30 protein-coding genes and 1 pseudogene are annotated in these 42,274 nt (G+C 49.5%); 11 read left to right on the forward strand and 20 right to left on the reverse strand.

The window, feature by feature from the left end; all coding sequences use genetic code 11:
* On the reverse strand, nucleotides 1-574 hold a 574-nt coding region (locus tag SGI98_00585; protein ID MDZ4741898.1), incomplete at its 3' end, for a DUF4412 domain-containing protein.
* Nucleotides 571-729 (reverse strand): hypothetical protein, encoded by a 159-nt coding sequence (locus tag SGI98_00590; protein ID MDZ4741899.1) that lies wholly within the window; start codon nucleotides 727-729, stop codon nucleotides 571-573. The genes SGI98_00590 and SGI98_00585, both read right to left, overlap by 4 nt.
* Before the next feature lie 154 nt (nucleotides 730-883).
* Between SGI98_00590 and SGI98_00595 the strand changes: the two genes are divergently transcribed.
* Nucleotides 884-2,161 carry a divalent metal cation transporter gene (locus SGI98_00595; protein ID MDZ4741900.1) on the forward strand — a complete coding sequence of 426 codons (1,278 nt, stop codon included), beginning with the start codon at nucleotides 884-886 and terminating at the stop codon, nucleotides 2,159-2,161.
* A 320-nt stretch (nucleotides 2,162-2,481) separates the two neighbouring features.
* Here SGI98_00595 and SGI98_00600 read toward each other — a convergent pair.
* Nucleotides 2,482-2,624 (reverse strand): annotated as a pseudogene (locus tag SGI98_00600) (methylenetetrahydrofolate reductase C-terminal domain-containing protein).
* Nucleotides 2,625-2,834: 210 nt separating this feature from the next.
* On the opposite strand from SGI98_00600, the gene SGI98_00605 reads away from it, so the two are divergent.
* Complete coding sequence (locus SGI98_00605; GenBank protein ID MDZ4741901.1) at nucleotides 2,835-4,367, forward strand: hypothetical protein; 1,533 nt, start codon at nucleotides 2,835-2,837, stop codon at nucleotides 4,365-4,367.
* On the opposite strand, the gene SGI98_00610 is transcribed toward SGI98_00605, so the two are convergent.
* A complete protein-coding gene (locus SGI98_00610; protein MDZ4741902.1) occupies nucleotides 4,318-5,064 on the reverse strand; it encodes an SDR family oxidoreductase in 747 nt (248 codons plus the stop codon). The genes SGI98_00605 and SGI98_00610 overlap by 50 nt on opposite strands.
* A 50-nt stretch (nucleotides 5,065-5,114) precedes the next feature.
* On the opposite strand from SGI98_00610, the gene SGI98_00615 reads away from it, so the two are divergent.
* From SGI98_00615 to SGI98_00635, 5 genes are all read left to right on the forward strand, one after another.
* Nucleotides 5,115-6,032 carry a 2-dehydropantoate 2-reductase gene (locus tag SGI98_00615; protein ID MDZ4741903.1) on the forward strand — a complete coding sequence of 306 codons (918 nt, stop codon included), beginning with the start codon at nucleotides 5,115-5,117 and terminating at the stop codon, nucleotides 6,030-6,032.
* A gap of 159 nt (nucleotides 6,033-6,191) precedes the next feature.
* Complete coding sequence (locus SGI98_00620) at nucleotides 6,192-9,143, forward strand: hypothetical protein (GenBank protein ID MDZ4741904.1); 2,952 nt, start codon at nucleotides 6,192-6,194, stop codon at nucleotides 9,141-9,143.
* Nucleotides 9,144-9,240: 97 nt separating this feature from the next.
* On the forward strand, nucleotides 9,241-11,727 hold the full coding sequence (locus tag SGI98_00625; protein MDZ4741905.1) for a hypothetical protein: 2,487 nt from the start codon (nucleotides 9,241-9,243) through the stop codon (nucleotides 11,725-11,727).
* A 187-nt stretch (nucleotides 11,728-11,914) separates the two neighbouring features.
* Nucleotides 11,915-13,378 (forward strand): replicative DNA helicase, encoded by a 1,464-nt coding sequence (gene dnaB / locus SGI98_00630; protein MDZ4741906.1) that lies wholly within the window; start codon nucleotides 11,915-11,917, stop codon nucleotides 13,376-13,378.
* Between the two features lie 766 nt (nucleotides 13,379-14,144).
* Nucleotides 14,145-17,867 carry an autotransporter-associated beta strand repeat-containing protein gene (locus SGI98_00635; protein ID MDZ4741907.1) on the forward strand — a complete coding sequence of 1,241 codons (3,723 nt, stop codon included), beginning with the start codon at nucleotides 14,145-14,147 and terminating at the stop codon, nucleotides 17,865-17,867.
* 24 nt (nucleotides 17,868-17,891) lie between these two features.
* Here SGI98_00635 and SGI98_00640 read toward each other — a convergent pair whose 3' ends face one another.
* Entirely contained in the window at nucleotides 17,892-18,632 is a 741-nt protein-coding gene (locus SGI98_00640) for a polysaccharide deacetylase family protein (GenBank protein ID MDZ4741908.1), read from the reverse strand.
* A gap of 117 nt (nucleotides 18,633-18,749) precedes the next feature.
* Nucleotides 18,750-19,439, reverse strand: coding sequence for a ribose-5-phosphate isomerase RpiA (rpiA, locus tag SGI98_00645; GenBank protein MDZ4741909.1), 690 nt, complete (start codon nucleotides 19,437-19,439; stop codon nucleotides 18,750-18,752).
* Between the two features lie 103 nt (nucleotides 19,440-19,542).
* Here rpiA and SGI98_00650 point away from each other — a divergent pair, with 103 nt between their 5' ends.
* Nucleotides 19,543-20,337, forward strand: a complete 795-nt coding sequence (locus SGI98_00650) for a prohibitin family protein (GenBank protein ID MDZ4741910.1) — start codon at nucleotides 19,543-19,545, stop codon at nucleotides 20,335-20,337.
* Between the two features lie 140 nt (nucleotides 20,338-20,477).
* On the opposite strand, the gene SGI98_00655 is transcribed toward SGI98_00650, so the two are convergent.
* Nucleotides 20,478-21,326: a phytanoyl-CoA dioxygenase family protein gene (locus SGI98_00655; GenBank protein ID MDZ4741911.1), complete on the reverse strand. Its 849-nt coding sequence runs from the start codon at nucleotides 21,324-21,326 to the stop codon at nucleotides 20,478-20,480.
* A gap of 139 nt (nucleotides 21,327-21,465) precedes the next feature.
* Between SGI98_00655 and SGI98_00660 the strand changes: the two genes are divergently transcribed.
* Nucleotides 21,466-22,338 (forward strand): helix-turn-helix domain-containing protein, encoded by an 873-nt coding sequence (locus SGI98_00660; protein ID MDZ4741912.1) that lies wholly within the window; start codon nucleotides 21,466-21,468, stop codon nucleotides 22,336-22,338.
* A 111-nt stretch (nucleotides 22,339-22,449) separates the two neighbouring features.
* Here SGI98_00660 and SGI98_00665 read toward each other — a convergent pair whose 3' ends face one another.
* Nucleotides 22,450-22,917 (reverse strand): RNA-binding protein, encoded by a 468-nt coding sequence (locus SGI98_00665; GenBank protein ID MDZ4741913.1) that lies wholly within the window; start codon nucleotides 22,915-22,917, stop codon nucleotides 22,450-22,452.
* 260 nt (nucleotides 22,918-23,177) lie between these two features.
* Between SGI98_00665 and SGI98_00670 the strand changes: the two genes are divergently transcribed.
* A complete protein-coding gene (locus SGI98_00670) occupies nucleotides 23,178-24,392 on the forward strand; it encodes a bifunctional 3,4-dihydroxy-2-butanone-4-phosphate synthase/GTP cyclohydrolase II (protein ID MDZ4741914.1) in 1,215 nt (404 codons plus the stop codon).
* Between the two features lie 366 nt (nucleotides 24,393-24,758).
* Entirely contained in the window at nucleotides 24,759-25,919 is a 1,161-nt protein-coding gene (locus SGI98_00675; GenBank protein MDZ4741915.1) for a PLP-dependent aminotransferase family protein, read from the forward strand.
* A 15-nt stretch (nucleotides 25,920-25,934) separates the two neighbouring features.
* Here SGI98_00675 and rfaD read toward each other — a convergent pair whose 3' ends face one another.
* The 12 genes from rfaD to SGI98_00735 form a co-directional block, all read right to left on the reverse strand.
* Nucleotides 25,935-26,969: an ADP-glyceromanno-heptose 6-epimerase gene (gene rfaD, locus SGI98_00680; GenBank protein ID MDZ4741916.1), complete on the reverse strand. Its 1,035-nt coding sequence runs from the start codon at nucleotides 26,967-26,969 to the stop codon at nucleotides 25,935-25,937.
* Nucleotides 26,970-27,080: 111 nt separating this feature from the next.
* The gene (gene carA / locus SGI98_00685) at nucleotides 27,081-28,256 is read right to left on the reverse strand and encodes a glutamine-hydrolyzing carbamoyl-phosphate synthase small subunit (protein MDZ4741917.1); all 1,176 of its coding nucleotides are present in this window, start codon (nucleotides 28,254-28,256) and stop codon (nucleotides 27,081-27,083) included.
* Between the two features lie 166 nt (nucleotides 28,257-28,422).
* Nucleotides 28,423-29,697 carry a dihydroorotase gene (locus SGI98_00690; protein ID MDZ4741918.1) on the reverse strand — a complete coding sequence of 425 codons (1,275 nt, stop codon included), beginning with the start codon at nucleotides 29,695-29,697 and terminating at the stop codon, nucleotides 28,423-28,425.
* 1 nt (nucleotide 29,698) lies between these two features.
* Complete coding sequence (locus tag SGI98_00695) at nucleotides 29,699-30,652, reverse strand: aspartate carbamoyltransferase catalytic subunit (protein MDZ4741919.1); 954 nt, start codon at nucleotides 30,650-30,652, stop codon at nucleotides 29,699-29,701.
* Nucleotides 30,649-31,188, reverse strand: a complete 540-nt coding sequence (gene pyrR / locus SGI98_00700; GenBank protein ID MDZ4741920.1) for a bifunctional pyr operon transcriptional regulator/uracil phosphoribosyltransferase PyrR — start codon at nucleotides 31,186-31,188, stop codon at nucleotides 30,649-30,651. The genes SGI98_00695 and pyrR overlap by 4 nt, the downstream gene beginning before the upstream one ends.
* Nucleotides 31,189-31,364: 176 nt before the next feature.
* Nucleotides 31,365-31,598, reverse strand: coding sequence for a hypothetical protein (locus tag SGI98_00705; protein MDZ4741921.1), 234 nt, complete (start codon nucleotides 31,596-31,598; stop codon nucleotides 31,365-31,367).
* Between the two features lie 133 nt (nucleotides 31,599-31,731).
* Entirely contained in the window at nucleotides 31,732-33,306 is a 1,575-nt protein-coding gene (locus SGI98_00710; protein MDZ4741922.1) for an ankyrin repeat domain-containing protein, read from the reverse strand.
* Between the two features lie 26 nt (nucleotides 33,307-33,332).
* Nucleotides 33,333-34,526, reverse strand: a complete 1,194-nt coding sequence (locus tag SGI98_00715) for an ankyrin repeat domain-containing protein (protein ID MDZ4741923.1) — start codon at nucleotides 34,524-34,526, stop codon at nucleotides 33,333-33,335.
* A gap of 277 nt (nucleotides 34,527-34,803) precedes the next feature.
* Nucleotides 34,804-35,904: a DNA polymerase III subunit beta gene (dnaN, locus tag SGI98_00720; GenBank protein ID MDZ4741924.1), complete on the reverse strand. Its 1,101-nt coding sequence runs from the start codon at nucleotides 35,902-35,904 to the stop codon at nucleotides 34,804-34,806.
* A 226-nt stretch (nucleotides 35,905-36,130) separates the two neighbouring features.
* Nucleotides 36,131-37,528, reverse strand: coding sequence for a chromosomal replication initiator protein DnaA (dnaA, locus tag SGI98_00725; protein ID MDZ4741925.1), 1,398 nt, complete (start codon nucleotides 37,526-37,528; stop codon nucleotides 36,131-36,133).
* Between the two features lie 322 nt (nucleotides 37,529-37,850).
* The gene (gene ppk1, locus SGI98_00730) at nucleotides 37,851-39,992 is read right to left on the reverse strand and encodes a polyphosphate kinase 1 (GenBank protein MDZ4741926.1); all 2,142 of its coding nucleotides are present in this window, start codon (nucleotides 39,990-39,992) and stop codon (nucleotides 37,851-37,853) included.
* Nucleotides 39,993-40,213: 221 nt separating this feature from the next.
* On the reverse strand, nucleotides 40,214-42,250 hold the full coding sequence (locus tag SGI98_00735; protein MDZ4741927.1) for a tRNA uridine-5-carboxymethylaminomethyl(34) synthesis enzyme MnmG: 2,037 nt from the start codon (nucleotides 42,248-42,250) through the stop codon (nucleotides 40,214-40,216).
* Nucleotides 42,251-42,274: the final 24 nt, after the last annotated feature.

Below are 42,274 nucleotides of genomic sequence, written 5' to 3' on the forward strand. Positions count from 1 at the left end.
CTTGGACTTGGAGGACTTGGTAATCCTTCGGGATGGTGAAGAGGTCTTCAGGCTGGGGGCCTTCGACAAAATTCTCCATATCGAGGGTGGTTTGTCCGTCGGCGGTCTGGACACGGACAGGGTTTTTCTTATCAGCGGACACCCAGACATAACTTTGTATGCCTTGGCTGGAGACATTGTATTTTTCACAGGCGATATTCCGGATGGTATCCTTACCGAGGAGTTTCCATTCGGCGTTTTTTTGGCGCCAAGAGGAGGTCGGATCGCTATCAGCAGTCATCGGTGCGGCCATGTAACGTTTGAGCTGGGGCATGAGGGTGTATTGGATGCCCTGGTCTTTACGCATGATCGTGACGATGGTTTCGGTACCGCGCTGGACTTCATAACGCCATTTGAGTTTATCAAAGTAAAATTTGATTTTAACGCCATCCGGGATGCTTTTGGAGGTGATGACCTGGTCCACACTGAAAGACTCAGGGATGACGATTTCGCTCGTGGCTTGTTGTCCATAGCTAGTGGAAATACAAATCCCGAAAAGAAAAAAGACCGTGAAATAACGGCATAATTGATTCATCCGGCTACACTGGCAAAAATCATCAAGGAATCAAGCCAACATGTACATACGGAAGAGCACCGGGGCTTGAACCCACCGACAAACCCCGGTGCAGCCTCTTTCCTATGCCACTCTGCGGCCAGAATCGTCCCATTCATCGTGACCACCGTCAGCAAAGGCGGGGGGTATCAATCCAAAATAAGAGACATAAAAGTTGATTCCCTCGCATTTCTCTCTAAAAACAAAAAAAAGTAAATTTTTGCTTGGGAGGTGATTCAGCGACCGCTGCCAGCAAAGGTGATGGTATTGCACAAAAAATCAGAAATAAAAATGCTCAATAAATTCCAAAAACTCCTCTCGATCATCGGTCCGGGACTGCTCATGGCGGGCGCGGCTATCGGTGTATCACATCTCGTTCAAGCCACCCGGGCGGGGGCGGATTTTGGATATCAACTCATCCTCTTGGTTCTTCTTTCAAATTTTATTAAATATCCCTTTTTCGAGATCGGCCATCGTTTCGCCGTGACCGGGCGCAATTTGCTCGAGGGCTATCATCAGATGGGGAGGGGGTGGCTTTATCTTTTTCTTTTCCTGAATATTTTTACCGCCGTCATCAGTCTGGCCGGTGTGACCTTTGTGACCGGAGGACTCGCGTCGAATCTCCTCCCATACGGATTCCTCAAAAGCTGGGACAATACGCTGTGGTGTGCACTCCTGCTTTTGATCTGTCTGGGACTCATTATTGTGGGAAGTTATCGGGTTCTTGAAAAATCGATCAAATGGATGATGTTCCTGCTCCTGATCTGTACGGTCGCAGCCCTCGTGGGGGCGATGATCCATGGGCCAAATGCCGCTCCGGGCTTTGTGGGGCCTTCGCCCTGGACACTGGCGGCATTGCCCTTTCTCATCGCGCTGATGGGGTGGATGCCCGCGCCCATCGAGATGTCTGTGTGGCAATCCATCTGGGTCACCCAACAAAGCAAAAGCTCCGGGGAAAAGTCCACCCGCAGGAATACCTCCATCGACTTTCATTTTGGTTATGCCCTGACCACGGGGCTGGCGGTCGTCTTCCTACTCATGGGCACGTATGTGATGTTTGGCACCGGCCAAGATTTCTCCAGTAACTCTGCTGGATTTGCGGCGCAGCTGGTCAAGATGTATACACAGACCCTCGGCGGCTGGTCTGGCCCGATTGTGTCTATCGCCGCCTTTGTCGCGATGTTTTCCACGACATTAACCGTGCTAGACGCTTACCCGCACTCGCTCTCGACGGGGGCACAAATTGCATTCCCCTCGCTCAAGCTCTCTGGCCGCCATATGCACGTTTTACTGATGATCCTCTGTTCGATCATTGCTCTGATTATTATTAATCGTTACCTCAATAGTATGAAGGCTCTCATCGACTTTGCCACGACCATCGCATTCCTCTCCGCCCCGGTATTTGCCTTTATGAATTATAAACTCATCTTTTCCGAGATCACTCCGCCAGAGCTCCGTCCAGGAATGACATTCAAGGCTCTCTGTTGGTTAGGAATTGCTTTCCTTTGCACCTTCTCTGTGCTCTTTCTATTATGGCGCTTTTACCCGGGCGTACTCTCTGGATTCTAATAAGACAAACCAGCATCAATCATCCTAAAAAGGAAAATGGGCATGGGGATTCGGAGCTGAAGGGGGCTCTCAGTGTGGGCGGGTTATTTTTCTGGGATTAGGGTGTCCTGAGTTAACCGCTGAGGAGCAGGACAGCTTGGGCGATCGAGTCTCTTTTTTCGTGCAAAATACTCACCTTTACCGTTCTTTGGCCCCCGCTTTGGACTTGTCGCCCGACTCCTTGCATGAGCATCGGGCGGGGGCAGGATCGGCATGGCCTCGGTGGATTCTTTCCCCGTGGCCTCGTGGATCCGGCACTAGACACATTCGCTTTCAGAATAAATCTCACATTTCCCGTCGAGTGTGCCACCACAAGGGCCGTTGCGCAGACTCTTTGGGGGCAACTACTCATCGGGCAGATAAGACCGGTTTTACGCAGCACACACTGCCCGTAGGTTTGACAATCAAAAAGTATTCCCTTCACAAACACCTCTGTGTGGAAAATAAGTTTTTCCGCAAGATTGGCCCGTTTGGTCTTTTGTCTTGCGGGGAGGCACTCTTGTTTTGACCAAGCAGAAAAATCAATAAACCCCTTATTTAATAGCCATTATTTCATTTAAACCCTGATGAATGATTAATCGGTCATTGTCGAGGTTGCCTTTATTCTCAAAAACAGGTTAATGTAGAAAAACCTATGATCGTACTACGTAAATTACTTTTCATTAGCCTTTTTTGCGGATTATGCCCCGTTCTTTTTGGCCAAAACCAGACCACAAATCTTAGTCCGGTGATTATCGGGGGGAATTTGCCCTACCAGATCAATGTCAGTGTTTACGATATGGGGTCATCCTCCCCTCCTGCTATCCAGAGTTATGTCTCGGCCCAAATCGGCAATGAGTGGCTCCTGCTGGCGGGGCGCACGAATGGTCTGCATAATTTCAGCAACAACGGCCTCACTAATTTCCCCCCTGCTGCACAAAACACAACGGCGTATGTGATTAATCCCGTGACCAAAGAAGTCTGGGGCCGCTCCCTTAATGACAGTTTTGCAGGATTAACGACGAACCAAGTGGATTCACTTTCATCCACAGCACCTCAGTCATATCAAAATGGTAACACCCTTTATGTCGCCGGTGGATATGTGTACAACCGTACGATCAACGATTTTAATACATTCGATACATTAACGGCCATAGATGTGGCCCAGACCATGGCTTGGGTCAAAGGCGGCGCTGGTATACTCGCATCGAATATCCGTCAGACCAATGATGCCCTTTTCCAAGTCACGGGGGGAGACCTCAAGCTCATGAATGGCCGGACTCACTTGATTTTCGGTCAAAACTTTGACGGGCCTTATACACCTGGGTCAAATGGCATCTACACCAAACAAGTCCGCTCCTTTGATGTCGTGGATAACGGGGTGAGCCTTGGATTTACTAATGTCACCATGACCACGGCTGATGATAATTACCGTCGCCGTGATTTAAATATCGTCCCGATCCGCACAAATGGAGGAGCCAATGAGGGTGTCGTCGCGCTTTCCGGGGTTTTCAATACAAACGGTGGGGTCTGGACAGTGCCCGTGGAGATATCTACCAATGGTACGCCTTCCATGGCGGATCCCACGGCGATCACCACTTTTAAGCAGGGAATGAATAATTACCGGACGGCCACCGCCAGTCTTTATTCTGGATCCCGGGATGAATCCCATACGCTGCTTTTTGGCGGGATCAGTCTGGAATATTATGACACGTTGACCGGACTGATTGTCCAGGATGATAATGTCCCGTTTATTAATAGTAACTCATCCATCATCCGTGATGGCAGTGGAAACTATACCCAATATTATCTCGGAGAAATGCCTTCGATTGCCAACGCCATGAATGGAGGGTCTAACTTCCTTTTCGGGGCATCATCTGATTTTATGCCAGTCGCGGGATTACCGACACTTTCAAACGGCATGATCGATATGGATGCCCTGACAGCGCCCACGGTGATCGGGTATATGTTCGGCGGGATCGCCGCGACGCAGCCGAATAACGGCAGCTCAGGCGCCTCCGATGTCATGTTCGCCATTACCTTTATTCCTGTGCCCGAACCCCGGACCTCGATCTTTATCCTTTTGGTTATTCCTTGCCTGATATGGTTATTACGCCGGGGTAAAGAATACCGGTGCGCTACTGGGGCACACTCACAGAGCGGCCATTATCCTTCGGGGAGAGTTTGAGGATATAAGGCGCGGCTATTTTAGCCCATGTCTCTGCTTTTGGATAGGAGGACGCGCCATCGGCCCAGCAGGTCTGGAGCATGTCCGTATTAATGATACCGGGATTTAGCGGGATGGCAGCCATGCCTTCTGGCAATTCCTGTGCGAGGGCCTTAGTCATTCCTTCAATCGCATATTTGCTAGCACAATATGGGGCGACCTGTGGTGAGGTGGAGCGGCCCCAGCCCGAACTCAGATTAATGATCATCCCGCTTTTACGCGCAGTCATCGCAGGGGCAAAGGCTTTGATAGAGTGGAATACACCTCTGAGATTCACATCCATAATGCGGGCGAAGTCCACCGGGGCGATTTCCCATAAATTTCTGGGTTCATTGATAATGCCAGCGTTATTTATGAGAATGTCCGGTGGGCCGGATGCCGCCAAGATCGCCGATGCCCAGTTCTCTACGGCTTCAAAGTCCGTCACGTCCAGCGCAGCAAATTGCGCGTTCGTAGGATAAGCGGTTTTTAATTTTTCAATCCGCTGTAAATTGCGGCCACACCCCATTGTCCGGTGCCCGAGCTTCTGGAACTCATGGATCAATGCCTCCCCTAACCCCCGTGTGCATCCGGTAATGACGATTGTTTTCATCGGCCCACGATAAACGTTTCCCGCAGGATCATGCAAAGTTTTTTCTCCTCCGAGGGTTCGTTTCAAAGGGGGTTCATCCTTGTCGCAAGATTTTTGTGGGGGTATAGTGCGGCGATATGAAAATAGCGATTGTGGGTTCAGGAGCGATCGGATGTTATTACGGGGGGCGGCTATTGCAGCACGGCTTTGATGTTCATTTCCTGATGCGTGCCGATTATGAGGCGGTTAAGGCACGGGGATTAACGATTTATACGGCCACGGAAACTATTTTCCTTGGGCACGTGCCTGTGTACCCCTCGACCACGGAGATTGGTCCGGTGGACCTTGTTATTGTCTCGCTGAAATCCACGTCAAATGACGCACTTAAAAATCTGATCCCTCCCCTGCTCCATGAAAACACCATGCTACTGACCTTGCAGAATGGCCTCGGGAATGAGGAATGCCTCGCAGAAAATTTCGGTGCAAAAAGGGTTCTCGGAGGGGTGTGTTTTATCGGGGTGAATCGAACCGGCCCCGGGGAAATCAAGCACATGGGTGAAGGCATGATTATGATGGGGGAATTCGGACGGGACCCCTCCCCACGGGCGCAAGAAATCGCCGAAATATTCATGGACTCGGGTATTCCCTGCAAAGTATCTCCTTCGCTGGCTGAGGTTCGTTGGCGTAAGCTCGTGTGGAATATCCCTTTTAACGGGTTATCAATCGCACTGGGCGGGATCACAACAGACCTGATCTTGGCGGGCGAGGAAAATACCCTGCTCGTGCGCAGGCTGATGGGAGAAGTCATTACCGCCGCAGGAGCACTGGGATTTTTAATCGAGCCTGCCTACATCGATGCCCAGGTCCATCGTACTCCCGCTTTAGGAGCTTACCGGCCATCGAGCCTCATCGATTGGCAAGCGGGTGCCCCTGTCGAAGTCGAGGCCATCTGGGGTGGACCCCTCCGCCGCGGCCTCGCAGCCGGGGTAAAGATGCCCGAGCTCGAAAAGCTCTACACGACTCTCAAAGAGACTTGCTGTAAACACACACCTTGATTCTCCTCACTCTTATCGTGACGCTCCCTCCCTTCTCATTTGTGTGGGGTAGAGTGGGTGAAATAGAGGATCGATCCATCACCCGCCGATCCCGTTTAACTGATAAAATCGGAGCAATTTGCTCGACAAGGCGATTAGAAGCGTTAACAGCGCATATATATGAATGAATCGATTCTTTTCCACCATTCCCGCGTCCGTGAGCTAGAAGCCTTTAAAGCCGTAGAATCTGACGACACGATGCCGCTTCATATTTATCCGGCATTTATTGGTTCACGCATCCTTTCCTTCGGGCTGGATGCGACAGGCATGCAAGGGCTGGATGCGCGCCAGGCGGAGTATCCCCTTTTCCAATCACAATACGGAGATTCCAATAACTACGACGACCTCTACGTATTCCATACCGCGGTGAAGTCCAATCATGCGATCCACAGGAAAAATGACTATGTCCGGATGCCGCTAGGGTGGATTGATTATTCCCTGACGATGGACGGAAAAGAATATTCCCCCGAGCAAATTGCTCAGGAGGCTAAAAACTGGAGGCGCACCTTTGATCTGGCCAAGGTACTCTGCACGACAGAATACGACTTGAACGGGGTTTGGGTGTCCATTGAGAGTTATTGTACCCGGGAAACTATTATGCCTCGGTTTAACTTTGCACTCGTCGCCCTCGACGGAAAAAGTCATGAGGTCGAGATTGAAAGCCGGATTCATTTTACTCTGCGTGATGGGACTCCGATTTTCGAGGCCCTCCCAAAGGCCTGGAAACAGGGGAGCATAACAGGATTTTCCCTGACAGCGAGTAACTGTGAGAAATTTCAAGTCATGGAAGATTATCCGCTTACCTATGCGATTAAGGGAGGAAATCCCTTTCAATCAAACAATTTGCTCGGGGTAAAAAAGAAGTTAAGCGTCAAAAAAGAAGGAACCTCCACCGCTGCATTCGCCTTTTATTTTGGTTCCCACCAATCAAATAGTCACAATGATGAAAAAGCAGTAAATCTATTAACAAGCCTCGACCCTGTATCTAAACACGAAAATCTCATGAAGGATTATTGGATGACTCGTGCTGCCATTTCCACGGGGGATATTCGTCGTGACTGGCTTTATCATTATAATATCTATCTGGCTGATTTTGGCACCACGATGGAGTTCGGCGCACAATGTTCGGGTAATTTCGTCCCTTTCCATCTGGGAGACCGGGTATTCTGGGATTCCCACCATATTATCGACGGGATACTCCATGTCGGTGCGATAGACCATGCGCGGAAAAAGATTGATTGGCTAGAGAAAGCCCTTGTCGCCAATAAGGGGCGCCGCCCTTTTTACTGGATGGTCCACTATAATGGGAAGACTGAATCCAGTGACACGGGGTTCATGTCGATTTGTGCTCATGCGATGTCCGCCCAGCGTATTGCGCAATTTGCGCAGGATACAGCCTTAACCAAACGTTGTTTTGCTATAGTGGATGCCTGTGTCAAATTTGCCATCACCGAGAAATTTTTTGAGAAAACCCCGGAAGGGTGGATTCTTTCTACTGTATCAGCGACCGATGTGACTTTCTCTGATGAATTTATGGAGAAGGCGAAAAATAATACATACACTTTCTGCTGGTTTTTAAGTGTCCTCGCCAAAGGTCACGAAATGGCCTCAACCGCCGGTAAACATAACGCCGCTCATTGGAAACTGGCCAAAGAAATTACAGAAAATTATTATCTCGAACAAAACGAGAATGAATACCTCGATCAACGTGATGGAAAAACCGGGGAAAGACATGATTCATATCTCCCCGTCCTCTGTTATCCCACTGAGGGCCAGCACTGGGTGGAGAAACATAAATATCAATTTACGAGGATGTTACATGACCATTATTGTAGTAATATGGCCTTTGTCGGATTCAAAATGCCATGGCCTATGCAGTGGGGTGCCGCCAGCGATTTCCGGGCAGGCATTCCTGACGCCGGCGAAGCCCGATTGAGGAATTCATTTGATTATTATGTCGGTCTCGGTCTTCCCTGCGAAGGTGAATCCGAAACCCTGACGGGCACTACCCAACCCTATCTTTCTGCCAGCGGGACCCTTTTAACCGCACAGAGTGAACAATTCTTTTACACAGACTTTTTCACCGGTGATATCAAACTTTTCACCTCCTTCGGGCGGAATCAAGAAATCAAAAGTTCCTCATTTGAAAGGATTTATGGATCTGGAGGATTAGTGGCGAGCGGATGTTATTCCCCCACCGAAATCGAAGTTTCCATTCATTCAAAAAGTAATAAAGTGGTGAATGCAGAAATTTTGGTTCCTTATTTGATCCGACACCAAAATGTGGAGCTGATGGTGAATGGTAAAGCAGTCGCCCATGAAGCTCTCAAGGAGAAATTCTTCCCGTTCATCGACTCGGAAGATAAATGGCGGACATTCACCTTTGCAGGGAAAACTATTTCGATCCCGGCGCTGGCCTTGAAAAAGGGATTAAATAAAATCACGCTGAAGGCGGCGCCTGCGAAAATTTTTAATCCGTCCAAAACGCTGGTTTATGACTTTAATTTCTTTGGGAAATCACTCGGCAAATTGCTCGGGGGTGAAGATAAAGTCCATCTCGTTAATATTCGCCGGGATTTTGTGGAAATATTACCACAGGCTGACTTTGCGATATCGACGGATCCAACGTGGAATCCCCAGGGCCGTGAATATGAAGTTTTGGAGCAATTTGTCCAAGGCGGTGGGAAACTCGTCTTATTTTATGAGACAGCCCATAAATCAAATACGCTGAGCAAATTGCTGGGCCTTTCGCTGGATCATACTTGCGGACATCGATGGACACAGGAGCCTCTCAAGACAAAAATCCAGAAAACAAAGTATGCCGGGAAGGCCTTACCATCATCTGTGGAATTTTTGGATGAAGTCCGTTTGAAGGGTGAAGTAGCGGAGGATGTGGAGATTCTTTACACAACAACTGATGATGCGGTTTATTGCACAAAACGCAAAGTCGGGGACGGGGAAGTCCTCTGGATTGCTTCAGGACAATCCTACCTCACCCACCGCGACTTTTTAAAATCAAAGGCCTGGCAGGAATGGTTCATCCAGATTTATCACTCACTTATTAAAGTGTAATGATATAATAATTTAGTGGGTTATTACCCGATATCATGTCTAATGAAAATTTTCGATAAAACATCGACGTAAAAATCAACTAAGGTAACCTTCATCTATGTTAAAAATCCGTATTTTGTCCGTGACATTTATTTGCCTATTATTGGCCGTGAGTTGTTCGAAAAAACAAGAGGATCAGGTAGAAGTTCCAGTCGCCTCTAAAAAAACGCCTCTCTTTTCCCAAGATCAAATCAAAGTAACCATTCCTGCTGGTTACCGTCTTGTGACTGTAGTCGTCGATGATGAGAGTGGGGTACGTGCGCGCAATTTGCTCTCGATGCAGCCTGTCGAGAAATTTGGTGGCACACCCGACTCTGGACAGCCCCAGACATTAACGGTTTCGTGGGATGGAAAAGATGATGATGGAAAACCGGTCCCGGCAGGAATGTATCGTGTGCGTGGCCTCACCCTCGAGGGATTAGATGCACTTTACGAATATAGCTTTTACAATCCTGGCACTCCTGCCTGGCACATGTATCCGAATAGTGCTTGGGGTTCAAACCACGGGGATGGAGTCGGGATCGCCGCTATCTCGGATTCTGCTTCGACGAATTTAGCGGCGGTCGTGTCATTTTCCGCTTCGGAAGGGACTGATTATGCGATTGCCATCGGCAAAGACGGAAAAAAGAAATGGGGACTCTATCAGGCGTGGGGAGCTTCCTGGGCTGTGGCGGTGGACAATGATGTCCTCTATCTGGCGGCACAGAATGGCTTGCGCAGGATGTCTGCGGCTGATGGGAAAGTCATCGGTTGGAAACGCCCCGCGGGTACCATTCCCGAAATCAAGGCGCCGGGCATCATTTATTCCGTCGCGGTCGGCCCTAACGAAGGAGCTTTTTCGATTACCCCCGATGCCAAACAAAAAACGGCGGACATTTGGTTTTTTGACAAGGAAATGGGCAAAACTAATGCCGTGGCTGTTTTAGATAAACCCATGCATTTGGCCTATTCAAACGATGGCACCCTTTATGGAACGGATAAAGAATTCACCAAACTCGTCACGATCGATAAATCAGGAACCCAGACGCCCGTGACGTTGGCTGGTCTCGAAAAGCCGGGTCCTCTGGCTTTCGATAAGGAAGGGAATCTCTATATTCTCGATAGTGGTGCAGATTATCAAATCAAGGTTTATTCCCCCGCTAAAGATCTCATCCGCACCATCGGTGTCAAAGGCGGCGCTAAAAAGGGAGTCCAGTATGACGAGAATGGTTTCTTTAAGCTCTTGGCCCTTTCCGTGGATAACCAAGGCAATATCTGGACCAGCGAAGGCGCGCACCCCCGCCGTCAAGCCCTCTGGGACAAGGACGGTAAACTCCAGAAACAATTTGTCGGAAGCACTTACTACGGTGGATGGAATACCGCGCTCCATAACCAAGATCCCAAACGGGCATTTGTGTGGAATGCCGAACTGGAAGTCGATCCTTCCCAGACGCAGTCCTATAAGATAAAGAAATTCGTCACGAGCAATAAGAAAGAAGGCAGCAAGCTCAATACGGAATTAGGAGGGGTCGGCGTGTGGTTCCACCGAAATGAATTTTTCCGTAGTGATGCCTCCGGCCAACCACATGACTATATGCTTTATACACAATGCGCTTACCCGATTATTTTCCTGGCAAAAAACGGGGATTACCGTCCGGTGGCGGCGATGTGGACGAAGGTGGGGGCTTGGCCTCAAGTGACCCCTTGGAGCCGGCCAGCGGATCCGGAAGGAACGGTGTATGTCTGGAGTGACTTGAATGAGGACGAAGACATCCAGGAAAATGAGGTCGTGGTTATTGAAGGCTCGAAAGGGCGGGGTATTCCCGGGTGGATGTTCCCGATGAGTGCCTCCTTTGATTTTTATAATGGGGGGTTTGCGATTAAACCCACACGGTTCCTGCCCAGCGGAGCACCCGTGTATGAAAAGACCACGATCACCAAACAGGAGTTCAAAGGCCACGATAAAGTCATCGACACCTTGACAAACGATCCGAATAACCGCCCAAAACCGGATCAATTTTATATCCGTATCGGAGACCATCTTTATTCAGGGTACGGCGACTGGCCCACCTACTTTACAGGCAAACATGTCTGGACTGACATGAAAGGTAATGTCGTCGCCACACGCAAAATCTTCGGCGGAGCAGTCCACGGCTCCATGGCCATAGGTCCTGTGCCCCAAGGTGAAATGACGGGTGAACTTTTTATTGCCGGTGCAGCCAAGGTCAATGACGAGGTGGGTGCCGTCATGGCGATCCACGGGAATTATGGACAGGTTTATTTCCTCACAGAAGACGGGATATTCATTTCCAGTATGTTTAAAGATACCCGTGATAATCCTGAAGGTTGGGGCGCGGAAGCCGAACGGGGTAAGTCATGGAAAAATATCAGTATGTACCAGGAATCTTTCTGTGGGTGGTTCGGCAAACAGGATGACAATAAATTCCGTTATACATTTGGCCACACCTCAGGTAACGTCGTGGAAATCACCGGGCTGGATAAAATCAAACGTTTTAATACAGGCTGGGTCGAGATCAAAGCCCCTGCCGACGCACCGGCAAAATAATCAACGACCACCGTCTGGAAAGACGGTGGATTGGTTTTACTCCGCCTGAAAGCTGATTATCGTACTCATTTTAAAGGGGCAAGGGTCGGGAAAGCTCCACTTAATGTGAATAACTTTGTGAATATCCCGTTAAAAAGTCGGAGCAACTTGCTCTTGAGGTCAGGGGTGTGAAACTTATGATTTGAGGATGGCCCAGCAAAGTGTACTCAAACCTGACTTTAATAAAACCGCTCACCCGCAAAATCCTGTCGTCCAGCTCGACCGCCTCCCGCCCCATGCCATCGATGCGGAGAAATGTATCTTAGGCAGTATTTTCCTTAATCCCCGTGACTCCGTGAGCCTCTGCCAGGAACGCCATATCACACAGGATTATTTTTATGATTCAAAGAACCAGTTGATTTTCCAAACCGTCTCCGACATGACCACACTGGACCGTTCCCCCGAGTCCGTGGATCTCGTCACTGTCACCCAAAAGCTCCACGACCGTGGCCAGCTCGATCAAGCCGGGGGGAGCACTTACCTGACAGAAGTCGCTACCTCGGTCGCCACGGCGGCGAACCTCATTTTTTATCTCGATATCCTCCGGGAAAAATATCTTTTACGCCAGATTATCATCAAGGGAACAAGCCTCGTCCAAGAAGCCTACGGGTTACCCGAGGAAGTGGAGAATTTCGTCGATAAGGCGGAGCGTGAGATTCTGCAAATCCGTCAGGATTCACTCAAAGGTAATACCGTAGCCATCCGAGACGCGGTCAATAAAGCCATGATCCAGATCGAGGCGATTTTTGCGGATAAAAAGCCGGTCACCGGCCTGGAAACCGGATTTTATGAAATCGATAAACTCACCGCTGGGCTCCATCCGGGCAACCTCGTTATTGTCGCCGCCCGTCCCGGTATGGGAAAAACCGCATTTGCGCTGAATATTGCTGAACATGCCGCGGTTAATCTCAAACAAGGCGTCGCCATCTTCAGCCTCGAAATGTCCACTGAGGAACTCGTGAAACGTTTTATCTGTTCACGATCCCGGATCAATTTGCGCGATGTACAAACCGGATTCCTCGATCAAGGCAGGGGTGATTTCCAACGGTTAACCATGGCCGCTTCAGAATTCTCCGCTTCCCCGATTTTTATCGATGACTCAGGTGGAATGAAAATCGGCCAGCTCATGGCGATCGCACGCCGGCTCAAGCAGCGCCAAGACATTAAACTCGTGATCGTCGATTATCTCCAGCTTCTCACGAGTGAATCCAAACAAGCCCGGGACAGCCGTCAAAATGAAGTCTCGGAAATTTCCCGTGGACTGAAAGCCTTAGCGAAGGAACTTAACGTGCCCGTCATCGCCCTCTCGCAGCTTAACCGTAATGCTGAAAAAAGTGACAGTAATCGTCCGAAACTCTCCGACCTGCGCGAGTCGGGCTCCATCGAGCAGGATGCCGACGTCGTCATGCTCCTCCTGCGCAAAGAATATTATGCTGAAAATGAAGAGGACCGTGAGAAACTCCGTAACCTCGCCCAAGTCATCATCGCTAAACAACGTAACGGCCCCACCGGCGACATCGACCTCGTCTTCATGAATCAATTCACCCGCTTTGAAAACTCTACGCACAAAGTGCACGACGAAGAAGACGAGTCAGAGCAATATGGCGAGTAAATCCTAGAGTCGCGTTTATGATTTTGTCATAACCCGCATATATTTTTCGATTGTATCTCCCGCTACAATTCTACCCACTCGAAAACACGATGCTCCTGGATTTTAGTGATTAGGGTCGTAAGGAAATTGGTTGTTTTCAAGTATGAGACTGTATTTTTCTCCGCTGTCCTGACTTTGTCGGGCAAGTGAGCCCTGCTTGTGGAGGGGCAGAGTTTCACACGTACATACGGCATTTGGCAACCGGGCCGGTCGCCCTACACAAAATGAGTTTGGACAAACCGTCTCCATGATCTTTCGTGCCTTTCATGTTCTTCGTGGTGCAATTTGCTCATGGTGGATGAAAAAAAGAAAAGTCAGTTCGCAGGTTGCCTGCGGCAATTTGCTCCCCTTGTATTTCACGAGGAGTGACCTGAATCCTGACAAGTACATACTTGTCTTTTTTCGATTTGGTTTATGACAAAAGTCTTAGGTGAATTTCCTAAGACTTTTTCATACACTTATCGAACCTTGCGTATTTTTCTCCGGTAAATGGCACGGGTGAATCCACGATTAAATCATTTCCATGAGATATGGTAGTCAATGATAAGTCGTTATAAGGAGTAATGTTTAAAATAATATTGCCAAAAACTACCGCTTATCGATTTTTTACTACCGCTTATCGATATAATCTTTCCTTTTTAGGAGAGTGAGTTATTTTTTACGTATAGCACTATAAATGAATAAGTTCGGTGTTTTTTCACCGCTTATTTTCTGAGCGGTCTTATGAATGAGAGTTACTCGGTACATACGCTTATTATATTTTGTCCTATTTGTCAGTCTCTGGATAAGCTTTGACCGTATCTATGCACAAGTCTGGGACGGGAGTGCGAGTACTACTTGGAATGATGCCAATAACTGGAATACACCGGTTGCCGTTCCGGGAGCCACGAGTAATGCGATTTTTAATGTGGCCACCGGAAATGACCCGAATTTCACAGCCGCTGCCTCCGTGGGAAGGTTGACATTCACCGGAACAAGCGATGCGGAAATTTTTACAGGAGCTGCCCTGACCATCAATGGGATCAGTGGCATCGGGATCGACAATCAAATTGCCCAGATCCACACATTTAATAATCCCATCGTCGTCGGTGGATCACAAACATGGCAATCAACGGCGGCTGGGGGGGGACTGACTTTCAACAGCACAATCAATCTCAGCAGTTTTAACCTTACATTCGATCCCCAGACACTTACCAGCACCATCGCCTTGAGCACGGGCGCGGGTGATGTCATCAGCGGGACGGGGTCCATGACAAAAAATGGCCTCGGCGCAGTGACTTTAGGTAATGTCGCCAACACCTTCAGTGGCGGATTCACCCTGAACCTCGGAACAGTGAGTATCGCCAACAATGCCTCATTAGGAACCGGGACCGTCACCCTTTCCGGGGGGACATTAACCCCTACGGCGGATTTAACTCTGGCCAATAACCTGACAATCAATGATAATACCACCATTTCCGCCGCAAATAACGTGGATTTGATTTTTTCGAGCAGTACAATCAGTGCCTCGGCCGGAAATACCCTTACGATCAATAACTCCTCAGGTGCAGGCACGATGTCTGTCGGCTTTTCCGGGAGCGGATTTAACTTTGCCTCCGGGATCAATCTCAATAATGCCTTTTCGCAATTCAGGGGTTTGAACACAGCCGGTACCCAGACTTTTAGTGGCCCGATATCGGGCGCTGGAACTGTCTTGCGTAATGCAGCAGGAGGGACAACGGTTCTTTCTGGGAACAACACCTTCTCGGGGGGCACCACCATTACCCTTGGCACATTGGAATCCCAGAGTACGGCGGGCCTAGGCACAGGTAATGTCTCGCTCAATGGCGGCACACTCGCGGTTACGACGGCGAACCAATCGTATAACCAAACCTTCACCGCAAATGCAGCCTCCACGATCAATGTCGCCACAGGGATTACCTTAAGCATCGGGAATGCCGCCAATGACCTCAGGGGTGCCAACGCTCTCACCAAAACGGGGGGAGGGACACTCTTACTGCCGTTTTCAAATAATTACTCCGGACAGTGGACCGTTACGGCAGGCACACTCCAGTCCGCAGCCAATGGGTCCTTAGGGAGGGGCAATATGATTTTAAACGGGGGTACCCTGTCGGCCTCGGCCGTAAACCAATCTTATGACCGCACGATTACGGTTAATGCGGCTTCAGGCATAGATGTGGCCAGCGGGATCAGCCTGAACCTAGGTAATGCCGCTAATGATCTCACCGGTGCCGGAAACCTGAGCAAATCCGGGACAGGCACTCTCATTATCGATCAAGCCAATAACTGGACAGGGGCCATGACCATCAGTAACGGCATCGTTCAAATCGCTAATGCCACCGCGCTGGGAACTGCCGCCGGTGGAGTCAGTGTAATCAGTGGCGCCACATTGCAAATGAGTAATGGCATCACATCAGTAGCGGGGGAAACCTTGACATTAAATGGGACCGGTGCAGGCGGCATCGGGGCGCTCAATAACGGATCGGGAAATAATACGTGGAATGGGAATATGATCTTAGCTTCTGATTCCAGTATAATAAATGATGTAGCCGGAACTACATTGACCTTTCAATCCTACGGACCCACCCGGCGTGACCTGACGAATAACGGTTTTGTCCTCACCATTGACGGGGCGGGGGATGTCCGGTTCAACGGACAAACCACCGGTACGGGCGGGCTAATTAAAAATGGAACAGGAACATTTTTATTAACCGACGGGGGACTCGCTTCATTTTCTTCTTACAGCGGAAATACATTGATTAACTCGGGCACAATGATTCTGGATATGGGTAATACCACGTATTCGCCTTTAGGAGGAACCATGACTGTCGGGGACGGTGTCGGGAGCGATTTATTAATGCTCAGGTGGCGGAACCAATTAAGTGGTACTGCCGACCTTATGATCAAGTCCTCCGGGCGTGTGGAATTAGACGATTTTTATGGCGGCACAAAAAGTCAGACTATCGGACTCCTGCGTATGGAGGGGGGTGGTTTCATCACCAATGATGCGAATTTTAACTTGGTCCTAAACTCAAATGTCGTCCGAGAGATTACAGGGAATACCTCCGCTGTGATTGCCGGTCGACTCGATTTAGGCGGCACCACACGCACATTTTATATCAGCAATAATGCCACAGCTTCCCAAGACATGGTTGTATCGGCCGTCCTCTCTAATGGTTCACTCACCAAAGAAGGAGCCGGGACCCTGACATTATCAAATGCTAATACCTACACCGGTGATACGACGGTCAATGCCGGGGTACTCGAAACAGCCAATAACAGTGCGCTCGGGTCGAGCGGGAGGTTGATCGTCTCTAATGGTGCCATCGTGAGCAACACCTCCACATCCGTCAACGGGGCGGGGATATATTCGGCAGCAAACCGTTCAGTCATTGTTACAGGGAGCGGCTCCACCTGGACAAATCCCGGGATATTGTCTGTCGGTGATTCAACCGCCGGTAATTCATTAACAATCAGTAATGGGGGCACGGTTTATTCTACCAACCTCATCGTGGGATCCACCGTGGCCTCGACTGGGAACTCCGTGGGTATTTCCGGTGGGTCTAGCTCCCTGATCGTGACCAATAGCACAGGCTCCGGACTCATCGATATCCGGCGCGGGACTAATACCCAGGACGGTGGCTTGGTCCTTGTGGATAATCTTTCCGTGACCAATGCCTCAGGGGCTTACCGTTTAAACGGTGGCACTCTCTCGGTGAATGGGAACGCGACAAATAACAACGGCCAACTCTTTTTTGTCGGTAACGGCAGTTCCTCGGCCCTTTATAATTCCGACGGGGGCAGCCATGTCTTTGCTAATGGGTTAGTCATCTCAAATAATGGCACGATGAATATGACGAATAACTCCATCATCGCAAATACCGTCATCGCGGCGGGGGGGAATTTAACCCTCGAAGGGTCCGTCACGAACCAAGGAAGTTTTTTAAACCAAAGCAGTCTCATGTCGGTCAATGTCTCCGAAGCCTCCGGGGATATGTTTTATGTCACCGGGAATATGACGAATTCCGGAACGATAAATCTCAATAATGAAACGGGAGGATCATCTAATCCCACTTTCCAAGGAATCGATTTTGGAGGGACATCATTCACAAACTCGGGAACCATTGTCTGGAATTTTTCCGCCCCTCCATCCGGGGGATTAGGCACACCATTAAATCCCTATCTCGGCGGGATGCGTTCCACAAATAATATTTTTGCTGCCTACCAAAATCCCAGCGGGTTTTTCACAAGCGGGTTTACAGTGACAGGCCTCAACTCTAACCAATATTTGAAGAGTGCCTTCAGTGGTGGATTTTATTATCTCGCCGTGATTCCTGAACCTTCCACTTATGTCCTATTTGCCATCGGACTGGCTGGAATACTCTACCATATAAGATTGAGCCGTAAAAGCGCCCCATTTAAAAACCGTCAGGCCCGATCACAAAGCTAATCATTTCCGCGCTGTCAGCCGTGATCAGACGGTCGGGTAAGGCTCGCCAATCAGCTCTGTCATCGTGGCAAACTCGAAACCTTTTTCGAGTAATCCGTCGAGGATACGCGGCATGGCTTGAGCCGTTTGCTGGTGCATGTCATGGCAAAGGATGATCGAACCACCCCGGGCCTGACCGACAGCACGTTCGACAATCTTGTCTACACCCGGGCGGCTCCAGTCGACGGTATCCACAGACCAATAAGCCACTCCCAAACCCATATCTAAGGCGATCGGGCCTTGTGACTTTTTAAAGGCACCATAAGGGGGGCGGAACCATGCTGGATAAACTCCGAGGGTATTACCGATGATCGACTGGGTTCTGCGGAGCTGGTCGTAAACTTTTGCCGTCGACATGAGGCTGAGATTTGGATGGGTAAAAGTATGGTTAGCCACCTCGTGTCCGGCCGCAGTGACTTCCTTAGCGAGTGCAGGGAATTCTTTGATCCTTTCGCCAATCATGAAAAAAGTGGCTTTGAGTTTGCGGTCTGAGAGGTTTTTCAGGATGGAATCAGTGACTCCAGGGGTCGGGCCGTCATCGAGGGTGAGCGCGATTTTTTTGGAGGTGGATGGGCCGGAATTCACAAAACGAGCTAACACTTTTGTCGGGTCACTGACATCATTAACAGGGGTTTTAACCATTTCTTCTGCACGGGAAATCCGGGGTAGGAATACTGTGCCGGCCGCACCAAACGCGATTGTTTTAAGAAAGTCTGATCGTTTCATAGGTATATGTGGATCAATCCCGGGGTATGGCTCCTGTCACACAAAAGCTGATTAGTCGGAAAAAATCGTAAAGGACGCATTTTGCCCTGATTTATACAAAAATCAACCCCTGATTAGCTAAAAAATATTTTTACTCCCATTTCCCGACGCTGGTTTGATTGTTTTTACTCCCTCGGCTGTACCCAAAAGCAAGGTACTCGCTGGGCTCCGGGCAAAAAGTCCATTACTGACCACACCGGCGATTTGATTAATGCGGCTTTCGAATTCGACAGGATGCGTAATGGACAAACCATGTACGTCCAGAATTAAATTCCCATTATCGGTCGTGAACCCTTCACGTAGGACGGGTATCCCGCCCCATTCCGTTAATTTCCGGGCTACAGCAGCCCTAGCCATCGGGATGACTTCCACAGGGAGGGGAACTCTGCCCAAGACTTCGACCCATTTGCTTTCATCTGCGATACAGATGAATTCCACCGCCACGGAAGAGACGATTTTTTCACGGGTCAAGGCGCCCCCGCCGCCTTTGATCATTTCGAGGGCAGGATTCACCTCATCTGCGCTGTCGATATAAACCGAGAGTTTATCCACATCATTCAAATCAAAAACTCGGATGCCTAGGGCGGCCAAACGTTTTGCACTGGCTTGCGAAGAGGAAACAGCTCCTTGGATACTTTTTTTTATTTCCCCGAGGGCATCGATAAAATAATTAGCCGTGGTCCCAGTGCCCACACCGATGATTGTATCCGTCACTATATATTCCAAGGCCGCTCTGGCCACAGACTTTTTTAATTCATCCTGAGTCATGGTTTTTACCTTTCTGGAATTTTTCCCCCGCTGAAGGGTATGGCGTGAGGGAAATATTTTATAGGCTTGCCTATGGCCACAAGCTGACTTTAATGGGGAGATTATGCAACCCAAATCCATCTTTTCCCTAGCCCTCGCAGCGATTATTCTCATCATCGCCCTCATTATTTTTATGTCCGGTTTTTATGTCATCGACCCGCAGGAACGCGGGGTCAAAGTCACACTCGGAAATATGGATAACGATTTTCTCCGGCCCGGGGCGGGGATGAAGCTGCCCCTGGTCACATCTATCAAAAGGATCAATGTCCAGCAGGATACAAAAGAGCTCACCGCGGAATGTTTCTCCTCGGATCTCCAGCAGATCAATATCAAAGTCAAAGTCCTCTACCGCATCCCGGAAGGTTCTGTCGTCTCCATGGTCAGGGATTATGCCGGGGATCCCTTTGAAAAACTCATCCTCCCCCGTGTCCAAGAAGCCACCAAGGAAGTCACCGCCTTAAAAACCGCGGCGGACATTGTCAAGACCCGCGAACAGATCAAAATCTCCGCCCTCGACGCATCCCGGAAAAAAGTTTCTTCCCTCCTCGTGATCGAAGACCTCGTCATCGAAGACGTCGCCCTGTCTACGGAACTCGAACAAGCCATCGAAGCCAAAATGGTCCAGCAACAAGAAGCCGAAAAAGCCGTTTTCAAAAAACAACAAGCCCAGACCGATGCCGATACCGCCATCATTGCAGCCAAAGGCCAGGCTGAATCCATTCGTATCCAAGGGGAAGCCCTCGAAAAAAATCCCAAACTCGTGGACCTGAAAATGGTCGAGAAATGGAATGGGGTCTCCCCCCAAGTCGTCGGGGCCGGGACCAGTATCATGCTCCCTCTCAAACCCGAGAAAAACTAGGGGGGACAGGGGCGATCCATATTCTCGTGAGCACTTTGCGTGGGGGCCATCCTTTGATTCACTCTCTATGATAAAGGCCAAGGATGCCCGAGTACCCGCATCCTGTCGATCTCCGACGTGTAAGGGAGGCCACGGTTTTTTTACCCTTGGATCACCTGCCCGGGCGCGAGGCGCGGTTTGACTGCCTGGACGAGCTTGCGCTCTTCATCATTGAGTGCAGCCAGCAGGCGCTCGGAGGGGATGTAGTTAAATCGTGTATTACACCAGCTCGGGCAATAACGGTAGAGGAGCACCTTCCGAAATCCGGGATTCTTCCGGGCACTGGAACCATGAGTGATGCCGTCGGTGAAGATCAGCGCATCCCCGGCTTTCAGGCAACACTCGATCATCCCTTCGGCTTCACTGGCGGGTGTGTCGTAATTCGTCACGGTATTACCGCCGTCTTTCTGGCTTTTAAAATAAGGATGGGGTGTCGTCGATTTATGACTGCCGGGAACAACCGTCGTGGGGCCATCCCCCGGGCCGACATCGCTCAGGGCGACAATGATATTGATCTGGCCGACAAACCATTCCGCAGTCTGCGGATGGCGGAAGAGACCGGTCATCCAAGGCATGTGCCCGCCGGAGTGCATACCGATATATCCCCCTTGAGCCCGGACATTTAATAGGCATTCATTCAGGGAAAGGGAACCGAAGTTGCCGATATACCTTTTGACATCGGGATACCATGCTGGACTAGTCAGGAGGTCTTCAAAGACTTTTCCCCCCTCGATGATATTCTGGTAATTGACCCCGTCTTCATTCATGTAGGTCTGGACTTCGACATGGTCGATCCACTGCCCGACTTTGCTTTTGTCTACGGGATGTTCGTTGATCCATTGATTCATCTGCGCAACTTGCTCGGGGCTTACGGCGTTTTTAATCACGCGGTAACCATTCAGGTCAAAGAGGTAATCATTGAGTTCTTGTGTTTCAGGATTTGTGGCCATAGGGGGGGGATAAGAATAAGGGTTTTGTTTTTTGTGACGCGTTTCCGGGTTCAGGTCATTATCGGTAATCGCCCCTAACATACCTCTAGCTTAAAAAATGCGCCTTGTTTCTTTCACCAAAAACAAGCATGATCTCACCGTGTCAAAAAAGTTCAAATATTCGGAGTTTGTCGAGCCCGGCGGGCTTCGTTTTAATATCGGTACCGGGGTGCTCGAATACGCGGCCTTTGACATGCATAACCATGAATTCGCCGAGTTGGTGATTATTTCCGGGGGATCGGCGATCCATGTCACAGCGCAGGAGGAGTATGTCCTGAGTACGGGGGATGTTTTTGTGATTAATCCCAATGTCTCCCACGGCTTCCGCGAGATCAAAAAGCTCAAGCTCTGTAATATCATGTATGACCCATCCTTTTTTATCCCCGCGCAAACACTCAAAAAACTCGCCGGTTACCATGCCCTATTTGTACTGGGTCCCCGCCATCATGCAAAGGGCCACTTTGAAAACCGCCTGCGCCTTTCCCCCCGCCAAATGGCCGAGGTCATTCCCCAAACAGAGCGGATCGGAATGGAATACAGAGAAAAAGCCCCCGGATATGAGTCAGCCATTCAAGGTTATTTCATCACGCTGGTGACTTTCCTCGCACGTGCTTATAGCCGTGAACCCCTCCAAACGGCCAACTCCGTCAACCGCCTATCCAAGGCCGTATCGTTTCTGGAGGAGCATTCACACGAACGCCTCACCTTGGAGCGACTTGCCCGGGAAGCGCACCTTTCGGTGAATCAATTTCTCCGCCTCTTCAGGCAGAATTTCCAGACATCACCGATTGATTATTTGATCCGCCTACGTGTGCGCAAAGCCTGTGACCTGATGCGCCAGACGGACCGCTCGATTACGCAAATTGCTTTTGATGTCGGGTTCTCCGACAGTAATTATTTTTACCGCCAGTTCCGCAAGATCATGGGTGCCAGCGCACGTGATTTCCGGAAAACTGCCGAGGATCTCGGATAAAAAAACACTATCCATCGTTGAAGCTGTCCGGGTCGAGGCATCCGGGCACAAAAAAACCGTCTGCAAATTGCTCTGCAAACGGTTTAATTTTAAAAATCGAACTATGCCATATTAGGCAACATCCGAACTGACTTCGCGGCGAGGGTTGTCACGATTTGACTCTTTAGCCTCGGCTTTGGCACCGCTAACGATCAATCTCCGGCCATCGAATTCACGATTGTGGAGTTTATTCGCTGCGACACGGGCCTCTTCGATACTTTCCATTTCCACAAACCCGAATCCCTTTGAACGGTTACTGGCGCGGTCAATAATGACCTCGGCTGTAATCACCGCCCCGTGCTGGCCAAAAAGCTCTTGAAGCTCTTTTTGACCGGTGTTGTAAGGCAAATTGCCTACATACAAACGGGAACTGTTGATTGGAACTTGGGGCTCTTTATTACCGCCAAAAAGCGATTTGAGCCAAGCCGCCAAACGTTCGATGAAGCTTTTCGGGCGCTTCGGTTTGGGTGAATGGGAGCGTCCATTGCGTGAAGACGAACGACCATTGGAACGCCCTCGCGTCCTATTTCTTGGATTCATGTGAAAGAACATCCTGTTAAGGGTTACCTTAATGCCCAAGAGTAACTGAACCCTTGGGACAAGCGGGCATAATGGGAGCAAATGCAAAGGAATACAAGACTTTTTACGCGGGCACATGGATTCCCCCGGGAATGGCGGGAATCCCTGTATTTTAGCCTGTCTTGGATAAGTCGTTAATCATCTTCTTCGGCAAAGACTTTAGCATTTAATCAATTTACAACTCTGTGCAAATTGCATAAGTTGTTTGCCTAGGAAAACTTATGCCCACAAAAAACGCACAAATCCATTTTGCCAGTGTCGCCAGTGCCATTGCTGATATCCGCGCGGGGAAAATGATTATTGTGACCGATGATTCAGACCGTGAGAATGAGGGGGACCTGGTTATGGCCGCCGACAAGATCACCCCGCAAGCCGTGAATTTTATGGCCACCCACGGGCGTGGTTTGATTTGTGTGCCGCTCACCCATGTCCAAGCCGAGAAACTCAACCTCCCGTCCATGGTCGTGGATAACCGCGAAAGTTTCCGGACCCATTTCACTGTTTCTGTCGATGCCGCCAGAGGAGTCTCTACCGGGATCAGCACTTCCGACCGAGCCAAAACCATTAAAATCCTCTCTAACCCAAAAGCCAAAGCCACCGACCTCGTGCAGCCCGGGCATATTTTTCCGCTGGTAGCTAAATCCGGAGGGGTGCTCCAACGCGCCGGCCATACCGAAGCCAGTGTCGACCTCGCACGGATGGCGGGGTGTGAACCCGCCGGGGTCATCTGCGAAATCCTCAAAAGCAACGGTGAAATGGCCCGCCTGACCGACCTCGTGGCCTTTGCCCGCGAGCATGACCTGAAAATCATTTCTATCGAGGACCTTATTAAATATCGCCGGAAAAAAGAAAAACTCGTCCGCTCAATCGAAGTCATCGACATGCCCACCGACTACGGACTCTTTAAGCTCCATCTCTATGAATCCTCCGTGGATGGCGAACACCATCTGGCTCTGGTCATGGGTAAAATCAATGCGGATAAACCCGTCCTTGTCCGAGTGCACAGCGAATGCCTCACGGGCGACGTTTTTGGTTCACGCCGTTGTGATTGCGGCAGCCAACTCCACAATGCCATGGCCCTGATTGCCAAAAATAAAAATGGGATCCTCCTGTACATGCGTCAGGAGGGGCGCGGCATCGGGTTACCCGCAAAGATCAAAGCTTACAAACTCCAGGAAAAAGGTTACGACACAGTCGAGGCTAACCTCAAACTCGGCTTCCCCGCCGACCTACGCGAATACGGCCTCGGTGCCCAAATCCTCCGGGACCTCGGCGCACGCAAACTCCGGCTCATGACCAATAATCCGAAAAAAGTCATCGGCCTAGACGCCTACGGCCTCGAAATCGTCGAGCAAGTCCCCATCCGCATCAAAGCCCAACGCCACAACCGCAATTACCTCCTCACCAAACGCACTAAAATGGGGCACATGCTCTAACGAGGCCTTTTAGCCTGACTTTGATAGGGCAAGCGGCCCCTCCTACTTGCTATGGATCAGAGTCTCACGCACCATGAACGGCATTTGGCAACCGGGCCGGTCACCCTACACAAAATGAGTTTGGCCATTCCGCCTGTCATCCCTTGTACCTTTCGTGAGCTTCGTGGTGCAATCTGCGCGTGGTTGATGGAAAAAAGACCAAGTCAGTTCGTGGGTTACCTTCAGCATTCAGCAATTTGCTCAAGGGCTACGGTACGCAATGGGATCGCGGGGGGGGTGTGTTCGACAGGGGCAGGAGTTTAGTAGTAGGGACAAAGTGAATTTTGATTGGCCTGTGGGGGCATAGGCCCTACAAATGAGGGGATCATGAAAGTAACACCGGTTTATCTCACCCGTTTGTTTAACCGTTTTGCCGATGCATCAAACCGCCCGGAAGTCGTTCCCTTTGGGGCGGCAGGTCCGAGCCCGCTGCTCATGCCCACGAAACAGCTCAATGCGATTCTCTCGGAAGTCATCCGGAAAGAGCCACTCAAGATATTCACCTACGACGCGCCCCCCGGCCTGCTGCTCATGCGCGAGCAAATTGCGCAGCGTTCACTGACCTGGGGATGCCGTAGCAAATTGCCTGTGGAGGAAATCGTGTCGGCTAATGGTACGATGGAAGCAGTGAACCTCTCCCTGCTCGCGGCTTTCCGCCCGGGTGACTCCATCGCTGTCGAGTCCCCGGTATATTACGGGATTCTCCAAGCCATCGCGGCCCTCGGCATGAAAGCCGTGGAGATCGAGACCGATCCGGTCGAAGGCATGAACCCCGAATCCCTCGAAGCCGCCCTAAAAAAGAAAAAAGTCCGGGGCGCCGTCATTGTATCGAATTTTAATAACCCACTAGGCAGCTGTATCCCCAGGGACAAAAAAAAGCAAATTGTCCAAATGCTCGCCGCCCGCAATTTGCCCCTGATCGAAGACGATATTTACGGGGACCTAAATCATTCCGGCCAACGTCCTGTGGTGGCGAAATCTTTCGACCGCAAGGGTCTCGTCCTGCTGTGTGGCTCCATCTCGAAAACCCTCGCCCCCGGTTACCGCATCGGGTGGGTGGCGGCGGGTCGTTACGCCGAGAGGATCCGTGAACTCAAATTCGTCATGAGTATCGGCAACTGCACGCCGACCCAGATGGCCGTGGCGGAATTCCTGCGCCGTGATCTCTATGATGCTCATCTACGGAAAATCCGCAGTCTCTACGCCGCTCAAGTCGCCCGAGTGCGAGAAGCGGTTTTAAGCGAGTTCCCCAATGGCACAAAAATTTCTCTGCCCCAGGGCGGATTCCTCCTCTGGGTGGAGCTGCCCGGTAAGGTTAATGCCCTGAAACTCCTGGAGAAAGCTCTCGACCAAAATATCTCGCTCATGCCCGGCCCTTATTTTTCACCCACCCGGAAATTTGGGAATTTCCTCCGGTTAAGCTGCGGAAACCCATTTGACACCCGTTTCCAAAAAGCCATCGGCGCCCTAGGCAAATTGCTGCGCTAAGAAATATCCTGCGCTTTACTGCTGGTGGACAGGGGCATCACCGAGGTGGACACTCGGGACGAGGTAATTTTGAACGTAATCGTGGATACACTCTTTGAACGGGGTGACTGCTTGTGAGTAACCGGTGTCGCGGAGTTTGGTCGTATCGGCTTTGGTATAATACTGGTATTTGGAACGCAGGACATCGGGCATTTCCACCATTTCAATGTCGGGCGTCTTCCCGAGGGCCTCAAAGATCGCCGTGGCCAGCTCGACCCAAGTATGGGCTTCACCGGAACCGATATTAAAGAGGCCTCCCGCGCGGGTATTTTCCGCCAAGTCAATGGTCATATTGACGGCATCTTTGACATAATGGAAATCCCTCATTTGTCCACCATCCGGATAATCGGGATGGTAGCTTTTAAAAAGTTTGATCTTCCCGGTCGCAGCAATTTGCTCATAACCTTTGCAGACCATACTGCGCATGTCGCCCTTGTGCCATTCATTAGGCCCGTACACATTAAAATATTTTAGTCCGACAATCTGGTCGATAATGCCTTCGCGGCGTGCAAAGAGGTCAAAGAGGTGTTTGGAATACCCGTACATATTCAGCGGGCGGAGCTGTTCCAGCCCCACATCCGAGTCACTCATGCCGTGTGAACCGTCCCCGTAGGTCGCCGCTGAAGACGCATAAACAAAGCGGACTTCCTTCGACAAAGCCCATTGGGCGAGTTCCTTGGTGAACTCATAATTATTATCAATCAGGTACGAGGCATCTTTTTCCGTGGTGGCCGAGCACGCACCGAGGTGGTACACGGTGGAGAATTCCGCCAAATGGGAATCTTCCGAACGCACCCAGCTACGCAATTTGTCCGCCTCGATATAATCGACAAATTTCAGTGGGGTAAGATTCTTCCACTTTTCATCGGTCTTTAGGTAATCGGCAATGATGATATTATTCGTGCCTCGCCGGTTCAGCTCCCAGACAAGGGCGCTACCAATAAACCCGGCGCCGCCCGTGACAAGGATGCGGCCTTTTTTCGAACGAGTGGATGTGGGACGTGATGACATAGGTGAGGTACTTCAACACAGCCGTGAGAGTTTTCAACTTAATTTTTTGCCGAGGTCGTACCGACACGCAAGCCCAGAGGTGTATTTGGGGAGAGTCCTAGCCCCCTCGATTTATGCTTTTGACTTTTCGATCTCCTGCACAAATTGCTCAAAGAAATATTTTGCATCGTGGGGCCCGGGGGCGGCCTCCGGATGGTATTGCACACTAAATACAGGATGTTTCTTGTGGCGTAACCCTTCACAAGTCTGATCATTGAGATTCACATGGGTGACCTCGACATCCGACTGTGGCAAGGAATCGGAATCAGCGGCGAAACCGTGATTTTGCGCGGTGATCGAAACTTTTTTATTCATCAAATCCATCACGGGTTGGTTAGCGCCGCGGTGGCCGAACTTGAGTTTGAACGTTTTTCCACCAAGGGCGCAGGAAAGGATCTGGTGCCCGAGGCAAATGCCGAAGAGCGGGGTTTTCCCGATCAACTCACGGGCTGTCTGGTGGGCGTAGGTCAATAACTCGGGGTTCCCCGGCCCATTCGACAGGAAGACACCATCAGGTTTCATGGCGAGGACTTCAGCCGCGGGGGTTTTTGCCGGGACGACTGTGACTTTGAGGCCGGCTTGCCTGAGACGGCGCAAAATGTTTTTCTTAATCCCGAAATCATAAGCCACGATCCGGTATTTCGCAGGGGCAAGCTTTTTAAATGTCTCCCTGTTTTCGGTAAAAGTGTCAGGTTCAGCCACTGTCCCATGCACGAGGGTGAATTCCGCAGACTCACGGTCGAGCGGGTCCCATTCGTAAGGAGTTTTACAGGTGACCTCACTGACAAAATCAATCGCGTTATAATCATGTTTTTTTGCGAGGTCGATAGCGGCTTGTTCGGAAATCTTTTCCGTGGTGATGACCCCATTGACCGCACCGCAGGAGCGGAGGTGCTTGGCCAAAGCGCGCGTATCGATTTTCTGGATGCCCGGCACATCGGCCGCTTTGAGGTATTCATCTAAGGACATCACGCTGCGCCAGTTACTATGGACAGGACTCACCTCGCGGACGACAAACCCGGCGACTTGGACCGAGTCACTCTCGGTATCGAGGAGATTGATCCCGTAGTTACCGATTTGCGTATAGGTCATGGTCACGATCTGACCGCGGTAACTGGGGTCGGTCAAAACCTCCTGATACCCCGTCATCGATGTGTTAAAACAAACTTCACCCGGACTTTGCCGGGTTGAACCAAAACTTTCGCCGTGGAATACCTTCCCATCGGCCAGTGCGAGCATTGCTTTCATTAAACGGGGATATTGATAAAGTTTATGTTATTTGAACAGAAGTTTTTTGGAACAATTTGCTTTCGGGGTCGGGTTTTTGATTGTCACCCGAGATTTCTCCCCCGTGATCAAGGAAAAATCTGTGCGAGAAACCGGCCGCCCTAATGCCTGATTTAGTGTCTTACCGTTAATTTCTCCAGACGATTTTACCGGCAACAATCGTGTAGATGGCCCGGCCAGTAAGCTCCCACCCATGGTAAGGGGTATTACGGCCTTTTGACGCAAATTGCGTTTTGTCCACGGTCCATTGGAGGTCGGGATCGATAATGGTCACATCCCCATCAGCCCCAGGGCTCAAATGTCCTTTGTCCAAATGGATCAGCTTGGCGGGCTCGACGGTGAGCATCTCGATCATGCGGTTGATCGAGATGACTTTGGCTTCGACTAATGCCTTCATAAAAAGGGATAATTCGGTTTCGAGGCCGACGATGCCAAAGGGCGCTTGGTCGAACTCCACTTCCTTCTCAAAGCCACAGTGCGGGGCATGGTCACTGGCCAAGATCGTGATGGTCCCGTCGGCGATCCCCGCGAGCAAATCATCAATATCCTGCTGTGAACGCAGGGGCGGATTCATTTTATAATTCGTATCGAAAGACCCGATTGCCTCGTCGGTGAGCGTGATATGGTGGGGGCAGACTTCCCCGCTGATTTTTACCCCGCGTTTGCGGGCCTCACGCATGAGACGCACCGAGCCCGATGCACTGAGGTGTTGGCAGTGGATGTAATGGTCTATTTTTTCTGAGAGCAGGATATTGCGCGCGACGATCATTTCTTCCCCGAGTGCCGGCCAGCCGGGTAGACCCCAGCGCACACTCCACTGGCCTTCATTCATCACCCCGTTACCCACGAGATGGTAGTCCTGACAATGATCCATGATGGGAAGGTCGAACATCTTGGCGTATTCGCTCGCCCGCCGCATCAATTCATTATTCTGTACACAATGCCCGTCATCAGTGATCGCCACGACCCCTGCTTTTTTGAGCGAACCAATCGGGGCCATTTCCTCCCCCGCAATTTGCTTCGTAATCGCGCCGGTCGTGTAAACATTTACGATGGCTTTCTCCCGGGCTTGTTCTTGGATCCAACGGATGACACTCGGGGAATCCGCCACCGGTGAGGTATTTGGCATACAGACGACAGAAGTAAATCCCCCCGCCGCCGCTGACTTTGAACCGGTCTCGATTGTTTCTTTAGACGATTGGCCGGGTTCACGAAAATGCACATGGATATCGATGAGTCCGGGACAAACGATTTTACCCAAGGCATCGATTGATTCAGTTTGGCCATCGGGCTTTTGTCCGGGCATGGCGATTTTCCCGTCGATAATCAAGAGATCCCGGATTTCATCGGTTTGATTCGCCGGGTCGATGATTCTTCCATTTTTAATGAGTAAAGATGACATACTAAACAGTGACTCCTTCCGGGATCTGTGTTTCTTTTAATCCTGATGCACAAAGGAAAAGGACCGCCATACGCACGGCCAGCCCATTGGTGACCTGATCAAGGATCACACTCTGAGGTGAATCAGCGACCTCGCTGTCGATTTCTACACCGCGGTTGATCGGACCAGGATGCATGACCAGGGCCGTGGGTTTGAGCTTGGCAAAACGTTCCTTGGTCAGGCCGAAAAGCGAGGTATATTCACCCGTGCTCGGGAAAAATGTTTTATGCTGGCGCTCATGCTGGATGCGCAAGAGATTCACGCAATCGACTTCACCCAGGATATTTTCAAAGTCATAACGGACTTCTACCCCCATTTTCTCAAATTCCTTCGGCACCAATGTACTCGGGCCTGAGAGGATCACATGCGCCCCGAGTTTGGTCAGTGCCCAGATATTAGATCGTGCCACACGACTGAAAAGAATATCCCCGAGGATCAGGACTTTCAAGCCTTCGATACGCCCGAGCTTTTCACGGATGGTGAAAACATCAAGTAAAGCCTGCGTCGGATGGGAGTGAGCCCCGTCACCGGCATTAATGATGGAGGAACGCAGTCGCTCCGCCAAAAACCGGGCTGATCCTGGTGAACCATGCCGCATCACAATAATATCGGCATTCAATGCCTCGAGGTTTTTTGCGGTGTCCTTCAGCGTTTCCCCTTTGCTGAGGGAGGAGGCTTCTGCATCGATATTTATGATGTCCGCACTGAGACGTTGGGCAGCCAGCTCGAAACTCACCCGCGTGCGGGTACTGGGTTCGATAAAAAGATTCACCAGTGTTTTACCGCGAAGAGCGGGTGTTTTTTTGACCTGGCGGGAACCAACCTCTTTAAAGGCGGTGGCCGTATCGAGGATATGCAGGAGTTCCTCCTTTGAATAATCCTCCAGTGTGATCAAATCTTTACGGTTCCAGATCATAAAGCCATCACCTCCACAGAGTCTTCCCCGTCGATTTCCGTGAATTTCACATTAACCCTTTGTTGAAGCGATGTCGGCACATTTTTACCGACGTAATCGGCTTTAATCGGCAGTTCCCGATGGCCCCGGTCCACGAGGACACATATTGTGATGCGCGCACAACGCCCGAAGTCTAGAAGGGCATTTAAGGCGGCTTGGAAACTCCTGCCGGTATAAATCACATCATCAACCAGGACAATACTGCGGTCCGTTACATCAAAGGGCATGTGGGTAGGTTGGATTTTGGGGATCACGACCTTCTGCCGCAAGTCATCGCGGTGGAGGGTAATGTCCAATGCTCCTACCGGTGGACGGATATTTGTGAATGACTCGATCTTTGTCGCCAGTCTTTGGGCCAAGGGCACCCCGCGTGTCTGGATCCCGACTAGGGCGACTGAGGAGAGTTTATCATGGGTTTCTGCAATTTCGTGGGACATGCGGTAGAGCGCTCTATCAATGGTTTTAGGGTCCATGACGAGTTGTATTTTATCCGGCATAGAAAATACCTTCCGTGATAATGGGGTTTGATAGGAAAAAAGAGGCTGGAGGAGCCTTTAGAGTGTCCGCGTATGGGCGGTTAAAAAAAGTAATAATATTCATTTGTGCCTTACTAATCTCACAGGATCAGTTTAAAGGATGATCATTCGTTTGCCCCAATATTCTTGGTCACAAACTATTTTTTTACTACTTCAACAAATCTACCTGAACGGTCAGTACGCCATTTTGACCTGTATTTGACGATCCAGTCTAATAAAGCTTTCTCAAAGCCGATATCATACCCGACTTTTTCGCTTTCAATCCACTTATGACGTAGGATTTCTTCGCGTTCCGCAAGAAATTCACGATAGAGCGCTGAACTCTTTACTAAGCCGTCTAGGTCAACTTGCTCTGCTACCTGTTCTCTCATAAATTACCCATAATCTAGACTACTCGTTAAAGCTTTGTCAAATGCTATTTATTTTGTTTTCAGCATTTTACATATACTATAGTATTTTTAATATCAACAATTTATGTATAATATTATAGTAATTTAGTAAAAACTATTGAACCAAGGGTTTTAGTAAATCAACTATTTTTTGATTACCTTGTTTTTCTGCTATTTTGATCGCTGTTAAGATATTTTCTTGTTTCCCGAGATAGGCCTTGCCAGCTTTTTTGATCAAGATATTAATAGATTCCACACTGCTATTGGCAGCTGCGTGATCCATAGCTGATAAACCCCTGTAATCTGGTTGTAATACATCAGCCCCAGAATCCACAAGGGCAGCGACGACCTGGGGGTTATTCAAAAACGCGGCCGCAGAAACAACGGATAAGCCCTGGGTTCTTTCACCTATATTTGGATCTGCTCCACCTGCCAAAAGAATGCCGATCGCCGAGGGTTTATTTTGCACGACGGCGAGGAAGAGGGCGGTCCGGCCTTTTTTATCCCGCAGGTTCATATTAGCGTTATAATTTATCAAAGGGACCATGACAGGGTCGATCGCGCTTGATGCGGCGACCATCAGGGGGGTTTGACCCTCCTTTTTTTCTGGAGCATTCACATCGGCTTGGTTATTTAAGAGGAGCTCGACGGTTTTCACGTCACCCCGCATGCAAGCCCAGAGCAGGGGAGTCGCACCTTCATCATCATACTGGTTTATTTTATATCGGAGTTTATCCCCAAAGACTTCGAGCTGGGGGTCGATCTTCTCATTTACATTTTTTAAAGGAATCCTCTCATTAATGAGTTCTTCGATCGATTGGGAATCCGCGTATTTGATCGCCGAGAAAAAATTAATGATATTTTTTGCGCCGGCTTGCCTGAGGAACCGGTAAATAGGGACATTTTTATTGTCCAGAGCAAGCCTGATGGCACTTTGACCTTTAGCATTCTGGTAGTTAATATTCACACCACTTTCGACCAATAACCGCACCTTGTCATAATCCCCCCTCTCAGCCATGATCATGAGTGGGGTATAATCTTTGGCATCCACTTCGTTTGGATTCACCTTGGCCTTAAAAAAGAGGTCAATGGCCCGCTTATCATTGCGTTCAACCGCCCAGAGAAAGTTATGGGGTGAAAATTGAATTCCCATTTTAGTGAGCTCATCCATTGCCCATTGGGGGCTTTGCCTGTAATGATAATATCCCGTTGCTTTCCACACTCCGAAACCAACGAGGGATAAAACAGCGATGATCGTAATCCAAAACCATTTTTTGGTGAATTCAGGAAAAGCATCGGTAAATGAATCATACCAAAGAATAAATCGGTCATTTAATGAGTTATCTTTGGGACGCCCCGGGATATGGGGGGCTGGATGGACTTTATCTCCTTGGGCAGGAATGACGGCCTCAGATGAATAATTTTTTTTCGGCAAATTCTCCATCATCGGATGGGACGTGGGCGAGTGAATGCCCGGGCCAGGAGCCGGACGTGAAAAGGGAGCAGGGGGATGAGGCATCTTTTTCTGTGCAGCCCGCATCGCCGCCTCTTCAGCCGCACGTTGCTCCATCTGTTTTTGTAGGTAGAGGGGTAATATACCCGTCAATTTGCGTTTTTTACCTGGCGGCACCATACCCGGCTTCCGGGAGGGATTCTGTTTCGGATGATTTTGAGGAAAGTCAGATGCCATAAATTTAATTTAAATTCCAAATGACATTATTGCGAAATTTTTTCCAGATAATCGATCACATTGCTTTTCCCACTATCGCGGGCAATACGCAAAGCGCTCTGGGTGAGTTTTTTATTCTCCGTATAAATCGCTGATGATTTATCCCAGAGTATTTCGATGGCGTCTTTGTTTCCGGCATAAGCCGCCCAATCCATGGCGGAAAGGCCTTGGAAATCCTCCTTACTTACGTCGGCCCCGGCATCAATGAGTGCTGCCAAAATCGATATCCGGTTCATATAAGCAGCGATTGAGACCGCTGTGATGCCACTTTTACTTTCACGCACATCAGGATCAGCCCCGGCTTTAAGTAATTTATTTACCACCGCCGGGTGGTTGCGCACGATCCCATAAAAAAGGGCACTTTTTCCTTCCGCATCCCTTGCATTCAAATCGGCTTGGAAAAAGATAAAACGCTGGATCGCCGCCTCATTACCAGCTATGGCCGCAACAATCACCGGGGTTTGTTGGAATTTTGTTTCGATCGCATCAATATTTGCCCCTTTGTCGACTAATAAATCAATAATCTCGGGGTCCCCGCGTGCGGCTGCCCAGTGGATGGGTTCCATCCCTTCCATATCTTTTTGGCGGATATTGTAACGTAAAAAATCATTTTCCATGATCATTTCATGGGGTACTTTCCAGCGCCCCATATCATTGGATTGAAGCGGATATTTTTTCTCAAGGAGCTTTTCTAATAATCCTTTATCCGCAAACCGGATCATCGTATTGAAATTTATAATCGTATTCGTCGCACCGGCACTATAAAGAAGGTTAAAAATAGGCAGGGAGTTTTTTTCGGTGGCGAGTTCCAGCGCCGTTTTGCCAGTTTTATCTATGATATTTATGTCGACCCCTTTATTCACTAATAACTGGGACAAACTAAAATTGTCAGCCTCAATCGCAGCCCAGAGAGGGTGGACTCCGGCACTATCGCGGGAACGGAAGTTCACATTAGCTTTGAAAAATAGGTTAAATATCTCATCCTTCTCACGTTTTCGGATGGCTTTATTTAAATCATCTGTTGTGACATGGTACCCTTTTTCCTTCAGTTGCATGATGGCATAGGCTGGTGAACGCAAATAATAATAAGTCCGAGATAACCACCATCCCCCGTAGGCTAATCCCATAATCAAAATAAGGTTCAACAACCAAAACCACCACTTTTTTGTTTCAGGTAACATGTCTAATAATGTAACGTATGTATCCTCCGCAGATTCAAGAAACTGGTGGAATCGAATTTTTAAATATAAAATAATCGAATTTTGATCGCGCGACATACTGTCTTTGGAAAAAGTGTATCCACGTTAATGAAAAAAATTATTCATTACGAGGAATCATATCATTTCCTTTTAAATCCAAAGCCTCAAAATTTCAATTCATAGAAAAATAAAAAATCCGGTGATGAGCGTGAACCCATAAACCGGATTATTCATGAAATATTAATCGTATTAACGAGGTCTATGCGGGTTGGCGCATCGGCATGATGACGTAGAGGAAAGGTTCATCATTACGGATGACTCCGGGACTGAGTTCATCGATAAGGTCGATGGTGATGGTGTCACTATCCAGGTTACGCAGAGGATCCAGCAGGAAAAACGGGTTAAAGGCGATGGTCAGATCTTTCCCTTTATAATCCACTGCGAGGGATTCACGGGATTCCCCGACCTCGGGGGTGATCGTGGAGATGGTGAGGTTATTCTTATTAAAATTTAGCTTAATCGAATTCGACTTGTCATTAGCAAGAATGGCGACGCGGTGGACAGCAGCCATAAAGACCTCGCGTTCGACCGGCACACGTTCCTTGGGTTCAGGTGGGATGACCTGACGAAAATTCGGATAATTACCTTCGATTAATTTGCTGACGAGGGTGGTTTTGCCGACATGGAAAGAAATTTGATTTTCAGAAACGTTAATCAGGACTTCATCATCTTTGTCGCTCAACAAGCGGCCAAGTTCATTCACCGCTTTTGTGGGAAGGATATAGTCGCCTTCATGGCTTTCGGGGAATTCAAGTTCCTTATCAGCGAGAGCCAAACGTCTGCCATCCGTGGAGACCATTGTGAGTTTTCCCCCTTTAAAGCTCAAGAGCACCCCGTTAAGCACGTAGCGGGTCTCGTCTGTGGAGATGGCGTAACTCGTACGGGAAAGCATCGTCTTGAAGGCTTTCTGTTCGATCTTGTAACTCTTCGATCCTTCGACCTTTGGAAACGGAGGAAATTCATCAGCGACAATACCGTGGATGCGGAAGAAGGATGAACCGCATTTGATTGTCACAGCGGATTTATCATCTTTTTCGATGAGGATATCCTGATTGGGTAATTCACGGATGATACTAAAAAGACGTCTGACCGGTAACGTCAAAGAACCGGCACTACTGATATCTGCTTCGACAGAACAGCGCACACCCAGATCAAGATCAGTCGTGGTGAGCTCGAGTGTGTTATTTAACGCGGAGATCAGGACATTAGACAAAATGGGAAGTGTTGTCTTTGTGCTGACCACGCTTTGGACTTTTTGGAGCCCTTCGATAAAAGCATCTTTTGTGACGGTAAATTTCATAGTTATTAACGGTCTTATAATTAATCAATTATTTAAAACAAGATATTCAGTAACCTTAGGGTCGTGAATAACTTGAACTCGCCGGATGATGGCTTGTCTCTGTGCAAGTTACAATCATTTTTGTAAGTGAATAAATATGGGAATAAACCTGCGCATTTCTTTGAGGAGGAGTCAGGGGGGGTACTTTAACAGGGTTATACACAGTTATTCAGACTTGTTGGTGGGGTTATTCACGTTCCAGTTTATAGACCAAGGACTGGATAGATTGGCGGATTTCACTGTCTTGATCCATACGATCTTTAATCGTTTTGCATGCATGAATAACGGTACCATGATCACGGCCGCCAAAGAGGTCACCGATTTCCGTCAGGGACACCTGGGTGAGTTCCCGAGATAAATACATAGCGATCTGCCGTGGAAAAGCGATGTGAGCGGGGCGTTTTTTGCTGGTCAGGTCGGAAATACGGATATCAAAGCGTTCAGCGACTTTCTTTTGGATAATATCCACACTAACACTCTTTTTCTGTTCTTTTTCGAGTAAATCTTTCAGCAGGATTTCGACGGCTTCGGTCGTCAGCGGCCCGTTATTGAGTGAACTATGCACACCAAGGCGGATCAAGGCTCCTTCGAGGCGGCGGATATTTGACTGGATACGTTCTGCCAGAAAACGGAAGATTTCATCGGGGAGCTTGATATGGTGCAGATCAGCTTTCCGGCGGATAATGGCTTCGCGGGTCTCGGTGTCCGGTATATTCATCTCGGCGGACATACCCCATTCGAAGCGTGAAATCAGGCGTTTTTCGAGGTTGGCCACTTCGCTGGCGGGCCGGTCGCAGGTCAGGACAATTTGTTTATGCCCATCTTTTAAAGAATTAAATGTGTGGAAGAATTCTTCTTGGGAACGGTCTTTTCCGGCAAAAAACTGGATGTCATCGATCAAAAGCACATCGGCGGAACGGTATTTCTTCCGGAATTTCACCATGATATTATTCTGCATGGCCTCGATGAATTCATTCACAAACTTTTCAGAGGTGATGTAAACAACCTTCGCGTGCGGTCTTTTTTCCAGGATAGCATTCCCAATCGCGTGCATGAGATGGGTTTTACCCAGACCGACACCTCCATGAATAAAGAGTGGATTATACGTCGTGGCAGGTGCTTTCGCCACTCCGATGGCAGCCGCACGCGCAAAACGGTTCCCCTCCCCTTCGACGAAAGTAGTAAAACTGTACTGTTCATTCAAGGGATTTTCGCGGGGAATGGAAGAGTCGCGCAATTTGCTCGAATCAGCCCTTTTCCTTGTGGGTAAAGGCAAAACAGAAGAGGAAGCGCTTTGATTGGCCACTGCGTCGGTGGAGGAACCGGCCACGGCCTGAGTGCGCAAGGAGATTTTGAGTTTCACCGAAATGGGTTCCTCGGCTGCGGCGAGCACGGATTGCTTAAGGATCTGGAGGTAATTATCTTCGATCCAGAAAAGATGCATGCTGTCAGGCACGCCAAGGGTAAGGCAATCATTTTCTAAAGATAAAGGCTTGATCGAAGCAAACCACAAGTTAAAGAGGTTTTCATTGAGTTGCCCACGGATGTGAACTTTTGTAGAATTCCAAATTTCTTCTAATGACACCATAATTTAGTACTTATTCACACTCGTTAAATTGTTACCCCAGACATCCGCTCAAAAACTAAGTCAATTGTGTTACACTAACAAGGGTTTTTGGCGTATTTATACATTTTTATGTAATTTATTGAACTGTAGGCATTTATATTATTATTCAGCCTAGGTGATTTTCACATGTTTCATGTCAAAATTCTGTTCCTACTGGGACTCTATTTTCTAAACACCGTTTATGCCCCTGAAAAGAGAAACTTACTCACAAGTTATTCACATTTCTACAAGTTTACTGATTTTCAGCTATTTAGATAACTTTTTCTCAGCGAATTTTTTTTTACTTTCGAGTCCTGATCGGTTCAAAGCGGCGAACCTTAGCTGGTTCATTTTCGTTCATTTTTGAGATCTGCTCACGGGCCCATGAACGGAAGTGTAGCTGGGCTTGCAGGGACTTCTGACCCTTAGCTGGTTGGAGCCTGATATAGGTGCCGTCAGCTTTAAGTTCACGGGCTTTGATATTGTCGCTGAGGTAAGCCGGGATGATCTCATTTTTGATCTGGCCGGCGAGTTGTTCATTTTCGACGGGGAAAACCAGCTCGACGCGGCGGTATAAATTCCGAGGCATGAGGTCGGCACTGCCGAGGTATACCAAGGGAGCCCCCCCGTTTTCAAAGTAGTAAATGCGGCTGTGCTCTAGGAAACGCCCGACAATACTGATGACGCGGATATTTTCGCTGACACCGGCGATCCCGGGTCGCAGACAGCACACCCCGCGGATAATCAGGTCGATTTTTACCCCTGCGCAACTTGCTTCATAGAGGAGCTTGATAAAATGTTCGCACACGATGGAGTTTACCTTGATCGTGATTTTTGACGGTAACCCCTTCTTGGCATTAGCGATCTCGTTCTCGATCAAGATGCTGAGTTTATTTGCCAAGTCATATGGGGCCACGAGCAATTTGCGGAACTCCGGATAATCGGAGAGCCCGGTGAGGGAATTAAATAACTGGGCGACCTCGGAGCAAATTGTTTCATTGGCCGTCAGCAGGCTCATATCCGTGTAAAGCCGGGCGGTTTTGGGATTATAATTACCCGTGCCCAGATGCACGTAACGCCGGATCATGTCCCCGTCACGGCGGACGATGAGCATACATTTGCAGTGGACCTTTAACCCCACGACCCCGTAAACGACATGAACCCCAGCTTCTTCAAGCAAGCGGGCCCAGTGGATATTATTTTCCTCATCAAAACGTGCTTTCAGCTCGACGAGCGCAGTGACTTGTTTCCCATTATTGGCGGCGGCAATCAAGGCTTTCACGATCGCCGAGTCCCCGCTTGTGCGGTAAAGGGTCATCTTAATGGCGAGTACAGCAGGATCAGCTGCGGCTTGGACGATGAAATCAACCACCGTATCGAAATTTTCGTAAGGATGATGCAGCAGGATATCTTCCTTTTTTAAGACGCTGAATGCTTCAGCCCCCGGCGGCAGGTCGAGATCGTAGCTCGGGACAAAGGGCCTGTCTTTGAGTAAGGGAAATTGGTCATTGGTACATAGCTGCATCAGGTGCTGGACATTGATCGGCCCGTCGATGCGGTAAAGATCCATTTGTTCCAAATGCAGATTCTCCAAGAGGAATTGCTCCATCTCATGCGGGCAATCAATCTGGACTTCCAGACGCACTGCATTACCGCGGTTACGCTTGCGCAAATTGCTCTCGATGGTGCGCAGGAGGTTTTCCTCTTCTTCCGCGTCGATGTAGAGGTCACTATTACGCGTCACTCGGAAGCTGTAGGCACCTTCCACCCTCAGGCCGGGGAAAAGCTCTTGTACATGGATCTTGATCAATTTGCTCAGGGCGATGAATTCCGTGCGCCCTTCCTTTTCATTTTTCGGTGGTAACTGGATCAACCGCGGCAAAATGCGCGGGAGCTGCACCACCGCGTGGAATTCCCCGCCTCCAGCACGTTCACTCTTACACAGTTTCACGATGATATAATGAGCTTTATTCAGCACCTGCGGGAAAGGATGGCTCGCATCAATGGCCAATGGGGTGAGAACAGGGAAAACTTGTTCGACAAAATACTTCTGCGCCCAGGCTTTATCAGTTCCTTTAAGCTGGTCGGCCTCGGGGAAGTTGATTCCCTCCTTAGTCAATGCCGGGTGGAGGTCTTCATTCCATAACTGGGATTGTTCGGCGACGAGTTCACGAGTGCGTTTCTGGATCGCACTGAAAATCTGGGAGGAGCTCATACCGTCCGGCCCGATATCGCTGTATTCATTTTCGATCTGCTGCTTGATCCCTGACACCCGGATCTCGAAGAATTCGTCGAGGTTCGAGCTGAAAATGCAGAGGAATTTGACGCGTTCCAACAAAGGTTGCGCCTTGTCCTGGGCCTCCTCCAGCACTCGGCCGTTAAATTCAAGCCAGCTTAGTTCACGATTAATGTAAAGTTCGGGTAGGGAAAAGTCTTCGCTCATGGGGATTAGTGACTATATCAGGCTTTTGCTCCGGAGCAAGTCAACGTATGTGACAAACTCGTGTGTGCTCATTCCTCGTCGCTCGGATAACCTATTTTTGCCACGTGGTGGATAAAATGTTCCACGTGGAACATTTCTCACAGCCCCCTGGGCAAGCATTGACCCTTTTGTGAGTAGTTAATGAAGTCTCAATTCCTTTCAAATCCAGAGAAGAAGAGACTTTATTCAGTGTTCTGAGGTATGGACTCAGGGCTTATTTCCACCCCTCCCCCACTCCCTCTTTTGAGGTAAACACTCACAAGAGAGATGTCGCTAGGAGTAATCCCCGAGATGCGGGAGGCTTGGCCTAGGGTCAGCGGGCTGATCTTGGTGAGTTTTTGAACCGCCTCTTTCCGGAGGCCTTTGATCCCGTCATAAGTGAAAGATGCTGGGATTTGTTTAGATTCCATCTTCTTAAACCGGGCGATTTCTTCATTCTGGCGGGTGACATAACCTTCATATTTGATATCAATCTCGATCTGTTCCTTCACCGAATCAGGTAAAGACTGGAATTCCTCAGGCAAATCTTTGAACTTAATCTCCGGGCGCCGGAGGACTTGCGCCCAGCTATTCTGTCCCGTATAGGTCTTGAGCAATTTGCGTTTGGTCAGTTCGATCACGTCTTGTTTTTCTTTGACCCGTGTAAAGTCTGTCTCCGAGATCATTCCTGCCGCCCGCGCCTTTTCGTACAGGCGTAAGTCCGCATTGTCCTGCCGCAGATGCAGTCGATATTCCGCCCGGGAGGTGAACATCCGATAAGGTTCATTTGTCCCCTTGGTCACGAGGTCATCGACCAAGACACCGATATACGCCTCGGAGCGGTCGAGGATCAGGGGCTCTTTGCCCAGGATTTTTAATGCGGCATTTGCCCCGGCGATAAGGCCCTGGCCCGCGGCCTCCTCATACCCGGACGTGCCATTTATCTGTCCGGCAAAATAAAGGTGCTCTACCTTTTTGGTTTCAAATGTCGGATAAAGCTGGGTCGGCGGGCAATAATCGTACTCCACCGCATACCCCGGTCGCACAATCTCGGCATTCTCTAGCCCCGAAATACTCCGGATAAAAGCAATTTGCACCTCCAAAGGGAGGCTGGTGGAACATCCATTCACATACAGCTCATGTGTGTGGCGGCCCTCGGGTTCGATAAAAACCTGATGCCTTTCCTTGTCGGCGAATCGGACAATCTTATCCTCCAACGAGGGGCAATAACGAGGCCCGACCCCTTCGATTATCCCGCAATACATTGGGGATTTGTCTAAATTTGCCTTAATCACATCAGCCGTCTTGGAGTTCGTAAATGTAATCCAACAAGGCATTTGCTCCCGTGGATTCCAGGGAAGTCCTTGGTGATATTGTTCCACGTGGAACATTTTTTTCTCCACGTGGCAATTTGTTGCGTGTTCATCGTCCGACTCCACATTCTGGCGTAACCAACGATATTGGCCGAGGGTGCCTGAATTAAGCCCGCCTAACCAATCCCGTTCAATCGGGTTGGATTCAAAAGGTGTCGGCGGGTTTTTCGGATCTGTCTTGTAGCTGAACCATGGAATCGGTTCATCCCCGTGCTGCACCTCTAAACGGCTGAAATCCACACTCCGAGCATCCAAACGCGGCGGGGTCCCGGTTTTGAAACGTTCCACGAGGAACCCGAGTTCCACAAGTGACCCTGACAAATTTGACGCGGCATCACCCAGACGCCCACCGACTTGATTCTGGAGACCCACGTGCATGAGCCCACGCATAAAGGTTCCAGTCGTAATCACGACAGATTTGCCCAGAAACCGAACACCGAAATTTGTCTCGACTCCGGTTACTTTATCGTTATCGACAAGGATTTTTGAGGGTTGTGCCTGTTTAATTTGGAGGTTTGGTGTATTTTCGACCAGGCCCTTCATAAAAAATTGGTAAGCCTTTTTATCACATTGAGCCCGGGGAGCTTGGACTGATGGACCTTTACGGGTATTCAGCATGCGGAATTGGATCCCGGTGGCATCCGTGCAATAAGCCATAGCCCCGCCGAGTGCATCGATTTCACGAACGATGTGTCCTTTGGCGAGTCCGCCGATAGCCGGGTTACAAGACATCTGACCGATCGTGTCGAGATTCATCGTGAGGAGCAGGGTCGATGCCCCGATCCGGGCACTGGCTAACGCCGCTTCGATCCCGGCATGTCCAGCCCCGACCACGATCACGTCATATTCTGTAGGATAAGTAAACACAAGTCCCCCCACCCTATCACAGCC

The sequence above is a fragment of the Verrucomicrobiota bacterium genome (assembly GCA_034440155.1).
In the GTDB taxonomy this organism is placed as follows: domain Bacteria; phylum Verrucomicrobiota; class Verrucomicrobiia; order JAWXBN01; family JAWXBN01; genus JAWXBN01.

Excerpts from the sequence above, each read along its gene's own strand:
- SGI98_00595 (MDZ4741900.1), top strand. The coding sequence starts at position 884 with ATGCTCAATAAATTCCAAAAACTCCTCTCGATCATCGGTCCGGGACTG.
- SGI98_00605 (MDZ4741901.1), top strand. The coding sequence starts at position 2,835 with ATGATCGTACTACGTAAATTACTTTTCATTAGCCTTTTTTGCGGATTA.
- SGI98_00615 (MDZ4741903.1), top strand. The coding sequence starts at position 5,115 with ATGAAAATAGCGATTGTGGGTTCAGGAGCGATCGGATGTTATTACGGG.
- SGI98_00620 (MDZ4741904.1), top strand. The coding sequence starts at position 6,192 with ATGAATGAATCGATTCTTTTCCACCATTCCCGCGTCCGTGAGCTAGAA.
- SGI98_00625 (MDZ4741905.1), top strand. The coding sequence starts at position 9,241 with ATGTTAAAAATCCGTATTTTGTCCGTGACATTTATTTGCCTATTATTG.
- dnaB (MDZ4741906.1), top strand. The coding sequence starts at position 11,915 with ATGGCCCAGCAAAGTGTACTCAAACCTGACTTTAATAAAACCGCTCAC.
- SGI98_00635 (MDZ4741907.1), top strand. The coding sequence starts at position 14,145 with ATGAGAGTTACTCGGTACATACGCTTATTATATTTTGTCCTATTTGTC.
- SGI98_00640 (MDZ4741908.1), bottom strand. The coding sequence starts at position 18,632 with ATGAAACGATCAGACTTTCTTAAAACAATCGCGTTTGGTGCGGCCGGC.
- rpiA (MDZ4741909.1), bottom strand. The coding sequence starts at position 19,439 with ATGACTCAGGATGAATTAAAAAAGTCTGTGGCCAGAGCGGCCTTGGAA.
- SGI98_00650 (MDZ4741910.1), top strand. The coding sequence starts at position 19,543 with ATGCAACCCAAATCCATCTTTTCCCTAGCCCTCGCAGCGATTATTCTC.
- SGI98_00655 (MDZ4741911.1), bottom strand. The coding sequence starts at position 21,326 with ATGGCCACAAATCCTGAAACACAAGAACTCAATGATTACCTCTTTGAC.
- SGI98_00665 (MDZ4741913.1), bottom strand. The coding sequence starts at position 22,917 with ATGAATCCAAGAAATAGGACGCGAGGGCGTTCCAATGGTCGTTCGTCT.
- SGI98_00670 (MDZ4741914.1), top strand. The coding sequence starts at position 23,178 with ATGCCCACAAAAAACGCACAAATCCATTTTGCCAGTGTCGCCAGTGCC.
- SGI98_00675 (MDZ4741915.1), top strand. The coding sequence starts at position 24,759 with ATGAAAGTAACACCGGTTTATCTCACCCGTTTGTTTAACCGTTTTGCC.
- rfaD (MDZ4741916.1), bottom strand. The coding sequence starts at position 26,969 with ATGTCATCACGTCCCACATCCACTCGTTCGAAAAAAGGCCGCATCCTT.
- carA (MDZ4741917.1), bottom strand. The coding sequence starts at position 28,256 with ATGAAAGCAATGCTCGCACTGGCCGATGGGAAGGTATTCCACGGCGAA.
- SGI98_00690 (MDZ4741918.1), bottom strand. The coding sequence starts at position 29,697 with ATGTCATCTTTACTCATTAAAAATGGAAGAATCATCGACCCGGCGAAT.
- SGI98_00695 (MDZ4741919.1), bottom strand. The coding sequence starts at position 30,652 with ATGATCTGGAACCGTAAAGATTTGATCACACTGGAGGATTATTCAAAG.
- pyrR (MDZ4741920.1), bottom strand. The coding sequence starts at position 31,188 with ATGCCGGATAAAATACAACTCGTCATGGACCCTAAAACCATTGATAGA.
- SGI98_00705 (MDZ4741921.1), bottom strand. The coding sequence starts at position 31,598 with ATGAGAGAACAGGTAGCAGAGCAAGTTGACCTAGACGGCTTAGTAAAG.
- SGI98_00710 (MDZ4741922.1), bottom strand. The coding sequence starts at position 33,306 with ATGGCATCTGACTTTCCTCAAAATCATCCGAAACAGAATCCCTCCCGG.
- SGI98_00715 (MDZ4741923.1), bottom strand. The coding sequence starts at position 34,526 with ATGTTACCTGAAACAAAAAAGTGGTGGTTTTGGTTGTTGAACCTTATT.
- dnaN (MDZ4741924.1), bottom strand. The coding sequence starts at position 35,904 with ATGAAATTTACCGTCACAAAAGATGCTTTTATCGAAGGGCTCCAAAAA.
- ppk1 (MDZ4741926.1), bottom strand. The coding sequence starts at position 39,992 with ATGAGCGAAGACTTTTCCCTACCCGAACTTTACATTAATCGTGAACTA.